General features: G+C 67.7%; 50 protein-coding genes (2 of these 50 cut by a window edge). 17 read left to right on the top strand and 33 right to left on the bottom strand.

Translation table 11 applies throughout. The annotated features are described in order from the left end of the window. The 7 genes from JTE92_RS02960 to JTE92_RS02930 all read left to right on the top strand — a co-directional run. Positions 1-576, top strand: partial view of a DUF2848 domain-containing protein gene (locus JTE92_RS02960; RefSeq protein WP_063242061.1) — the 3' portion only. Its footprint begins 114 nt before the window's first position; 576 of the gene's 690 nt are visible here — the last part of the coding sequence; the start codon falls outside the window, past its left edge; the stop codon is at positions 574-576. Positions 577-637: 61 nt separating this feature from the next. Further along, positions 638-1,414 carry an ABC transporter ATP-binding protein gene (locus JTE92_RS02955; RefSeq protein ID WP_116386872.1) on the top strand — a complete coding sequence of 259 codons (777 nt, stop codon included), beginning with the start codon at positions 638-640 and terminating at the stop codon, positions 1,412-1,414. A gap of 16 nt (positions 1,415-1,430) precedes the next feature. Beyond that, a complete protein-coding gene (locus JTE92_RS02950) occupies positions 1,431-2,162 on the top strand; it encodes an ABC transporter ATP-binding protein (protein ID WP_116386873.1) in 732 nt (243 codons plus the stop codon). Between the two features lie 18 nt (positions 2,163-2,180). Continuing rightward, positions 2,181-3,065, top strand: coding sequence for a branched-chain amino acid ABC transporter permease (locus JTE92_RS02945; RefSeq protein ID WP_063241941.1), 885 nt, complete (start codon positions 2,181-2,183; stop codon positions 3,063-3,065). Then, positions 3,065-4,081: a branched-chain amino acid ABC transporter permease gene (locus tag JTE92_RS02940; RefSeq protein WP_063241942.1), complete on the top strand. Its 1,017-nt coding sequence runs from the start codon at positions 3,065-3,067 to the stop codon at positions 4,079-4,081. Before JTE92_RS02945 ends, JTE92_RS02940 begins: the two co-directional genes overlap by 1 nt. Before the next feature lie 152 nt (positions 4,082-4,233). Then, positions 4,234-5,370 carry an FAD-dependent monooxygenase gene (locus JTE92_RS02935; protein ID WP_063241943.1) on the top strand — a complete coding sequence of 379 codons (1,137 nt, stop codon included), beginning with the start codon at positions 4,234-4,236 and terminating at the stop codon, positions 5,368-5,370. Between the two features lie 68 nt (positions 5,371-5,438). Further along, positions 5,439-6,281, top strand: coding sequence for an IclR family transcriptional regulator (locus JTE92_RS02930; protein WP_063241944.1), 843 nt, complete (start codon positions 5,439-5,441; stop codon positions 6,279-6,281). Positions 6,282-6,311: 30 nt separating this feature from the next. Here the strand turns inward: JTE92_RS02930 and JTE92_RS02925 are convergent, their stop codons facing one another. The 6 genes from JTE92_RS02925 to JTE92_RS02900 form a co-directional block, all read right to left on the bottom strand. Beyond that, positions 6,312-7,139 carry an IclR family transcriptional regulator gene (locus tag JTE92_RS02925; RefSeq protein ID WP_063241945.1) on the bottom strand — a complete coding sequence of 276 codons (828 nt, stop codon included), beginning with the start codon at positions 7,137-7,139 and terminating at the stop codon, positions 6,312-6,314. Between the two features lie 240 nt (positions 7,140-7,379). Then, positions 7,380-8,120 carry an SRPBCC family protein gene (locus JTE92_RS02920; protein WP_063241946.1) on the bottom strand — a complete coding sequence of 247 codons (741 nt, stop codon included), beginning with the start codon at positions 8,118-8,120 and terminating at the stop codon, positions 7,380-7,382. After that, on the bottom strand, positions 8,110-8,586 hold the full coding sequence (locus tag JTE92_RS02915; protein ID WP_063241947.1) for a (2Fe-2S)-binding protein: 477 nt from the start codon (positions 8,584-8,586) through the stop codon (positions 8,110-8,112). Before JTE92_RS02915 ends, JTE92_RS02920 begins: the two co-directional genes overlap by 11 nt. Positions 8,587-8,595: 9 nt before the next feature. Further along, entirely contained in the window at positions 8,596-9,462 is an 867-nt protein-coding gene (locus JTE92_RS02910) for an FAD binding domain-containing protein (protein ID WP_063241948.1), read from the bottom strand. Next, positions 9,455-11,758, bottom strand: coding sequence for a xanthine dehydrogenase family protein molybdopterin-binding subunit (locus tag JTE92_RS02905; RefSeq protein WP_063241949.1), 2,304 nt, complete (start codon positions 11,756-11,758; stop codon positions 9,455-9,457). The genes JTE92_RS02910 and JTE92_RS02905 overlap by 8 nt, the downstream gene beginning before the upstream one ends. A gap of 63 nt (positions 11,759-11,821) precedes the next feature. Next, positions 11,822-12,766: a Bug family tripartite tricarboxylate transporter substrate binding protein gene (locus JTE92_RS02900; protein WP_116386954.1), complete on the bottom strand. Its 945-nt coding sequence runs from the start codon at positions 12,764-12,766 to the stop codon at positions 11,822-11,824. 368 nt (positions 12,767-13,134) lie between these two features. On the opposite strand from JTE92_RS02900, the gene JTE92_RS02895 reads away from it, so the two are divergent. Continuing rightward, a complete protein-coding gene (locus JTE92_RS02895; protein ID WP_063241951.1) occupies positions 13,135-13,650 on the top strand; it encodes a MarR family winged helix-turn-helix transcriptional regulator in 516 nt (171 codons plus the stop codon). Positions 13,651-13,738: 88 nt separating this feature from the next. On the opposite strand, the gene JTE92_RS02890 is transcribed toward JTE92_RS02895, so the two are convergent. The 13 genes from JTE92_RS02890 to JTE92_RS02830 form a co-directional block, all read right to left on the bottom strand. Next, positions 13,739-15,157, bottom strand: a complete 1,419-nt coding sequence (locus JTE92_RS02890; RefSeq protein WP_063241952.1) for an MFS transporter — start codon at positions 15,155-15,157, stop codon at positions 13,739-13,741. A gap of 243 nt (positions 15,158-15,400) precedes the next feature. Further along, positions 15,401-16,357: a PDR/VanB family oxidoreductase gene (locus tag JTE92_RS02885; RefSeq protein ID WP_063241953.1), complete on the bottom strand. Its 957-nt coding sequence runs from the start codon at positions 16,355-16,357 to the stop codon at positions 15,401-15,403. A 115-nt stretch (positions 16,358-16,472) separates the two neighbouring features. Then, a complete protein-coding gene (locus JTE92_RS02880; protein ID WP_063241954.1) occupies positions 16,473-17,447 on the bottom strand; it encodes a VOC family protein in 975 nt (324 codons plus the stop codon). A 23-nt stretch (positions 17,448-17,470) separates the two neighbouring features. Then, positions 17,471-18,949: an aldehyde dehydrogenase gene (locus JTE92_RS02875; RefSeq protein WP_063241955.1), complete on the bottom strand. Its 1,479-nt coding sequence runs from the start codon at positions 18,947-18,949 to the stop codon at positions 17,471-17,473. A 115-nt stretch (positions 18,950-19,064) separates the two neighbouring features. Continuing rightward, on the bottom strand, positions 19,065-19,865 hold the full coding sequence (locus tag JTE92_RS02870) for an aspartate dehydrogenase (protein WP_063241956.1): 801 nt from the start codon (positions 19,863-19,865) through the stop codon (positions 19,065-19,067). Positions 19,866-19,878: 13 nt separating this feature from the next. Then, entirely contained in the window at positions 19,879-21,588 is a 1,710-nt protein-coding gene (locus JTE92_RS02865; RefSeq protein ID WP_063241957.1) for a thiamine pyrophosphate-binding protein, read from the bottom strand. Continuing rightward, on the bottom strand, positions 21,581-22,384 hold the full coding sequence (locus JTE92_RS02860) for an SDR family oxidoreductase (RefSeq protein ID WP_063241958.1): 804 nt from the start codon (positions 22,382-22,384) through the stop codon (positions 21,581-21,583). The genes JTE92_RS02865 and JTE92_RS02860 overlap by 8 nt, the downstream gene beginning before the upstream one ends. A 5-nt stretch (positions 22,385-22,389) precedes the next feature. Continuing rightward, positions 22,390-23,259, bottom strand: coding sequence for an IclR family transcriptional regulator (locus tag JTE92_RS02855; protein WP_063241959.1), 870 nt, complete (start codon positions 23,257-23,259; stop codon positions 22,390-22,392). Positions 23,260-23,291: 32 nt separating this feature from the next. Further along, positions 23,292-23,828, bottom strand: coding sequence for a cupin domain-containing protein (locus JTE92_RS02850; RefSeq protein ID WP_063241960.1), 537 nt, complete (start codon positions 23,826-23,828; stop codon positions 23,292-23,294). A 33-nt stretch (positions 23,829-23,861) separates the two neighbouring features. Continuing rightward, positions 23,862-24,635 (bottom strand): SDR family oxidoreductase, encoded by a 774-nt coding sequence (locus JTE92_RS02845; protein ID WP_063241961.1) that lies wholly within the window; start codon positions 24,633-24,635, stop codon positions 23,862-23,864. Beyond that, positions 24,628-25,698 carry an aromatic ring-hydroxylating dioxygenase subunit alpha gene (locus JTE92_RS02840; RefSeq protein WP_063241962.1) on the bottom strand — a complete coding sequence of 357 codons (1,071 nt, stop codon included), beginning with the start codon at positions 25,696-25,698 and terminating at the stop codon, positions 24,628-24,630. Before JTE92_RS02840 ends, JTE92_RS02845 begins: the two co-directional genes overlap by 8 nt. Before the next feature lie 36 nt (positions 25,699-25,734). Further along, positions 25,735-26,040, bottom strand: a complete 306-nt coding sequence (locus JTE92_RS02835) for a recombinase-like helix-turn-helix domain-containing protein (protein ID WP_371136896.1) — start codon at positions 26,038-26,040, stop codon at positions 25,735-25,737. A gap of 239 nt (positions 26,041-26,279) precedes the next feature. Next, entirely contained in the window at positions 26,280-27,164 is an 885-nt protein-coding gene (locus tag JTE92_RS02830) for an alpha/beta fold hydrolase (RefSeq protein WP_063241964.1), read from the bottom strand. A gap of 579 nt (positions 27,165-27,743) precedes the next feature. Between JTE92_RS02830 and JTE92_RS02825 the strand changes: the two genes are divergently transcribed. From JTE92_RS02825 to JTE92_RS02815, 3 genes are all read left to right on the top strand, one after another. Next, a complete protein-coding gene (locus JTE92_RS02825; protein ID WP_063241965.1) occupies positions 27,744-28,838 on the top strand; it encodes a porin in 1,095 nt (364 codons plus the stop codon). Between the two features lie 126 nt (positions 28,839-28,964). Beyond that, a complete protein-coding gene (locus JTE92_RS02820; protein ID WP_063241966.1) occupies positions 28,965-29,951 on the top strand; it encodes a Bug family tripartite tricarboxylate transporter substrate binding protein in 987 nt (328 codons plus the stop codon). A gap of 157 nt (positions 29,952-30,108) precedes the next feature. Then, positions 30,109-30,603 carry a DUF421 domain-containing protein gene (locus tag JTE92_RS02815; RefSeq protein ID WP_063241967.1) on the top strand — a complete coding sequence of 165 codons (495 nt, stop codon included), beginning with the start codon at positions 30,109-30,111 and terminating at the stop codon, positions 30,601-30,603. 56 nt (positions 30,604-30,659) lie between these two features. On the opposite strand, the gene JTE92_RS02810 is transcribed toward JTE92_RS02815, so the two are convergent. Further along, complete coding sequence (locus tag JTE92_RS02810) at positions 30,660-32,243, bottom strand: fatty acid--CoA ligase (RefSeq protein WP_063241968.1); 1,584 nt, start codon at positions 32,241-32,243, stop codon at positions 30,660-30,662. A 37-nt stretch (positions 32,244-32,280) separates the two neighbouring features. Then, the gene (locus tag JTE92_RS02805) at positions 32,281-33,063 is read right to left on the bottom strand and encodes an SDR family NAD(P)-dependent oxidoreductase (protein WP_063241969.1); all 783 of its coding nucleotides are present in this window, start codon (positions 33,061-33,063) and stop codon (positions 32,281-32,283) included. Positions 33,064-33,417: 354 nt separating this feature from the next. Between JTE92_RS02805 and JTE92_RS02800 the strand changes: the two genes are divergently transcribed. The 4 genes from JTE92_RS02800 to JTE92_RS02785 all read left to right on the top strand — a co-directional run bounded on the left by JTE92_RS02800 (position 33,418) and on the right by JTE92_RS02785 (position 39,846). Further along, positions 33,418-35,757, top strand: coding sequence for a mechanosensitive ion channel family protein (locus JTE92_RS02800; RefSeq protein ID WP_169834856.1), 2,340 nt, complete (start codon positions 33,418-33,420; stop codon positions 35,755-35,757). 477 nt (positions 35,758-36,234) lie between these two features. Continuing rightward, positions 36,235-37,428, top strand: coding sequence for a helix-turn-helix transcriptional regulator (locus JTE92_RS02795; RefSeq protein ID WP_063241970.1), 1,194 nt, complete (start codon positions 36,235-36,237; stop codon positions 37,426-37,428). Positions 37,429-37,625: 197 nt separating this feature from the next. Beyond that, a complete protein-coding gene (locus JTE92_RS02790) occupies positions 37,626-38,786 on the top strand; it encodes an acyl-CoA dehydrogenase family protein (protein ID WP_063241993.1) in 1,161 nt (386 codons plus the stop codon). Positions 38,787-38,853: 67 nt separating this feature from the next. Then, complete coding sequence (locus JTE92_RS02785) at positions 38,854-39,846, top strand: acyl-CoA dehydrogenase family protein (protein ID WP_063241971.1); 993 nt, start codon at positions 38,854-38,856, stop codon at positions 39,844-39,846. A gap of 162 nt (positions 39,847-40,008) precedes the next feature. On the opposite strand, the gene JTE92_RS02780 is transcribed toward JTE92_RS02785, so the two are convergent. The 8 genes from JTE92_RS02780 to JTE92_RS02745 form a co-directional block, all read right to left on the bottom strand. Next, on the bottom strand, positions 40,009-41,553 hold the full coding sequence (locus JTE92_RS02780) for a SpoVR family protein (RefSeq protein WP_063241972.1): 1,545 nt from the start codon (positions 41,551-41,553) through the stop codon (positions 40,009-40,011). A 135-nt stretch (positions 41,554-41,688) separates the two neighbouring features. Continuing rightward, positions 41,689-42,951: a YeaH/YhbH family protein gene (locus JTE92_RS02775; RefSeq protein WP_063241973.1), complete on the bottom strand. Its 1,263-nt coding sequence runs from the start codon at positions 42,949-42,951 to the stop codon at positions 41,689-41,691. A 37-nt stretch (positions 42,952-42,988) separates the two neighbouring features. Beyond that, entirely contained in the window at positions 42,989-44,911 is a 1,923-nt protein-coding gene (locus JTE92_RS02770; protein WP_063241974.1) for a PrkA family serine protein kinase, read from the bottom strand. A 457-nt stretch (positions 44,912-45,368) separates the two neighbouring features. After that, a complete protein-coding gene (locus tag JTE92_RS02765; RefSeq protein ID WP_063241975.1) occupies positions 45,369-46,556 on the bottom strand; it encodes an acyl-CoA dehydrogenase family protein in 1,188 nt (395 codons plus the stop codon). A 117-nt stretch (positions 46,557-46,673) separates the two neighbouring features. After that, on the bottom strand, positions 46,674-47,453 hold the full coding sequence (locus JTE92_RS02760; RefSeq protein WP_063241976.1) for an enoyl-CoA hydratase/isomerase family protein: 780 nt from the start codon (positions 47,451-47,453) through the stop codon (positions 46,674-46,676). A gap of 32 nt (positions 47,454-47,485) precedes the next feature. Beyond that, on the bottom strand, positions 47,486-48,469 hold the full coding sequence (locus tag JTE92_RS02755) for a Bug family tripartite tricarboxylate transporter substrate binding protein (protein ID WP_063241977.1): 984 nt from the start codon (positions 48,467-48,469) through the stop codon (positions 47,486-47,488). A gap of 36 nt (positions 48,470-48,505) precedes the next feature. Then, entirely contained in the window at positions 48,506-50,233 is a 1,728-nt protein-coding gene (locus JTE92_RS02750; RefSeq protein WP_174544899.1) for a long-chain fatty acid--CoA ligase, read from the bottom strand. A 49-nt stretch (positions 50,234-50,282) separates the two neighbouring features. Further along, a complete protein-coding gene (locus JTE92_RS02745; protein WP_063241978.1) occupies positions 50,283-51,296 on the bottom strand; it encodes a tripartite tricarboxylate transporter substrate binding protein in 1,014 nt (337 codons plus the stop codon). A gap of 279 nt (positions 51,297-51,575) precedes the next feature. On the opposite strand from JTE92_RS02745, the gene JTE92_RS02740 reads away from it, so the two are divergent. After that, entirely contained in the window at positions 51,576-52,763 is a 1,188-nt protein-coding gene (locus JTE92_RS02740) for an AraC family transcriptional regulator (RefSeq protein WP_063241979.1), read from the top strand. Positions 52,764-52,831: 68 nt separating this feature from the next. Here JTE92_RS02740 and JTE92_RS02735 read toward each other — a convergent pair whose 3' ends face one another. The 3 genes from JTE92_RS02735 to JTE92_RS02725 form a co-directional block, all read right to left on the bottom strand. Further along, complete coding sequence (locus JTE92_RS02735; RefSeq protein WP_063241980.1) at positions 52,832-53,038, bottom strand: DUF6494 family protein; 207 nt, start codon at positions 53,036-53,038, stop codon at positions 52,832-52,834. A 92-nt stretch (positions 53,039-53,130) separates the two neighbouring features. Beyond that, complete coding sequence (locus tag JTE92_RS02730) at positions 53,131-54,390, bottom strand: CaiB/BaiF CoA transferase family protein (RefSeq protein ID WP_063241981.1); 1,260 nt, start codon at positions 54,388-54,390, stop codon at positions 53,131-53,133. Between the two features lies 1 nt (position 54,391). Continuing rightward, positions 54,392-55,306 (bottom strand): SDR family NAD(P)-dependent oxidoreductase, encoded by a 915-nt coding sequence (locus JTE92_RS02725; RefSeq protein ID WP_063241982.1) that lies wholly within the window; start codon positions 55,304-55,306, stop codon positions 54,392-54,394. Between the two features lie 276 nt (positions 55,307-55,582). On the opposite strand from JTE92_RS02725, the gene JTE92_RS02720 reads away from it, so the two are divergent. Then, a complete protein-coding gene (locus JTE92_RS02720; protein WP_063241983.1) occupies positions 55,583-56,485 on the top strand; it encodes a LysR family transcriptional regulator in 903 nt (300 codons plus the stop codon). A gap of 52 nt (positions 56,486-56,537) precedes the next feature. On the opposite strand, the gene JTE92_RS02715 is transcribed toward JTE92_RS02720, so the two are convergent. After that, positions 56,538-57,021: the 3' portion of a DUF2628 domain-containing protein gene (locus JTE92_RS02715; RefSeq protein WP_063241984.1), read on the bottom strand. 26 nt of this gene lie beyond the right edge of the window; 484 of the gene's 510 nt are visible here — the last part of the coding sequence; its start codon lies beyond the right edge, outside the window; it ends in the stop codon at positions 56,538-56,540.

Raw genomic sequence — 57,021 nt, 5'->3', positions numbered from 1 at the left:
GCCCATATCCGCGAGCTGGAAGAACTGGGCGTCAAGCGCCCGCCCTACACGCCCGTGTTCTATCGCGTTGCCGCCGAACGGCTGGGCGCCGCGCCGGAGATCCAGGTCAGCGGCGCAGCCAGCAGCGGCGAAGCGGAATTCCTGCTCGTCAACGACGGCGGCGAGATCCTGGTGGGCATCGCCTCGGACCACACCGACCGCGAAGCCGAGACCTACGGCATCACCGTGTCCAAGCAGATGTGCGAGAAGCCCTGTGCGCAGACGCTGTGGAAGCTGGCTGAAGTGGAAGGCCACTGGGACCAGCTGGTGCTGCGCTCGTACGCCACCATCGACGGCGAGCGCGTGCTGTACCAGCAAGGCGCGGTGACGGCGATGCGCTCGCCGGCCGACCTGCTGGACCGCTTTGCCGGGCATGGCGGCAGCTTCGGCGCGGGCTCCGCAATGCTGTGCGGCACGCTGCCGGCCATCGGCGGCATCCGGCCTGCGCAGCGTTTCGAGATCGAGCTGGAAGACCCGGTGCTGGGCCGCACGCTGCGCCACGCGTACGCGATCGCAACGCTGCCGGTGGAGGGTTGAGCATGGCGCGCCATCCCTTTCGCCACGGCAACGTGGCGGCCAACGACAAGGAGGCACGCCCATGCCGCATGACGACCTGATCCTGGCGACCCGCAACCTCGGCAAGTCGTTCCGCGGCTTTACCGCGGTCAACGGCGTCAACCTGCAAGTCCGGCGCGGCTCGATCCATGCATTGATCGGCCCCAACGGCGCAGGCAAGACCACTTGCTTCAACCTGCTCACCAAGTTCCTGGAGCCGACCACCGGCACCATCGTATTCAACGGCATCGACATCACCCGCGAAAAACCCGCGCAGATCGCGCGCCGCGGCGTGATCCGTTCGTTCCAGATCTCGGCCGTGTTCCCGCACCTGACGGTGATGGAGAACGTGCGCATCGGGCTGCAGCGGCAACTCGGCACGGCGTACCAGTTCTGGCGCAGCGAGCGCTCGCTCGATGTGCTCAATGACCGCGCCATCGAGCTGCTCGAGCAGGTGGGGCTGACCGAGTTCGCGCGGACGCTGACGGTGAACCTGCCATACGGGCGCAAGCGCGCGCTGGAGATCGCCACCACGCTGGCGATGGAGCCCGAGCTGATGCTGCTCGACGAGCCCACGCAGGGCATGGGCCACGAGGACGTGGACCGCGTCACGCAGCTGATCAAGAAGGTCTCCGCCGGCCGCACCATTTTGATGGTCGAGCACAACATGAGCGTGGTCTCGTCGATCGCCGACAAGATCACCGTGCTGCAGCGTGGCGCGATCCTGGCCGAGGGGCCTTACGCCGAGGTGTCAAAGGACCCGCGCGTGATGGAGGCCTACATGGGCACCGCGGACGCCGAACTGCAGGGCGCGCACTGAGCCGGGGGACGATAAGATGAGCACGAACAACACGCCCGCACTCGAAATCAAGGGCCTGCAGGCCTGGTACGGCGAATCGCACATCCTGCACGGCGTCGACCTCACCGTGAACCGCGGCGAAGTGGTGACCCTGCTGGGCCGCAACGGCGCCGGGCGCACCACCACGCTGCGCGCGATCATGGGCCTGACCGGCGCGCGCAAGGGCTCGATCAAGGTCAATGGCCACGAGACCGTCGGCCTGCCCACGCACAAGATCGCGCACTACGGCATCGGCTATTGCCCGGAGGAGCGCGCGATCTTCTCCAGCCTCTCGTGCGAGGAGAACCTGCTGCTGCCGCCGCAGCTCAAGGGCAAGGGTGGCGAGACGACCGCAGGCATGAGCGAGGCCGAACTCTACGACATGTTTCCCAACCTGAAGGAGCGCCGCCAGAGCCAGGGCACGCGCCTGTCGGGCGGCGAGCAGCAGATGCTGGCGGTGGCGCGCATCCTGCGCACCGGCGCCAACCTGCTGTTGCTCGATGAAATCTCGGAAGGGCTGGCACCGGTGATCGTGCAGGCGCTCGCGCGCATGATCCTGATGCTCAAGCAGAAGGGGTACACGGTGGTGATGGTGGAGCAGAACTTCCGCTTCGCCGCGCCGCTGGCCGACCGCTTCTACGTGATGGAGCACGGCAGCATCGTCGAGCGCTTCGATGCCGGCGAACTGGAGGCAAAGATGCCGGTGCTGCATGAGCTGCTGGGCGTATGAGTCTGACGAGGAGCATCCATGAACCTGTTTGAAATCCCCTTGCCCGCGCTGCTGTCTCAACTGCTGCTGGGGCTGGTCAATGGCGCCTTCTACGCCATGCTGAGCCTGGGCCTGGCCGTGATCTTCGGCCTGCTCAATGTCATCAACTTTGCCCACGGCGCGCTGTTCATGCTGGGCGCGGTGCTGGCCTGGGCCGGCATGTCCTATGCGGGCCTGAGCTACTGGGCGATGCTGGCGCTGGCGCCACTGGCGGTGGCCGGGGTCGGCGTGGTGATCGAGAAGACCATGCTGCGCTGGATCTACAAGCTCGACCACATCTACGGCCTGCTGTTGACGCTGGGCATCACGCTGGTAATCGAAGGCGTGTTCCGCTCGGTCTACGGCGTTTCTGGCTTGCCCTATGCGCCGCCGGAAGCGCTGCAAGGCGCGTCGGACCTGGGCTTCATGCGGCTGCCGAACTACCGCGTGTGGGTGGTGGCGGCATCGCTGGTGGCGTGCCTGTCGACCTGGTACGTGATCGAGAAGACCCGGCTGGGCGCCTGCCTGCGCGCCGGCACCGAGAACCCGAAGGTGGTCGAGGCATTCGGCGTCAACGTGCCGAGGATGGTGACGCTCACCTACGGCTTCGGCGTCGCGCTGGCCGGCTTCGCCGGCGTGCTGGCGGCACCGGTGATGCAGGTGTCGCCGCTGATGGGGCAGAACCTGATCATCGTGGTGTTCGCGGTGGTGGTGATCGGCGGCATGGGTTCGATCCTGGGCGCGATCCTGACCGGCCTGGGGCTGGGCGTGATCGAGGGCCTGGCCAAGGTGGTCTACCCCGAGGCGTCGTCGACGGTGGTGTTCGTGGTCATGGTGGTCGTGCTGCTGCTGCGCCCGGCCGGACTGTTTGGAAAGGAGAAGTGATGAACGGATCGACTATCGCTACCCTCGGGATGCAGCCTGCACAGGCCGCGCGCCGCCTGCCAAAGCGGGCGCTCTACGGCGCGCTGCTGGCTTGCCTGCTGGCCGCGCCGCTGGCCGGCGCCTATCCGGTATTCGTGCTCAAGGTGCTGTGCTTCGCGCTGTTCGCGTGCGCGTTCAACCTGCTGATCGGCTATGCCGGCCTGCTGTCGTTCGGTCACGCGGCCTTCTTCGGCGGTGCGGGCTACGCAGCGGGCCATGCCATGAAGGTGTGGGGCGTGACGCCCGAGATCGGGCTGCTGCTGGGCACGGGCACCGGCGCGCTGGTCGGCCTGGTGATGGGTGCGCTGGCGATCCGGCGCCAGGGCATCTACTTCTCGATGATCACGCTGGCGCTGGCGCAGATGCTGTTCTTCCTCTGCCTGCAGGCGCCGTTCACCGGCGGCGAGGACGGCCTGCAGGGCATCCCGCGCGGCAAGCTGTTCGGCGTGCTGCCGCTGTCCGACGACCTGACGCTGTACTACGTGGCGCTGGCGATCGTCGTGGCGGCCTTCGCGCTGATCGTGCGCACGGTGCATTCGCCGTTCGGCCAGATCCTGAAGGCGATCAAGGAAAACGAGCCGCGGGCGATCTCGCTGGGCTATGACGTCGACCGCTTCAAGCTGGCTGCCTTCGTGCTGTCGGCGGCGCTGGCGGGGCTGGCGGGATCGGTCAAGGCGCTGGTGCTGGGCTTCGAGACCCTCAGCGATATGCACTGGTCGATGTCGGGACTGGTGATCCTGATGACGCTGGTCGGCGGCCTGGGCACCTTGTCAGGCCCGATCGTCGGCGCCTTCGTGATCGTGGCGCTGGAGAACAAGCTCGGCGACATCGGCAGCCTGCTGGCCTCGGCCACCGGGATCCAGTGGTTCAACGGGCTGGGGGAATCGGTGTCGATGGTGACCGGCGTCATCTTCGTCGTCTGCGTGCTGGCCTTCCGCAAGGGCATTGTCGGGAGTTTCAGTCGACAACACGAATAGCCTCTTCCGCCTACGCGTTAACCCTTGGTTGACGCTCTACCCCCTCGCGCATAGACTTTTTATGAACATATCGTTCATTTATGAACATAAAAAGTCAGCGCGCGCCCCACCGGTTTCCGGAACGCCTCGCTGGCGTTACCGGAACGGCAACAATGACTTTGAAGATCGGCATCAACGGCGCCGGCATCGGCGGACTGGCCGCGGCCATCGCGCTGCGCGAGTTCGGCCTGGACGCGGTGGTCTATGAGCAGGCACCGCGCTTTGCCCGCGTCGGCGCGGACATCAACCTGACGCCCAACGCGGTGCGCGCGCTGGACGGCCTGGGCGTCGGCGACGCGCTGCGCGAGACCGCGGCGCGGCCCACCCACCGCATCAGCCGCATGTGGGACACCGGCGCAGAAACCTCGCGCCTGCCGATGCAGGAAGACGCCGAGCACCGCTACGGCGCCCCGCAGCTCACCATGCACCGCGCCGACCTGATGACCGCGCTGGAAGCCGCGGTGCCCGCCGCGAACGTGCGCCTGGGGCACAAGGCCGTGGCGATCCTGCCCGATGCGCAAGGCGCCACGCTGCGCTTTGCCAATGGCACGGAAGAGCGTGTCGACGTGCTGGTCGGCGCCGACGGCATCCACTCCACGGTGCGCACCGCACTGCTCGGCCAGGAAAGCCCGATCTTCACCGGCGTGGTCGCATACCGCGCCGTGGTGCCCGCCGAAAAGCTGGCCGGCGTGCCCAACCTGGACGCCTTCACCAAGTGGTGGGGGCCGGATGCCGCCACGCAGATCGTCACCTTCCCGCTCAACCGCGGCCGCGACATCTTTATCTTTGCCACGGTGGCGCAGGAAGCCTGGCGGCATGAATCGTGGACCACGCCGGGCCGCGTGGAGGACCTGCGCAGCGCGTATGCCGGCTTCCATCCGGAGGCTCGCGCGCTGCTCGATGCCTGCGACGACGTGCTGATTTCCGCGCTGTACGTGCGCGACCCGCTGCCGCGGTGGTCGTCCGGCCCGGTCACGCTGCTGGGCGATGCCTGCCATCCGATGATGCCGTTCATGGCGCAGGGCGCCGGCATGGCGATCGAGGACGGCGTGGTGCTGGCTCGCTGCCTGGCTGATGCGGCAAAGGATGGCGCTGCCGCCATACCCGCGGCGCTGGCCCGCTACCAGGCGGCGCGCCACGAGCGCACCAGCCGCATCCAGATCGGCTCGCGCAGCAATGCGTGGCTCAAGGAAGGCGGCAATGCCGACTGGGTGTACGATTACGACGCCTGGAACGTGGCGCTGGGCTGACGCAGCCGCTTCGTTCCCCAAGCACGGCCGCCTGCTCGCGGCCGTTTTCCATTGACAGCCACCCGACGATGCCCAAGTCCCGCCCGCCTGCAGATCCCGACCTCGACGCCAGCGCCGACACCGAAGACGCCCGCGAAGCCCAACTGGTATCGCCGGTGATACGCGGCCTGCGCCTGCTGCGCTATATCGCCGAAGGCGGCTCCACCGCCAACCTGAGCGAGGTCGGCCGCCGCATCGACGTGAACCGCGTTACCGTGATGCGGCTGCTGGATACGCTGGAGCACGAAGGCATGGTGGAACGCCTGCCGCATGGCGGCCACCAGGTCGGCTTCAATTTCCTGAAGCTCGCGTCGCGCGTGCTGGCATCGAACGATCTGACCAGCCTGGCCACGCGCGTGCTGGCCACGCTGAGCGGCTCGCTGCAGCTGTCCGCGTACCTGGTGGTGCGCGACGGCGGCGACGCCCTCTACCTGCTGCGCCATATGCCGGCTGCGACGCTGGTCAGCAATATCCAGGTGGGCAGCCGCGTGCCGGCGCACCTGACGACGCCCGGCCGGATGCTGATCGCCGGCCTGGCGCCGGAGGCGCTGAAGGAATTGCTGGGCCCGGACCCGCTGCCGACCGTGACCGGCCAGAGCCCGGCCACCCACGCCCGGCTGGCCGATATCCTGGCCGCCGACCGCGAGCGCGACTGCGCGTGGAGCTTTTCGGCCTACGAAGCGGGGATCGATTCCTGCGCGGCGCCGGTGCGCGGCGCCGATGGCGAAGTCGTCGCCGCGCTCAGCGTGGCGGGACCGCAGCAGCGCTTCGAGCAGGACCCCGCGCTGCGCGAACGCGTGGAGAAGGAAGTCAAGGCAGCGGCACGCGACCTGTCGGCGCTGCTGGGCCATCGCCCCGAGCGGCAGCGCTGACGCCGCTCGGCTGGCTTGTTTTGCTGGTGCCTATGCAAACGGTTTCGGCATGACCGGACGGTAGTCGAGCAGGCGCGACAGTTCGGCCGCCGCCTGCCGGACTTTCTCGACCATGCCGTCCAGCTGGTCGGGTTCGATGCGCGCGGCGGGGATGGTTGCACCGAGCGCCGCCACCACCTTGCCGGTGCGGTCGCGCACCGGCGCCGCGATGGTGGAGATGCTGGCCTCGAAGAAGCCCTCATGCAGCACGTAGCCGCGCTCCCGGTCGCGCTGGACCATTTCGTACAGCTCCTGGACCGTGCGCGGGGTGCTCTCGGAAAACACTTCGAGCTGGTCTTCCGGATATAGCGCGCGCAGTTCTTCCAGCGTCAGGTCTTCCAGCAGCACCCGGCCCAGCACGGTGGCGTGCGCCGGCAGCCGCGTGCCCACGTTGACCGTGCTGGCGAACGGCCGCGCCGCCACCGACTTGGCCACGTAGACGATCGAGCGCCCGTCGCGCACCACCAGGTTGCAAGGGTAATGGATGTCGTCGCGCAGCCGGTCGAGCAGCGGCCGGCCCAGCTCGGTCAGCTCCAGCGACGCCAGGTAGTCAAAGCCCAGCCGCAGCACCGCCATGCCCAGGCGGAATTCGCGCCCGCCATCGGTGCGCTCGACAAAGCCCATCATTTCAAGGGTGGCCAGCAGCCGGAACACCGTCGAGCGCGGCACCTTGAGGCGGCGCGCCAGGTCGGCGGCGGACAGGGTGCGCTCGCGGCTGCTGAACTCGCCCAGCAGCCGCAGCCCGCGCTCTAGGCCGGGCACAATGTATTTATCCTGGCCGCTGTCCTTGTCGTCCTCTGGCGGCGTATCGGTGGTCATGGTCTGTCTCTGCAGGTTTCGGTCTTGGCGTAACGCTTCATATATCACGCCTGAGGGCGATAGGGTAACCGTTCTGGGGAGGAGACCGTCCATTCAGTCAGGTGTGGGGGCTTGACGACCAGCACTTCGTTGATGCTCCGGCCCTCTCCCCCGGCCCCTCTCCCGCAAGCGGGAGAGGGGAGCAAACAAGCGGGATAGAAAGGATTGCGCGCAGCGCCCCCAGCAAGCCCCCAAAAACCATCACCCCAAATACCCCCGCAACCAAGCCGCACACTGCTCCCCCTGCGCCGCCGGCCAGCGCACCACGATGGTCTCGTCGCGCCGGCGCAATTCGACGCAGATGTCGCTCAGCGGTCCGCGCGCGGCATCGCCACGCCCGAGCAGCCGCGCGAACAGGCCCGGCGGAGCCGGCGGCGGCAGCACCGCGTGGCCGTTGGCGGCAGGCGCGGCGGCGGGTTGCATGCGCACGGGCGCGGATGGCTGCGGCTTGGCTACCGCTTGCAGTTGTGCTTGCGGTAGTGATTGCGCTTGCCCCTGCGGCGACAGCCGCGCCAGCAGGTTGGCGCCGAACTCATCCCACATCCGGTCCGCCTTGGTCTTCATCACGCTCAGCCCGAAGGTGCCGAGCCGTCCCAGCACATCCACCTGCACCCTGATACGCAGCTGTGTCGAGCCATCGTCCCCTTCGGTCAGGAAGATCTCGCTCGACTGGCGCAGCGAACTCGCCACCGACGCGTCCTCGCCGGTGCCCTCGGTGCGCAGGTAATGCGGCGCACGGGTCTCGACGATCTTCGTATGCAGCCGGAAGCGCGCGTTGATGAAGGCGATCTTCACCGCCATGTGCGCGATGTACTCGACATCGCTCAGCACTTCGATCGATTCCATGCCGGGCACGCAGGCGCCCATCACGTTGGGGTCGAGCAGCAGTTCCCACACGCGCGCCGGCGGCGCCGCGGTGACAAGGGTCTTTTCAATTTCCACGCATTTTCTCCGCGGCGGACAGCACGGATTCGACGATGCCCACATAGCCGGTGCAGCGGCACAGGTTGCCGTTCAGGCCGTGGCGGACCTCGTCTTCCGTCGGGTTGGGATGGTTGGCAAGCAGCGCGCACGACGCCATCAGGAAGCCGGGCGTGCAATAGCCGCACTGCAGCCCGCCGTTGTCCATGAAGCACTGCTGCAGCGGATGCAGCTGGCCATCGGCGGCCAGCCCTTCGACCGTCATCACATGGCGCCCGCGCGCCTGCACGGCAAGCATCAGGCAGGACTTGATCACCTCGCCGTCAACCAGCACGGAGCAGGCGCCGCAGATGCCGGTCTCGCAGCCGCGCTTGGTGCCGGTCAGGTTGAGGTCGTCGCGCAGCAGGTCGGAGAGCAGGCGCCGGGCCGGCACTTCCACCTGGTGTTCTTCACCGTTGACGGTGAGTTCGATGCTGACTTTGTTCATGGCGATTCCTTACTCCGAAGCCACGCCGAACAGCTCGGCTATGGTGCGGCGCGCGACCACGCGCACCATCTCGCGGCGGTACGTGCCCGAGCCGCGCATGTCCGAGACCGCGTTGATATCCGTGGCGACGATGGCGGCCGCCTCGGCGGCCAGTTCAGCCGTCACGGTCTTGCCCGCGAGCAGCGCTTCGGCGCGGCGCAGGCGCGCCGGGATCGGCGTCGATGCGCCCACTGCCAGCCGGGCCTCCACGCAGAACGCGCCTTCGCGGCGCACCGCCAGCGCCACGCTGGCCAGCGGCCGGTGCTCGGCGGCGGTGCGCAGGAAGCGCGCGTAGCGGCCGTCGGCGCCCGCGCCCGGCGCGGGCACGCGGATCTGCGTGAGCACCTCGTCGGGCGCCAGTGCGGTCACGTAGTAATCGACCAGGAAATCTTCAATGGGGATCACGCGCTCGCCGCCGCGGCCGCTGACCACGACCTGCGCCTGCAGCGCCATCAGGCAGCCGGGCGGATCGGTGGCCGGATCGGCGTAGCAGAGGTTGCCGCCGAGGGTGCCCTGGTTGCGCACCTGCGGGTTGGCCACGCGCGCGGCCATGCTGGCCAGCATCGGGTAGTGCGCCTGCACCAGCGGCGAACGGGCCACCTCGGCATGCCGCGTCAGCGCGCCGATGCGCAGGCCCTCGCGCGCATCGAACGTGATGCCGCGCAGCGGATCCAGCCGCCCCAGCGAGACCAGGTGGCCCGGCGTCAGCATGCGCTGGCGCATGCCGAGCATCAGCGCGGTGCCGCCGGCAAAGACGCGGCAGCTGTCGCCCAGGTCGGCCAGCATGCGGCTGGCCTCGGCCACCGTGGCCGGTTCCAGGAATTCGAAATCACGCATGGTCCGCCTCCTCTTGCTGCAGCGCACGCAGGCCGGCCAGCACCTTTTCGGGCGTGATCGGCAGCGACTGGATGCGCACCCCCACGGCATCGAACACGGCATTGGCGATCGCCGCCGCGCCCGGCAGGATCGCGGTCTCGCTCGCCCCCTTGGCACCGTAGGGCCCGTTGGGATCGTTCGACTCGACCACGTCGGTGCGCAGCATCGGCACCGCGTCGGCGGTAGGCATGGTGTAGTCGGCAAAGTTGCCGTTCATCAGGCGGCCTTCCTCGTAGTGCAGGTTCTCGTACAGCGTCCAGCCGATCGCCTGCACCGTGGCGCCGTGGGTCTGGCCGTGCACCGCGAGCGGGTTGATGGCCTTGCCGCAGTCGTCGGCGACAAAGCTGTCGATCACGGTGACCTGGCCGGTGCAGGTGTCGACTTCCACCTCGACCGCCTGCGCCGCGAACGAGTGCGACGGCGCGACGTTGCCGTAGTAGTTGTCGTCGTGCATCACGGTGGGCGCGTCGTAGGTGGCGCGCACATGGATGCCTTCGCCGCCGTGGCGGAAGATATGCAGCCGCGCGATCTCGGCCAGCGTGGCGGATTTGTCCGGCTGTCCCGGCACACTGATGCGGCCATCGGCGATCACAAGCTGTTCAGGATCGGCGCCGAGCTTCTCCGCCGCCAGCGCCAGCAGTTTCTGCCGCGCCTCGCGCGCGGCGCGCAACGCCGCATTGCCGGCGATGATGGTCACGCGCGACGCCAGCGAGCCCAGGCAGAACGGCGCGGTGTCGGTGTCGGGCACCATCACGGTCACGTGCGACAGCGGGATGCCCAGCTCCTGCGCGCAGATCTGGCTGAGCATGGTGTTGGCGCCCTGCCCCATGTCGCATTCGCTGGTCTGCAGCATCACGCGGCCGTCTTCGTTGAGCTTGAGCAGGATGGTCGAGCCGTCCCAGTTGCCCAGCGTGCGGTTGCCGCTGACATGCATCGCCGCCGCGATGCCAACGCCGCGCCGGCGCGTGACGGTGCCGCGCGCAGCGGAATTCGAGGCGGCGCGCTTCTGGTCCCAGCCGATCGCCTTGCGCGTCATCTCCAGGCACTCGACCATGCCGGTGCTGCTGATCTTCCAGCCGTGCACACTGGTGGCGCCGGCGGGAATCGCGTTGCGCTTGTGGACTTCTATCGGGTCGATGCCGAGCATGCCGGCCAGCACCGTCAGGTGGCAGTTCAGCGGGAACAGCATCTGCTGCCCGCCAAAGCCGCGGAAGGCGCCGCGCGGCGGGTTGTTGGTATAGGCCAGCACTGCGTGCGAGCGCACGTTCTGCAGGCAATGCATGTTGTCGCTGCGCATGGCGGTGACGTGCATCACGTCGCCGGCCAAGCCGGAATATGCGCCGCACTCGGCCGTGATGCGCACATCCTTGGCGACGATCATGCCGTCCGCGGACAGGCCCATGCGCAACCACACCGTCATCGGCACGCTGGCGCGCGCGCCCTGGAAGTCTTCCAGCCGGTTGTTGACGAGGCGCACCGGACGGTCCAGCCTGCTGGCCAGGAACGCACAGATCAGGCTGTTGTTCTCCTCGACGATCTTGGCGCCGAAGCCGCCGCCGGTGGTGGCCTGCACCACGCGGATGGTCGACACCGGCCGGTCCAGCGCCTCGGCCAACCGCATGCGCGCCAGGAACACCGACTGGGTCGAGGCCCACAGTGTCAGGCGGCCGTTGCCGTCCTGCGCCGCGACCGAGGCCATCGGCTCAAGGTAGCCCGGGTACTGCGAGTGCATGTCGTAGGTGGCTTCATACACAGCGGCGGCCCCGGCGAAGCCCGCTTCCACGTCGCCACGCTCGATCCGCATCTCGTGGCCGATATTGCGCGTACCGGCGTGCAGCTCCGGTGCGCCCTCGGCCAGCGCCGCCGCCGGCGTCAGCAATGCCGGCAGCGGTTCATACTCGACGCGGATCAGGTCCAGCGCATCGCGCGCCACCTCGTCGCTGACGGCCACCACGGCCGCCACTTCCTCGCCCACGTGGCGCACCACGCCGCAGGCCAGGATGCGCTGCTCCTTGCGGTGCGGACCCCAGTTGCGGGCGGGCACGTCGTGCCCGGTCACCACCAGCTTCACGCCGGGCAATGCGCGCGCCGCCGACGTGTCGATGCCGACGATGCGCGCATGCGGGTGCGGGCTGCGCAGCACCTTGGCGTGCAGCATGCCGGGCAGCTTGATGTCGCCGGCATACTGCGCGCGCCCCATGACCTTTTCCCGCGCGGTCACCTGCGGCGTGGACGTTCCCACGATGGCCTTGCTCATGCCGGCCTCCTGCGTGTCGTGTTGCAAATAACGTGTTGCATGAATGCGATGCGCTGGCTGCCCTCACTCCGCGGTGATGCCGAGATCCCGGATCACCTTGCCCAGGCGCTCGTAGTCGCCCGCGTTGACCTTGTCGAGCGCGGCCGGCGCGCCGCCCACCGGGATGGCGCCGAAGGTGGCCATCTTCTCGGCCACGTCGGGCAGGCGGATGACTTCGTTGAGCTGCTGGTTCAGCACCTTGACCACTTCCGGCGGCGTGCCCCTGGGCGCCATCACGCCATGCCAGGCACCGACCACCACGTCCTTGTAGCCGAGCTCGGCCAGCGTGGGGACGTTGGGCAGCAGCGGCGAGCGCTTCGCGTCCGTGATCGCCAGCGGGATCAGCCGGCCGGTGTTGATGTACTGGGCCACCGGACCCAGCGTGACGTAGGCGAAGCTCACATGCCCCGCCACCACGTCGTTGACCGCCGGCGCCACGCCCTTGTACGGCACGTGCTGGATCTTCACGCCGGCGGCGCGGTTCAGCATCTCGCCGGCGACGTGCATCGGCGACCCGGCACCCGGGCTGCCGTAGGTAAAGGTCTTGCCCGCCCTCGCCGCCGCGATCATCTCCGGCACGGTCTTGACGCCCGCGGCCGGGTTGGCCACCAGCAGCACCGCCTGCACGGCGGTCTGGATCACTGGCGTGAAGCCGTGCAGCGGGTCGTAGCTGGCGGCCGGGGCGAGCTTGAGCACCATCGGCGCGAGCGTGAACGGGTTCGGCGTGTAGAGCAGCGTGTAGCCATCGGCGGGCGCGCGGCTGACAAAGCTGGCGCCGACCACGCCGCCGGCGCCGGGACGGTTCTCGACAATCACCGGCTGCTTCAGGCGCGCGGACAGCTTGTCGGCATACAGCCGCGCCATGGCGTCGGTATCGCCGCCGGGCGGATAGGCCACGACCATGGTCACGGTCTTTGCCGGATAAGCCGCGGCCACCGCGCTGCCCGCGGCAAGCGCGAGCGCGGCCATGGCAGTGGCGGCAAGGAAAAGGCGGCGGGGGCGATCATGTCTCATCAACAGCTCCTGTGGGGGCGCATTCGCGGCGTTGGAGTGGGCTGTTGTGCGCACCGCGAAAACAGGGTTGGCTCGGGTAACAACACTGCGGTTGTTTTATTAGTAAAACATAGGTTCACATCAGGAACACATTCACTGTAGGTCGCCAATATTGATAACTCAACTTACTGAAATCACCAATTGACTTTCAACGTATGCCTATTTTGTTTTTACAGTGGTAATGTCGAGACATTTGCGGCGGACTCGCCGCCGCCTGTGAGACAATCTGGCCCGCCCACCGGCCCGGACAAACCTGGCCGGCAGACACCAGACAAGAGGACCGCATGCCCCGTGACGCCGCGCCCGCCCAGGGCCAGCCCGCGCCAGACCTGACCGCCAGCCCCTGGACCGACCTCGACGAGGCCGGCAATGGCCTGACCGTCGATAACTTCCTGACCACCATGCTGAGCCAGCTGGTGACCGCGCTGCGCAGCACGGTCACCAAGCCCTACGCCGAGCAGTTCGGCCTGACCGTGCCGGAGTGGCGCATCCTGGCGCTGCTGGCGCATGCGAAAGAACTGCCCTTCTCCGAGCTGGTCACGCAATCGACCTCGGACAAGGCGCTGGTCAGCCGCACGCTGCGGCTGCTGGAAGACCGCGGGCTGGTACGGCTGACCTCGGCCGGCAACACCCCGCGCAAGAAGCTGATCTGCGCCATCACCGAAGCCGGGTCGACGCTGCACGACCAGGTGATGCCGCTGGCACGCAAGGGGCAGGCGGAAGTGATCCGGATGCTGTCGCCGCAGGAAAGGGAGGCGGTCTACCTGGGGCTGCGCAAGCTGCTGCGGGCGCAGGGATAGTGCAGCGCCAGCTCGCACAGCAATAGAAAAAGGCCGCCCCGGATCCCGGCGCGGCCTGCAAAGATGAACGGGACGAGCACGCGCCCGTTCAGACCTCCAGTTCCTCCAGCACCTGTCCCTTGGTTTCAATGCCAAGGAAGTGCACGGTGATGGCCGCCAGCGCCGGCACCACGGCCAGCGCAAAGAAAGCCACGTTGAGGTTGCCCCCGCCGATGGTGCTGGCGATCAGCGCCGGCGCGAAGATCGCGGCCAGCTTCAGCCAGGCGCCGCCCAGCCCGCAGCCCATCGCCCGCACGCTGGTCGGGTACAGCTCCGGCGTGTAGACATAGGCGGTGATGAAGCCGCTGGCCAGGAACCCCATTGCCAGCGCGCAGAACGTCGCCACCACATAGACCGACGAAGCGTGGAACACGCCGGCCAGCACCAGCGACAGCGCGCACAGGAGGAACGACACATTGATCACCGGCTTGCGCCCGACCTTGTCGACGATCATCGCGCATACCAGCGAGCCGATCACGCCAAGCACTGACGCGCCGGCAGCAAGATTCAGCGCCAGCTGCAGCGGCGCATCGTAGACGGTCTTGTAGACCGTCGGCAGCCAGGTCGACAGCCCGTACTGGATAAAGCCGCAGGTGGCCCACAGCATCCACACCGCCATCGTGCGGCCGAGGTAGGCCTTGCCGACCAGGTCGCGCACGCGCCGGCGCGGGTGCTGGGTCATGCGTTCGTAGGCGCCGGCATTCTGCGGCGGCGGCAGCGGGCCCTTCGCGCACGCCTCGAACGCACGCAGCGCGGCGTCGGCCTCTTCCAGGCGGCCCTTCTCGGCCAGCCAGCGCGGCGATTCGGGGATCACGCGCTTCAGGATGAAGAACAGCACCAGCGGCACGCCGCCGATGAAGTACATCACCTCCCAGCCGTAGTGCGGCACCAGCCAGGCACCGACGCCGTTGGACACCATCAGGCCGATCGGGAACACCACCTCGTACAGCAGCACGAAGCGCCCGCGGCCGTGCGCGCGCGTGACTTCGTTGATATAGGTGGCGGCGACCGGCAACTCGCCGCCGAGGCCCAGGCCCTGCACGATGCGCAGCAGCAGGAAGATCTCGAACGACGGCGCCAGGCCGCAGGCAATGCTCATCAGGCCGATGATGCCCGCGCTCCAGCCGATCGAGCGCAGCCGGCCGAAGCGCTCGGCCAGCCCCGGGAACAGCAGCGCCCCGACCAGCTGGCCGACCGACGGCGCCGCGATCAGGACACCGATCTGCACCGGCGTCAGCGACCACTGCGCGATCAGCAGCGGCAGCGTGGCGGCAATGGCGATGACGTCGAAGCCATCGAAGAAGGTGGCCAGGCCGATCAGCAGCCGGGCGCGGATATGCATGGCGTTGCCCGGCATGCGTTCGATGCGGGCGACGATATTGCCGCGCGTGACGGGGCCGCTGCGCGTGGTGGCGGCGCTCTGGCCGGCGCTGTCGGCCGTCGTCACGATACCTGCGGTGGCGGCCACCGGTGCGCCGGGGGACGCTGCGTCTTGTCTTTGGGTCAGCACGGGGGAGACTTCTCGGTTGAATTCTGGGAACTGCCCGGCATGCGGGAGGTTTGCTCCCCTCTCCCGCTTGCGGGAGAGGGGCCGGGGGTGAGGGGCGGCGGCTCTAGCGGCGTGGTGCCTTGCTAAACCACCCCTCACCCTACCCTCTCCCCGTGAGGGGAGAGGGGAACACCGTCGGTGTTCTGGCGCTGTTATGCGGGCTTACAAGTCCAGCACCAGCTTGCTGCCCTTGCACCCCGACACGCATACCATCATGGTCTTGTTGCTGGCGCGCTCGCTGTTGCTCAGCACGCTGTCGCGGTGGTCCGGGCAGCCTTCCAGCACGGCGGTCTCGCACGAGCCGCACACGCCTTCGCGGCAGCTGTACTCGACCTCCACACCGGAGTCGAGCAGCGCATCGAGCAGCGACTTGCCCGACGGCACCTTGACCAGCGAGCCGGTGCGCGACAGCTGCACCACGTATTCGCCTTCCTGCACCGCCTCGGTCGACGGGTCTGCGGCAAAGCGCTCGATATGGACGTTGGGGTAGGCGTGCGCCTCGCACGCGGCCTCGAACGCATTCAGCATCGGGCCGGGGCCGCAGCAATAGAAGTGCGTCTGCGCGTCCTGTCCGCCCAGCATTGCCTTCAGGTCCGGCGGCGCGCCCGCTTCGTCGTCGAAGTGGAAGCGCACCGCGTCGCCGTAGGCCGACAGCGGTTCGGCGAATGCCGCCTCGGCACGCGAACGCGCGCAGTAGATCAGCGTGAACGACTTGCCCAGCTCCGCCAGCCGGCGCGCCATGCAGACGATCGGCGTGACGCCGATGCCGCCGGCGACCAGCACGGTGTGCGCGGCGCTCTCGTCCAGCTCGAAGTTGTTGCGCGGCGCACCCACGGTCAGCGTGGCGCCCACGCGCAGCTGCTCGTGCACGTAGCGCGAGCCGCCGCGGCTGCCGCGGTCCAGCAGCACGCCCACGGTGTAGCGGTTGCGCGCTTCCGGCGCGCCGCACAGCGAGTAGCTGCGCACCAGGCCGTTGCCCAGGTGCAGGTCGATATGGGCGCCCGGGCTGTACTCGGGCAGGGCCTTGCCTTCGGGATCTTGCAGTTCGATGCTGACCACGCCGCGCGCTTCATAACGCATGGCCTGGACGCGCAGGGTCAGGGACTGGTGGGCACTCATTTGCTGCTTCCTTCTTTCGTCGTTCCCGCGCAGGCGGGAACCCAGTGACTTTGCCTTTTGCCAGCGCTTCAACGACGCTGGGCTCCCGCCTTCGCGGGAGCGACGGTGGTTATGCTCAGCGCTTCTCGGTCAGGAACTTGCCTGCCGGGCCGCCCGCGTTCTTCTGGCGGCGGGTGTTGCCGTCGATGCCGCCCTCGATCGCCCACTCGGCGAACATGGTCGGGCCCGGCTCGAAGGCGCGCGGCTCCCAGTGTTCGTCGAGCTGGTCTTCATCGGCGTAGTACTCGATCAGGCCGCCGGCCGGGTTCTTGAAGTACCAGAAGTAGGCCGAAGAGATCGGGTGCCGGCCCGGGCCGAGCTGCGTATCCCAGCCCTTGCGCGAGACGTGCATGCCGCCGCCGAAGACTTCATGGATGTCGCGCACGGTGAAGGCGACGTGGTTCAGGCCGCTCTTGGGTTCCGGCAGCTGCAGCAGGAACAGGTCGTGGTGGCCGCCGTCGGCTGTGCAGCGCAGGAACGCGCCGCGGTCCGGGTAGCGGTCGGACGGCACGAAGCCGAACTTCTCGACATAGAACTGCTCGGTGGCCTTGACGTCCTTCACGAAGAACACCACGTGGCCGACTTCGATCGGTGTGGCGTGGTCGTAGATCGGGCTGCGCTGGTTCATGCGCGGCTTGTCGTTCCACGTGTTCATCAGCGCGCATTCGACCTGCACGTCATGCTTGCGCGTGACCTGGAAGCGCACCGCCAGGCCGTTCGGATCGGTGCAGCCGATGCGCAGCGTGGCCCCTTCGCCTTGCTTCACAAAGCCAGGCGCATCGGCGATCGCATCAGCCAGATGATCGAGCGATGCCTGCGACTCGACGCCCCACACCACTTCGCGCAGCGTCGGGCCGGCCTCGATCGCGGGCGGCAGCGAAGCATCGTCGATGCGGCGCACCAGCACGCGGCAGCCGTTCAGCGTTTCGAAGTCCAGGCCCTGCGCGTCGTCGCGCTTGATGGCCAGGCCCCAGTCCGAGAAAAAGCCACGGCAGGCGTCAAAGTCATCCGCGCCGTAGACGATCTCGTCGATTCCCAATACCTTGATCATTGCTTCTCTCCAGCCTGCCGGGTTCAGTGGTTGGCCCACGGCAGCGGTTGTTCGTTCAGGCCCCAGTACACGCTTTTCTGCTCCATGTACTGCAGGATGCCCAGCCGTCCCTTCTCGCGGCCCAGGCCGCTGTCGCGCCAGCCGCCGAACGGCGTCGCGATCGAGAACTGCTTGTAGGTGTTGATCCACACATTGCCCGCCTGCACCGCACGTGCCACGCGCCACGCGCGCTTGTAGTCGCGCGTCCAGATGCCGGCGGCCAGCGCGTAGACACTGTCGTTGGCCTGTTCGATCAGGTCGTCCTCGTCGTCGAACGGGATCGCCACCAGCACCGGGCCGAAGATTTCTTCCTGGCAGATACGGGCGTTGTTATCCAGGCCTTCGATGATGGTCGGCGTGTAGAAATAGCCGTTGGGCAGGCCGGCCACCTCGGGACGCACGCCGCCGGTGCGCAGCTGCCCGCCTTCGTGCACGCCGGTCGCGACGTACGATTCGATGCTGTCGCGGTGGCGGTCGGTGATCAGCGGCCCCATCTGGGTGCGTTCGTCGGCGGGATCACCCACGCGCAACTGCGCGGCGCCGTGCGCCAGGCGATCCATGAAGGCCTCGTACTGCGAACGCGCCACGAACAGGCGCGAGCCGGCGATGCACGACTCGCCCGACGAGCTGAAGATGCCGTACAGCACGCCGTTGACCGCGTGGTCGAGGTCGGCGTCGTCGAACACCATGGTCGGCGACTTGCCGCCCAGCTCCAGCGACACCGGCATCATCTTGTCGGCGGCGATATGGGCGATGTGTTTGCCGGTGGTGGTGCCGCCGGTGAACGACACGCGGCGCACCAGCGGATGCTTGGTGATGGCGTCACCGATCACCGAGCCCTTGCCCGGCAGCACGCTGACGAGGCCCTTTGGCACGCCGGCTTCTTCGCAGATGCGCGCCAGTTCCAGCGCCATCAGCGGCGTGACTTCGGCGGGCTTGACCACCACGGCGTTGCCGGCGGCGAGCGCAGGGGCCATCTTCTGCGCCTCGCTGGCGATCGGCGAGTTCCACGGCGTGATCGCCGCGACCACGCCCATCGGCTCGTAGACGCTCATGGTCAGGCAATCGCCGCGCTGCGGCGTGATGGTTTCTTCCAGCGTTTCGCAGGCAGCGGCAAAGAACTGGAAGGTGCCGGCGGCGCTGGCGACCAGGGCGCGCGTCTCGCTGATCGGCTTGCCGTTGTCCAGGCGCTGGCGCTGGGCCAGCGGCTCGGCCTGTGCGCGGATCAGTTCGGCCACGCGGTACAGCACGGCGGCGCGCTCGTGCGGCTTGCGCTGAGCCCAGCCGCTGGTGAGGAAGGCGTGGTGAGCGCCCTGCACTGCCTCTTCCACATCGGCCAGGCTGGCGGCGTTCAGTTCGGCGACGACTTCGCCGGTGGCCGGGTAGCGCGTGCCGTAGCGATCGCCGGTGCCGGGGCGCCATTCGCCGGCGATGCAGATGGGGAGGACTTCTTGTGGGTTCATGTCGTTGCCTGCTATGTCTGTCTATGTGCGGTGTCTTGTTGCGACGGCACCATCAAATGCTGCTGCGGAACTCCCCTCTCCCGCATGCGGGAGAGGGGAGCAAACCGTCGGTCGTTTAAATCGATACCGCGTGCGCCCGGTTGCCCAAGGCCCGCACCACACTGAACACCGTCAGCGCCGAAGTCTTCGGATTCGCCGCCAGCGGCTTGCCCCGCATCGTCAGCTCGAACCCGCCAAACGCCCCACGCGCTTCCACGTGATGCACGTTCTCCACCGCATGCGGATCGGCCAGCAGCCTCACCGACGTGCGGTCCAGCCCAAGCCCGGCCAGCGACACCGTGGCCGCCACGTTGGCGTTCTTCGGATACAGGCGCGCGGCGTCGCGTGCCGTCCCTTCGAAGATCACCGTCGCCTCGGTCAGCGCATCCAGGTCGAACAGCTTTTCGGCCGGCGTGCCAGCCCAGGCGCGCGCCGGCTTGCGGCCGGTGTAGATCACTTCATCCAGCCCGCCGACGCGGGCCGCGGCCAGTGCGTCGATCGCGCCGATCGCGCCGGACAGCAGCTGCACCTGCGTGCCGCCGCGGCGCGCCGCCGCTTCCAGCCGCTCGGCCATGCCGGGCTCGGACAGCGCGCCCACCGACACCACCATGCACGGGATGCCGCGCTCCAGCGCCGGCACGATGTGCTCTTCCAGCGCATGGTGGCCGGCGCACTCGACCAGCAGGTCGGGGCGCTGGTCGTCCAGGTGCGTGGCCACGCGGGCACCGGGCGCCAGCGCCGACAGCGCACCGCGGGCCTCGTCCATCGCGTTCTCGGGCACGATCACCACGTCGAAGGCGACGTCGGGATCGCTCTTGAGCAGCTCAAGCACGCCCCGGCCAATCGCCCCGCACCCAATCATGGACACATGCAGCATGTTTCTGCTCTCCTCAGGCGCTGATGGTGGCCTGTTCCGAAGCCGGGGTTTCCTTGTTCACCGGCGGGCCGGCAAACACGGTCTTGAAGCTGCCGATCGACAGCATGTCGATTTCCAGCAGGAACGGGCCGGGCTCGACCGTGGCCTGCTCCAGTGCCGCGCCGACTTCCGCCAGGCTGCTGACGCGGGCATGGCGCAGCGACAGCGACCTGGCCAGCGCGGCGTAGTCGGGCGTATGCAGGTCCACGTAGTGGCGGCGGCCGCCGTACTGCGCGTCCTGGATGTTCTTGATCACGCCGTAGCCCTTGTCGTTCATCAGCACGATGACCATGTCGGCGCGTTCCTGCACCGCGGTGGCCAGCTCACCCAGGTTCAGGATGAAGCCGCCGTCGCCGGCCAGCGTGAAGGTCTTTTTGCCCGACGCGGTGGCCGCCGCGCCGATCGCGGCGCCGATGCCCATCGCCAGGCCCTGGCCGATGCCGCCGCCCAGCGCATGCACGCCGGCACGCGAGTCGAAGATGCGCAGCTGGCGGTTGCCCCAGGTGCTGTTCGACACGGTCACGTCGCGCACCCAGTTGAAGTTGCGGCCCACGGCCCCCTGCAGTGCCTGCACCAGTGCCGAGTACGGGCCGAGGCCGTCGACCAGGCTGCTGACGGCAACGTCGTGCGCGCGGCGCAGGTCGGCGGCGAAAGCCGGATCGACCTTCATGCGGCCTTCCAGGCGGTCCGCCAGCGCGTCCAGCGCCAGCGCGGCATCGCCGCTGACAAAGTAGTCGCTCTGGTAGCAGCGGCCCTCGGCGGCCGGGTCGGCGTCGATGCGCAGCAGCGGGCGCGGCAGCTTCAGTTCGTACTTCAGCGTTTCATTGCCGCGCAGGCGCGAGCCCACCACCAGCATCGCGTCGCAGGTCTGGTAGAAATGCTCGACCGGCTTGTGCAGGTTGAAGGCGCCGAGCGTTCGGGGATCGTCTTCCGCCACGATGCCACGGCCCTGCGTGCTGGTGACCACGCCGAAGCCCAGGTCCAGCAGGCGCTGCACCTGCTTGCTGGCGTGGCGCGCGCCGCCGCCCAGCCACAGCAGCGGACGTTTGGCGTTGACCAGGCGTTCGGCCAGGGCGTCCAGCGCGTGCGTCGACGGCACGTGCCTCGGCACCGGCAGCGGCTGCAGGTCGGCCGGCAGGTCGATCAGCGCGGCCTGGATGTCGATGGGGATCTCCACGCTGACCGGGCCGGTCGGCGCGGTCAGCGCGGTCTGCACGGCCAGCTTGATGGTGCTGAGGGCGGTGTCGGCGCTGCGGATGCGGAAGGCGGCCTTGGACACGGCCTTCAGCATGGTGAGTTGGTCCGGCGCTTCGTGGATGTAGGCCAGGCTCTGGTCCAGGTACGGGGTCTCGATCTGGCCGGTGATATGCAGCATCGGCGTGCCGGCGGTCAGCGCTTCAACCATCGCGCCGGCGGCATTGCCCGCGGCGGTGCCGGTGCTGGTCAGGCACACGCCCAGGCCGCCGGTGGTGCGGGCGTAGGCGTCGGCCATGTTGGTGCCGCCCGCTTCGCCGCGCGCCGGCACGAAGCGGATCTTGCCGCGCTCGCCCATGGCGTCGAGGATCGGCATGTTGTGGATCGAGATCACGCCGAACGCGGCCTTGACCCCGCACTGCTCAAGGAACGCCGTGATGGCGCAGCCAACGGTGACCTGCTGTTGTTCGTACTGGTGTTGATTAGGCATGACGGGAGTGTCCTCCGGAGATATCGATATGGCTGCCCGTGGTGTACGAAGACAACGGCGAGGCAAGGAACAGGATGGCGCGGGCTGTCTCGACGGGCAGGCCCAGGCGGCCAAGGGGAATATGTTTCTGCTGGGCCAGGCGCGCGGTCCACGCGGCCCAGTCCAGGTGGCGGTCCTCTTCGGGACGCGCCTCGAAGCGGCGGCGCCACTGGCCCGACTCGACCAGCCCGATCAGGATGCCGTTGACGCGCACGCCCTTCGGCGCGAACTCGGTGGCCATCGAGCGCACCAGGTTGAGCACGCCGGCACGCGCGGCGGAGGTCGCCACCATGTGCGGCTCCGGCTGCTGCGCCAGCAGCGAGTTGACGCAGACGATCGCGCCCTGTCCGGACTTTTCCAGCTGCGGCAGGAAGGCGCGCGTCGGGTGGATCACCGAGAAGAACTTGAGCTGCAGTTCGTCCATCCAGGCCGCGTCTTCGGTATTGGCGAAGGTGGACACGCGGCCCTGGCCGGCGTTGTTGACCAGCATGTCGACGTTGCCGAGCTTCTGCTGCACGTCGGCCGCGAAGGCGGCGACCTGTTCCGGCTTGAGCACGTCGCAGGTGGCGGCATGAAGGCTGCACCCGGGGAATTTCTCGCGCAGCTGTGCTTCGGCGCTGTGCAGGCGGGCCTCGTCGCGGCCGCACAGGGCGACGGCGGCACCCGCTTCGAGCAGCAGTTCGACGGTCGCCAGCCCGATGCCGGAGGACCCGCCGGTAACGACGGCAACCTTGCCGCCGAGTTCAATCATGGACATTGTCCTCACTCCCGATACAGATTCACGACCTTGCCGGCGCTGTGCAGCGACGGCCGGTAGTCGAGCAGGCGCGACAGCTCGCCTGCAGTGTTCCGCACTTTCTCCACCATCGCGTCCAGCTGGTCCGGATCGAAATGCGCCGGATCGATATGCGCGGCGGGAATGGTGGCGCCCAGCGCCGCCACCACCTTGCCGGTGCGGTCGCGCACCGGCGCGGCGATGGTCGAGATGCTCGATTCGAAAAAACCTTCCTGCAGCACGTAGCCACGCTCGCGGTCGCGCTGGACGATGGCAAAGAGCGCATCGGCCGTGCGCGGCGTGCTGTCGGAGAACACTTCCAGCTGCGCCTCCGGATACAGCGCGCGCAGTTCCGCCAGCGGCAGGTCTTCCAGCAGCACGCGCCCCAGCACCGTGGCATGCGCGGGCAGCCGCGTGCCGACGTTGACCGAGCTGGCGAAGGGCCGCGGCGACACCGCTTTGGCCACATACACGATCGAGCGCCCGTCGCGCACCACCAGGTTGGTCGGGTAGCCGATCTCGTCGCGCAGCCGCTCCAGCAGCGGGCGGCCCAGCTCGGTCAGCTCCAGCGACGCCAGGTACTCGAACCCGAGCCGCAGCACCGCCATGCCCAGCCGGAAATCGCGGCCGCCATCGGCACGCTCGACAAAGCCCAGCATCTCCAGCGTGGCCAGCAGCCGGAACACGGTCGAGCGCGGCACCTTGAGCCGGCGCGCCAGCTCGGCGGCCGACATGGTGCGGTCCTTGCTGCTGAACTCGCCGAGCAGGCGCAGGCCGCGCTCCAGGCCCGGGACAATGTACTTGTCCGGGGTCTCGTTGGCGGCTGGCGTCGTGGCCGGGATGGCGCTGGTGCTCATGGTCTGTGCTTGCGGACGGGCGGAGGCCGGCATCAGCGCTTGATCTTCGACAGCGGGTGCTCGGGCGGGTACGTCGGCGTGATCGGCTTCTGGGCGCCCAGCATCACGCACATCAGCGCGTCTTCCTCGCCGATGTTGATTTCCTCGCGATACACGCCCGGCGGCACCGAGACCAGGTCGCGGTCGGTCAGGATGGTTTCGAAGCGCTCGCCGTCCTTCTCCAGGATCAGCTTGACCTTGCCGCGCAGGATGAAGAACACCTCTTCCACGTCGGTGTGGATATGCGACGGGCCCTCATGGCCGGCCGGGATGATCATCGTCGAAAAGGTGAAGTGCTCCGACGGCACGGTGTTGGTGTCCGCGGCCACGCCGGTGCCGCCGGTACCCAGGTAGCGCATCTGCGCGCGGCGGTACTTGGGGTCGTAGTCGGCCTGGAACTTCAGCGCGTTCCAGTCGTACTTGCGCGTGGAGAAGCGCGCCACGCGGCTTTCCATCCACTGGTCGAACGAGGCGTCCTCCGGTTGGTCCCAGGAACGCTTGATGTTTTGTTGTTGGGAAAGATCGCTCATTTGGATTCCTTCTGCTTTCAGTGGATCGGTGGATCAATGCATGACAAAGCCGCCGTTGACCGCCAGCGTCTGGCCGGTCACGAAACGGGCAAGGTCGGACAGCGCGAACAGCACCGCGCCGCAGACGTCTTCGGGCAGCTGCTCGCGCGAGATCGCGCGCTGCTCGCGGTACAGGTCGTGGCGATGCTGCGGCACGTATTCGGTGGCTTCCACCAGCGTCAGGCCCGGCGCCACCGCGTTGACGGTGATCTGGTCGCGGCCCAGTTCGCGCGCCAGCGAGCGGGTCATGCCGATGATGGCGCTCTTGCTGGCCACATAGGCCAGCAGGTTGGGCGCGCCCCACAGCGGCGTGTCCGAGGCCAGGTTGACCACCGCGCCGCGGCCGCTGGCACGCAGCGCCGGCAGGCAGGCGGCGGTCATCAGCCAGGTGCCGCGCACGTTGACGTTCATCACGCGGTCCCAGGTGGCGACGTCGATGGCGCCGGCGTCGCGCCCGCCCGAGTCGGTCACGGCGGCGTTGTTGACCAGGCCGTCGAGACCGCCCAGCGCCTTGACCGCGGCGTCGGCGCAGGCCTGCACCGAGGCGGGGTCGGACAGGTCCAGCGTCACCGGCACCACCTTCAGGCCGCGGGCGCGCAGCGCCTCGGCTTCCTGCTGCAGGCGCTCGGCCAGGATGTCGGCCATCGCCACGCTGGCGCCGGCTTCGGCCAGCGCCTTGACGAAGGCCAGGCCCAGGCCGCGCGCGGCGCCGGTGACCAGCACCTTGCGGCCGGCCAGCAGCGTGTTGTTCTTGATGGCCTCAGGCATGGCTGGCGGCTCCGGCGGCTTGCGTGGGCTTGAGCATCGCCACCGGCTCGTCGGCGATCTCCTGGTCGGCGCGGCGCTTCAGCAGACGGCGCACGCGCGTGATGCCGGCATCGTGCTGGTACAGCATCTCGTGGTCGCGGGCGTTGGGGGCCATCATTTCCAGCACCACGCGGTCCTGCTCCAGCACGTCCCAGTGCAACTGCTCCAGGCGGTTGCGATACAGGAAGCGCCACACGTCGCGCTCCCAGCCCTGTACGTGGCGGGTGCGCCAGAAGAACACCATGCAGTGGTCCTCATCCACCGGCGTGGCCATGCCGACGATGCCGAACGGACCGCCGGGGCCGACGCTGGCGCGGTACGGGATCGCCAGGCGCAGCCACAGCGTGCCGGTCTCGCCGAATTCCACCCAGTCGAAGTTGACGCCGCGCTGGCCGGTCTTCTCGAACACCAGGCCGTGCTCGGTTTCGCGGATCTGCATCACGGCGGACTTCTCGCCGCAGGCCATCGAGTGCGACACCGCGTGCAGGTAGGCGCCGTGCATCGGGTCCATCACGTTGTCGATGGCGTAGCGGTAGTTGCAGTCCCAGTGCGCCACGCACAGGAAGTGGCTGTGCTCTTCGCTGACCAGTTCTTCCGGCAGGCGCAGTTCGTCGGGGCTGCCCGCGCCTTGCGGGGCCTGGTCGCCGAACCACAGGAAGATCGCGCCGGCCTGCTCCTGCACCGGGTAGCTGCGCACGCAGGTGCGGCCTTCCAGCGGGCAGCTTTCCACTGCCGGCACGCTCTTGACCTGGCCGTCGCCGCCGACTTCCACGCCGTGGTACCAGCAGGCGACGCGGTCGCCCAGGTTCCAGCCCATCGACAGCCGCGCGCCGCGATGCGGGCAGCGGTCTTCCAGTGCGTGGACCTGGCCGGCGCCGTCGCGCCACAGCACGATGTTCTGGCTCAGGCGAGTGATGCCGATCGGGGCGTGGGACACCGCCCACGAGGCGGCGACGGGGTACCAGTAGTTGCGCAGGCCGGTGTTCAGGCGGGCTTCGGCGCGGGCTTGCTTGTTCGATTCCATGTTGTTCTCGCTGTCGACGCGGTTCGTGGGGCGGGCTCAGGCGCCCAGCCGGCGCATTTCGGAGAGGAAGCGCTCTTCGGTCCAGGGCTGGCCGTCGACGCCCAGGAAACCGGCGGCGTTGAACGCGCGCACGATGTCCTGCGGGTTCTGCGCGCCGCCCTCGAACGCGGCTTCGATGGCATCGCCCAGCGCGTTCTCGTAGGCGCTCGGTGCGCTGGCGCGGGTCTGCCAGACGATGTTGGCGACCTTGCCGGGTTGCTCGATATGGCCCTTGCCTGCGACGTTGTTCGGCGCCGGACGCTCCCAGGGCACCAGGTTCGGGTTGTACGAGAGGCTTTCCATTGCGCTTTGCTCCATGTCTTGCAGCTTGGGGGACCGTGTTCCAACGCCGTCCGGATGCGCCCTGCTTCTGCGTCCGTCGTGTTTTACTAATGAAACACTGGTTTAGATATTGAACACAGGTACGACTATAGACAACGCGATGACAAAAATTGACTGGGGTAAACCCGCGAAGCCGGGTCAGGCGGCGCAAACTGCGCGCCAGTGAGACGGCACCGCACCATGGCGGCGCCGTTCGGGTATCAGGCAGCGGTCTCGGGCAGCGCCGAGCGGATCAGCCGCGCGGTGGCGGCGGCCTGCTCGATGTAGCAGGCATGGCCGGCGTCGGGGATCAGCGCCAGCGGCAGGTCGAAGCGTTCGGCCAGCGTGCCGCAGGCCAGCGGCGTGGTCACCACGTCGTGGCTGCCGCAGGCGATGCGCGTGGGCAGTGACGGCGGACGGCGCGACAGGTAACGGTCGATATCGTCGCCGCACAGCATCGCCACGGCCTGGCGATAGCCGTCCGGGTTGAGCCGCTGCATGTTCCAGCGCACCCACGACTGCGCGCCGGCATCGGCCAGCTCGCTCAGCAGCCGCGCCGGTCCGCGTTGCGCCAGCCCTTGCACGCCGAGCGTGTCCAGCGCCGCCAGCCGCTGCTGTGCCACCTGCTGCGCCTGCGCCTCCTTGCCCGCCGCGCCGTAGCCCTGGGCCACGCTCAGCAACAGCAGCCGCGCGGGCAGGTTGCGCGCGTTGGCGACATAGGCTGCTGCCATCAGTGCGCCAAGGGAATGGCCGACGATCAGGGCAGGCTGTACTGCCAGCGCCTGCAGCATGCCGTCCAGCCGTTGCGCGTAGTCGGACGCCAGCGGGCGCTGCTGCGCCAGCGGTGTCGAGTTGCCGTAGCCCGGCGCATCCCAGGCGATCACCCGCGCCTGCGCGGCCAGCAGGCTCGCGCAAGGCAGCCATGAGGCCGCGCCGGAGCTGATGCCATGCAGCAGCACGATGGCGGGCCCGCTGGTGCCGCCGCTGCGGTAAGCCACCTGCGCGCCGCCGTCTACCGTTACCTGGCGTTCCGCAAACCCGCTGCTCAGGGCCTCCAGAAGCTGCCGGTCCGGCTGCGGAAAAATGGGGGGCTGATTTTGTTTCATATATAAAACTTAGGTTTGCGAATAAAACTTTTGAAGCATAGGCGTGCGCATCGGGAAGCGGGATCAGGGTTAACGATAGGCCTGTCCGACACGAAGACGTCCACGCGCCGGGCTGGTGCACGCACCCGTTTGCACGGCGTGGCCGGCCTTCGCCGATGGCATCGGGCGCAGCGCCTTTGCCGGTGCGGCAAGGCGCATCGGCGGATGGGCCGCCAATGCCGCGCGCCGCGCTGCGCCAATGCACCGCCCCGCGCGCACGGCGGGCCCTGCTCAGGTGCAGCCGGCGGCTGTCCGGCGTGTCGCCGCCCTGCCGCACTAGGGATAACCCTCCTCACAGCTTTTGGAAACTCGCAGCTATATTTTGCTCAACGTTTCTTATGTTGTTCGATGTTCCACATATAAAACATAAAAGCGTATCTGGCAGCATTTTTGCGTCATCGCGGCTTTTTGACAGCCCCTGCGGGCCCACAGAGGAGAACACCCAGCCAACAACAAGCCTGCCCTGAAACCCGGCCGCCATCGCAGCGGCCCGTACCACAAAGACGATTACAAGACGGAAAAACGGAAGGAAACTGGTAGATGAAACTTGCACGAACCGCCGCGGCGCTGCTTGCGGCTTCCCCCCTGCTGGCCTCGGCCCAATCGTCGGTGACGCTGTACGGCGTCATCGATACCGGTGTCGAGTACGTGAGCAATGTCGGCGCCAACGGCGACAGCCTGATGCGCATGCCCAACAACACCGCCACGGTGCCGTCGCGCTGGGGCATCCGCGGCACGGAAGACCTGGGCGGCGGGCTGAAGGGCCTGTTCGTGCTGGAATCGGGCTTCTCGCCGGACACGGGCAACGCCAACCAGGGCGGCCGGCTGTTCGGGCGCCAGGCGCTGGTCGGGCTGAGCAACCAGTATGGCCAGCTGTCGTTCGGCCGCCAGTACACGATGCTGTTCTGGACCATCCTCGACAGCGATATCCTGGGGCCGAACGTGTACGGCTCGGGCTCGCTCGACAGCTACCTGCCCAACACGCGCGCCGACAACGCGGTCGCGTACAAGGCCAACTTCAACGGCTTCGTGGTCGGCGCGACCTACAGCTTCGGCCGTGACGCGGTCAACGCCGGCCCCAGCCCGGCCGGCACCAACTGCGCCGGCGAGAACCCTGCCGACAAGAAGGCCTGCCGCGAGTGGTCGGCCATGGTCGGCTATGACAGCAAGACCTGGGGCCTGATCGCGGCCTACGATTCGCAGCGCGGCGGCCCCGGCGCGTTCGGCGGCCTGACCAGCAGCAACCTGACCGACGACCGCCTGTCGCTGGGCGGCTACATGCTGCTGAAGAACACCAAGCTCGGCGCCGGCTGGATCCGCCGCGACAACGAAGGCAGCCCCACGCCGATCAGCGACCTGTACTACGCCGGCGTCTCGCATGACATCACGCCCGCGATCAACCTGGCCGGCCAGGTCTACTTCCTGAACTACCACGGCAGCGACAACGAGGCCATGCTGTACGCGCTGCGCGCGACCTACAGTTTCAGCAAGCGCACCTCGGTCTATGCCACCGCGGGCTATATCAACAACGACGGCCAGCTCGCCATGTCGGTGAGCGGGGGTTCGCCCGGCTCCAACCCGCGCCCGGGCGCGAACCAGTGGGGCTCGATGCTGGGCATCAAGCACATCTTCTGAGTCGGCCGAATCGGCCAAACCGGCCACCCTGCCCCGGCGCCGCACGCCGGGCTTCACCAGCCGCTTCACCAGCCATGTTGGCCCCGGCCCCCGCCGGGCGCCAGGTTTTACCGAGGTCTGAACATCATGAAGTCTGCACGCCGCAAAGTCCTGGCCACGCTGGCCGCCGCCGCCTCCGTGCTCTGCACCGGCACCGCCCTGGCGCAGGGCGCGTACCCGAGCAAACCCATCACCATCGTCGTCGCCTATCCGGCCGGCGGCGATGTCGACGTCCTGGCCCGCATGTTCGCGGAAAAGCTGGCACCGCGGCTGAAGCAGTCGGTGGTGGTGGAAAACCGCACCGGCGCCGCCGGCACCATCGGCAGTGCGTATGTCGCGCGCGCCAACCCCGACGGCTACACGCTGCTGCTGGCGCCCAACACCGTCGCCATCGCTCCGCTGGTGCTGAGGGCCGGCACCGGCGCCACCTACGACGTGCAGCATGACTTCACCCCGATCGCGCAGATCGGCACGCAGTCGCTGTTCGTGGTGGTCAACAAGGGCACCGGCATCACCAAGGTCAGCGACCTGGTGGCACGCGCCAAGTCGGGCAAGGTGGAAACCTACGCCACGCCGGGCAACGGCTCGCCGATGCACATCATGGGCGAACTGTTCAACAAGTCCGCCGGCATCAAGATCAGCCAGGTGCCGTATCGCGGCCTCGCGCCCGCCATCGTCGACGTGATCGGCGGACAGGTGCCGGTGACCTACGTCACCTACGGCGCGGTGGCGCAATACGTGGGCAACGGCAGCCTGGTGCCGCTGGCAGTCGCGGACCTGAAGCGCTCGCCGTTCGCGCCCAACGTGCCGACGCTGGCGGAGCTGGGCTACAAGGATGTCGAGATCGGCGCCTGGCAGGCGCTGCTGGGCCCGAAGAACATGCCCGCCGACATGGTGCGCACGCTCAACGCGCATATCAACGACATCCTGAAGATGCCCGACGTGGTCGCGCGCATGGCCACCATCGCGGTGACCCCGGCAGGCGGCGAGCCGGCCGCGCTGTCCAAGCTGATCGCCGCGGATACCAACCGCTATACGAAGATCGTGAAGGAGTTCGGCATCCAGGCCGACTGAGCCTCGCACCGGCGGGCTTCCTGCGAAAGCAGGAGTCCGTCTGGCGGCGCTACGGCAATCCGTACGCAGCCGCTGCAAGAATTACCGTCACCAAAGCGGCGTGGCGTGCCCAGGCGCTGTTCCTGCAAAGTGGCCCGGAAGTTGCAACGTTGCGGGCATGGACCTCTCGTTCGACTGGCGCGAAGCCCTCTTCTTCACCATCTCGCCGCTCGAGATCGTCGTTCGCGGCACGGTGATGTACTGGGCGCTGTTCCTGATGTTTCGCTTCGTGGTACGGCGCGACATCGGCTCGCTGGGCATTGCCGACCTGCTGGTGGTCGTGATCGTGGCCGATGCGGCGCAGAACGGCATGGCCGGCAAGGGTGAAGGCGTTGCCGACGCCATGCTGCTGGTCGCCACGCTGATCGCATGGAACCGGCTGATCGACCTGCTTGCCTACCATTTCCCCACGTTCCAGCGCTTTGCCGAAGCGAGGAAGATCCTGCTCGTGCGCGACGGCACCAAGCTCGCTGAAAACATGCGGCGCGAATCGATCACCGACGACGAGCTGGAAGCCAAATATCGCGAGCAGGGGGTAGAGAAGCTCGAGGAGATCAAGGCGCTGTACCTGGAGGCGGATGGCAAGGTCAGCGTGATCAAGAAGAAGTCGTGACGCGGTGGAATTGCATTGGGCCACATCGTTCCCGCGCAGGCGGGAACGATGATGGCTCAGTTCACCTGGCGGCTCATCCCCTCCCAGAACGGCTCGCGCAGCTTGCGCCGCAGCAGCTTGCCGGACGGATTGCGCGGCAGCGCGTCGACGAACTCGATGCTCTTCGGCACCTTGTAGCCGGCCAGCCGCTGGCGCGTCCACGCGATGATGCCGTCGCGGTCTGGCGACTGCCCCGGCTTGAGCACGACGATGGCCTTGACCGCCTCGCCCCACTTCTCGTCCGGCACGCCGATCACCGCCACGTCGGCCACTTGCGGGTGGCCGTAGATCGCGCTTTCGACCTCGGCCGGATAGACGTTTTCGCCCCCGCTGATGATCATGTCCTTGACGCGGTCATGGATGTACAGGTAGCCCTGCGCATCCAGGTAGCCCGCGTCGCCGGTGCGCAGCCAGCCATCGGCGTCGATGGTGCGCGCGGTCTCCTCGGGCTGTTTCCAGTAGCCGGCCATGTTGTGCTGCGAGCGCACCACGATCTCGCCGACTTCGTCCGGACCCAGCGCGCGCCCTTCATAGTCCACCACCTTGATTTCCACGCCCGGCAGCGGCTTGCCCGCGGCACGCATGCGCGGCACCTCTTCGGTGGTGTGGTCCTCGGGCGGCAAGGCGACGATGGTGCCGGTGGTCTCGGTCATGCCGTACTGCTGCACGAAGCCGCAGCCGAACACCTCGATGCCCTCGCGCAACAACGCCGCCGGAATCGGCGCGGCACCGTACAGCAGGTACTTCAGCCGCGAGTAGTCCACCTGGCGCGCGCGCGGGTCGCGCAGCACGATCTGCATGGCCGCCGGCACCATGAACAGCTTGCTGACGCGCTCGTGCTCGATGAAATCCAGCACCGCGCGCGGGTCGAATTCACGCGCAACCACGCCCTTGGCGCCCGAGAGGAGATTGCGCAGTCCCCAGCCCGAGCCGCCGATATGGGCCACGGGCATCGCCACCAGCGAGATATCGTCGGCGGTCCAGTGCGACCAGGCAATGCCTTCGCGCTCGCTGACCTCCGTGCCGATGGTCAGGTTGCGGTGCGTCAGCATCGCGCCCTTGGGCCGCCCCGTGGTGCCCGAGGTGTACAGCTGCAGCACCACGTCATGCGGCGCCGGCCGGTGTGCCGGCGGCGTGGCCGGCTGCGCGTCGCGCCAGTCGGTGTAGCAAGGCGCATCGCCACCGTCGGCGCACGGTTCCATCAGCACCACCTTGCGCACCATCGGCAGCGCCGGCAGCAGCGACTTCGCCATCGCCGCCGATTCCGGCCCGACGAACAACACCACCGCATCGCAATGGCCGACGATGAACTCGATCTCCGGCGGCGCCAGGCGCCAGCTGGCCGGCGTGGTGACGACGCCGGCCTTGGCCGCGCCGAGCAGCAGCTCGAAGTAGTGGTCGCTGTTCTTGCCGATATAGGCAATGCGGTCGCCGGCGCGGATACCCTCGGCCAGCAGCGCCTGCGCGACCCGGTCGGTATTGCGCTCAAACTCGGCGTAGGTGGTCTGGCGCCCCTCGAACGCGTACGCCACCGCGTCGGGCCGCAGCCCGGCGAAATGGCGCACGGCATCGGGCAGCGTGCTCAGGTAGCTGAAATCCATCCGCGTCTCCGTATTGATTGGATCCAGGCCGCTTCGCTCAGCGCGGCGCCATCCGGATGGCACCGTCCAGCCGCACGGATTCGCCGTTGAAATAGCCGTTGCGGCACATCTCGACGGCCAGCGAGGCGAACTCCTCCGGCTGCCCCAGGCGCTTGGGGAACGGCACCGAAGCGGCCAGCGCGGCCTTGACGTTCTCGGCCGCGCCCTGCAGCAGCGGCGTATTGAAGATGCCCGGCAGGATGGTATTGACGCGGATGCCCTCACCCGCCAGGTCGCGCGCGATCGGCAGCGTCATGCCGACCACGCCGGCCTTGGACGCCGAGTACGCGGCCTGCCCCATCTGGCCATCCTGCGCCGCCACCGATGCGGTGTTGATGATCACGCCACGCTCGCCGCCCGCGGTGTCCAGCGTCAGCATGCCGGCCGCCGAGCGCGCGATGCAGCGGAAGGTGCCGATCAGGTTGATCTGGATGATGCGCTCGAAGGCATCGGACGGGAAGTGCTTGATCTGGTCCGGCGCTTCCTTGGAACGCGAGGCGGTCTTGATGGCGTTGCCGGTGCCGGCACAGTTGACCAGGATGCGCTCCTGGCCGATGGCGGCGCGCGCGCTGGCGAAGCCGGCCTCGACCTCGGCCTCGGAGGTCACGTTGACCTGGCAGAACACACCGCCCAGCTCGCGCGCCAGCGCTTCGCCCTTCTCGGCGTTGAGGTCGAACAGCGCCACGCGCACGCCGTGCGCCGCCAGCGCCCGCGCCGTTGCGGCGCCCAGGCCAGAGGCGCCGCCCGTCACCACTGCCGATACCGATGCATTGAGTTCCATGCCGTCTTTCCTTTGTGTCTTGTGTCTGGCCGGACGGGCCACCGGTTCCGGTGCGCGCGCCCGCGATCTGTCCGCGATCTGTGAGGGCCGGCGGGTGCGGAACTGCCCACGCCGGAGTGGGTTCGAGATTCGTGGATCGGCGCAAGCGACGCATCGTCCGAAGCGACGAATGGTCCGGCGATGGTCCGGCGGCGGTCCGGCAGGCCGGATGCCGCGGTGCCGCACCCGGCACCGCCGATGCGCTACAGTGGCGCGATCGACGGTCATTCCCGCGCCCCGCCGGCAGCGTCACGCCGGAGCGGACACGGACATCCAGCCATGTGCAAACCCGATCGCAACGCCCTCTCCCGATCGATGTGGCCACGCCGGCTCGCACCATGCGCCCGCCTGGCCGCGCATGTCGTGCTGCTTGTGCCAACGCTGCTTGTGCCAACGCTGCTGGTGCCAACGCTGCTGGTGCTGGCGCTCTGGTGTGCGCTGCCGGCGCCGGCCGCGGCAGCAGGCCCGCTTGCCACGCTGTCGGCACCAGCCAGGCCCGCGAGCGCGCCGGCGGCCCCGGCCAGCGTGCCGCTGGCGCAGTCGCTCGACCAGGTCATCGCCACCCTGCAGGACGACCGCGAACGGCGCGCGCTGGTGGACCAGCTGCAGGCCTTGCGGCGCGGCCTGGACGCTTCCGGCGCGGTGCCGGCGCCGGCTTCCGCCGCGGCGGGCGGGGCCTCGGCACCGGGGCTGATCGGCGCCGTGGCCGAGGTGCTCGACGAAGTCGACACGCACCTGCGCAAGGACCGCGGGCCGTGGCAATACTGGGGCTGGCGCTCGCGCTTTGCCGGCGACGAATGGCGCGCCGCGCTGACCCATCACGGCACCCGCCCGGCGCTGGACTCGCTGCGCGAATTCGCGCTGGTGCTGGCAGTGTGGGCCGCGAGCGGCTGGGGCCTGTGGGAGATCGGCCACCGCATCCGGCGCCGGCGCGCGCCGCCGCGCCCCCGTACCGAGCGCGCCAGCCTGCCCGAGGTGCCCTCCTGGGTGGATGTCGGGGTCTACATGCTGCGCCACGTCGGGCCTTGGGTGATCGCCTTCGGCATCACGCTGCTGATGGCGACGCGTATCTTCACGCATTCGCCAGCCGCGCTGGCCGCGGTGCTGGTCGCGTACGCCATCGTGGCGGGCGCCATCGCCGCCGCGGTGTGCCAGGTCATCTTCGTCCTGTTCCGCACCGCGCACCGCCAGCTTGCGGTACGGCAGCTGCTGGCGCGCTCGCCGTGGCTGCTGTTCTGCACCGGCGCACTGGCGGCCCTGGGCGACAGCGCCGCCGACGGCCGCGTCGTCGCGGTGATCGGCACCAACCTTGCCGCGCTGGTGTCGACCACCGCCAATATCGCCGCGGCGCTGGGCATCGGCGTGTTCGCGCTCGTCTTCCGGCGCCAGATCGGCCAGCTGATCAGCCAGCGGCCGCTGGCCTTCCGCCAGTCTCACCCGGGCCTGACCGACCTGCTGCGGCTGATCGGCCAGGCATGGCATTTGCCGGTGCTGGCGGTGGTGGTGGCATCCGTGATCGGCACGCTGCTCGCCGCCGGCCACGCCGATGTGTTCCTGCGCCGCACCGTGGCCTCGGTCGCGCTGTTCGTTGCGGCACTGCTGCTGACGATGGTCGCCGGGCACTCGCCCAAGGCGACGGCGCGGCCGCCGCGCTTCCGCGACCGCCGGCGCTCGGCCTACGTGCAGCGTTTCGGCCGCTTCGCCATGGCGCTGCTGCGGGTGCTGATCTGGATGGCATTCGTCGCCATGGTGATGCGCATCTGGGGCACGTCGCTGATGCGGCTGGCGGATTCTTCCGCAGCGGGCCGCCATCTCACCGAGACGGTGTTCAGCGTGACCAGTACCGTGCTGCTCGCCTGGCTGGTCTGGCTGCTGATCGACACGGCCATCACGCAGACGCTGTCGCCCGCGCACGGGCGCGGCGCGCAGCCCAGCCTGCGCGCCAAGACCATCCTGCCGCTGGTGCGCAACGCATCGTTTATCGGGCTGCTGGTGATCGCGGTGATTGCCGTGCTGGCCAACCTGGGCGTCAACGTGACGCCGTTGCTGGCGGGTGCGGGGGTGGTCGGGCTGGCAATCGGTTTCGGGGCGCAGAGCCTGGTGCAGGACCTGATCACGGGGCTGTTCATCGTGGTCGAGGATTCGATTGCCATCGGCGACTCGATCGAGCTGCCTGACCATGCCGGCGTGGTCGAAGGCATGACCATCCGGACGGTCAAGCTGCGCGACGGCCGCGGCGCGCTGCACACGTTGCCGTACAGCCAGATCAAGACAGTCAAGAACCTGTCGCGCGGCTATGGCTATGCCGTGTTCAGCATCGGCATCAGCTACCACAGCGACCTCGACCGCGCGCTCGAGCTGATCCGCACCACCGGAGCGGAAATCGCGCGCGACTACCGCTACGCGCGCAACCTGCTGTCTGGGCTGGACATCCTCGGGCTGGACCGCTTCGACCCGAGCGGGCCGGTGGTGATGGCACAGTTCAAGACCCGGCCGCTGACGCAGTCGGAAATCACGCGCGCGTTCAATGCCCGCCTGAAGCGCAACTTCGACGCCAATGGCATCCGCATGGCGTCGCCCAGCCTGACCATCCAGGTCGATGGCAAAGGGTTGCAACTGACAGGCGACGAGCAAGGCAACCCGGCGGCGCCATAGCAGCCGGGTCATTCCCGTCCCGTTCGCAGAAATGGGTACGGCAACCGATTTTCCATGTCGGTGTCATGGTCTTTCTGTCCCAAATATTTCGGACACTTGTGGTGTCTGTGAAACGCCTGGGACGCTTTCCGGGCCGAAAAATTCATCGTTCTCGTCACCTGCAATACCATCACGCTCCGGCAGGGTCAGGGATTTGACCGCCCCTCATTCGCTGCAAAGCAGCAATCGGAGCTGCCGGCCAGCCCTGCGCCATGGCTGCAATCCGGGTTTTCCCTCCCGGCCCGGGGAGATAAAACAAACAGCATTGTTTGGCATGATTGTCTGGTCGCATCCTGCCGGCCGAAACATGGCGGGATCGCTGCAATGACCGTATCGGCGCATCTTCAGAACGCCAGAACGGCACCGACAACACAAAAGAAAGTGGCCATTTGCGGTGGCACGAAGCAAGCGGCGTTTGCCACCAGGGGAAATGTGAACATGGGCGAACACCCGACTGCGGACGAGGATTTCCATCGTCTGGTCGACTCGATCTACGAGTCCGCGCTGGACGTTGCGGCAATGCCTGCAGCCCTGGATCTCTTTTCCCGGTACACCTCCACCGGCAGCCCGCGGTACCTGATCTGGGACAAGCTCGCAGGCCATGCACGCCTGGGCGTCACGCCCCACGGCTGCTTCACCAACAGCGCCAGCGTTCCCCCATGGCTGCCCAGCCCGCTCGACCTGCCCGGCGCCGGTCCCTGCTGCGCGCCGGCCGGCACGCCTGACAGCCCCGACTGCACGCCCATGCATGCCGCCTCGCACGATGGCGCCGTGGCCGCGAGCCTGGCGGCCACGCTGGCTTGCAGCGGACTCGAACAAGGCATCCGCCTGATCGAGAACGCCGAAGTCTGCGTATTGATGAGCGGCACCAGCGCGGGCAGCATCAGCGCCGGCCAGCGCGAGCGGCGCCTGGCCCACGTCATGCCGCACTGGGTGCGCGCCGCGCGCATGCAGCAGCGCAACTTCGAACTGAGCGGGCTGGCCAGCCTGGGCCTGGCCGGGCTCGACACGCTGGACTTTGGCGTGATGGTGCTGCAGGCCGACCTGCGCGTGCGCTACGCCAACAGCTGGGCCGAGGCGCTGGTGCAGGCCGACAGCCACCTGTCGCTGCAGGACGGCGTGCTGCACGCCCACTGCGACACGCTGCAGGCGGTGCTGCGCAAGCTGCTCGACGGCGCCGTGCGCGGCCGCGGCGCCGAGGCCGCGTCCGGTTCATGGATGCACATCACCTCCGGCGGGCAGCCGGTGCCGATCATCGTCACACCGCTGGTGTCGCGCCAGCCGGTGGAAGGCCCGTGGCAATTGCCGGCCGCGATGATGCTGTTCGGCAATTCGGAGTCGCGCTCGGTGCTCGATGCGGGCGTGCTGACCTCGCTGTTCGGGCTGTCGCGCAAGGAGAGCATCATCGCCATCCGGCTGGCCGCCGGCGAGACGCTGAACGAAATCGCCGAGCGCGAGTTCCTGTCGCCGCATACGGTGCGCGTGCATATCCGCGATACGCTGCGCAAGACCGGCACGCATCGCCAGTCCGAGCTGGTGCGCCTGCTGCACCTGCTGCCGGGCGTCAATCTCGAACGTGCCGGCGCGACCTCGGCGGTCCGGCCGCGTGCGCCGCGATCGGGAACGGCCTGAAGCGCCAGCACCGGTCCTCCCCGCGCGCCCCGGGCGGGGCGCCTCCATATCGAATCGGTATCGCTTCGCAATAAATCAATATTGGACTGGCGCTCGACGCGTGAACTACGCTGTGGCCCACCCTGAGCCATCCGGAATGCAAGGCAGCCGCCGCCGCGTTCCGCAGGGCTCGCGTGCCACAGCTACCGGACTTCACCGTGACCGCCTTGCTATCCACCTTCGACCTGACGCCCCTGCCGCCGCACGCGCTCGCGTTCCGCGCCGAGGTACGCGCCTTTCTTGACGAGCACCTGCCCGCCCTGCCGCCTGAAATCCGCGCACGCTCGTGGATGGGCTTCGATGCGGCGTTCAGCCGCGCGCTGGCGGCACGCGGCTGGGTCGGCATCACGCTGCCGGCGCAATATGGCGGCGCCGGCCTCGATCCTTACTCGCGCTTCGTGCTGGTGGAGGAGCTGCTGGCCCGCGGCGCGCCGGTGTCGGCGCACTGGATCGCCGACCGCCAGAGCGGCCCGCTGATCCTGCGCTACGGCAGCGACGCGCAGAAGGCGCGCTACCTGCCCGCGATCTGCCGCGGCGAGGCGTTCTTCTGCATCGGCATGAGCGAGCCGAATTCCGGCTCCGACCTCGCCAGCGTGACAACACGCGCCGTGCGCCAGCCCGATGGCTCGTGGCACCTGGCCGGCCGCAAGATCTGGACGACCAACGCCGACCGCTGCCACTTCATGATCGCGCTGGTGCGCACCTCCGGCACGCCGCAGGACCGCCAGGCGGGCCTGTCGCAGTTCATCGTCGACCTGCACGCGCCCGGCGTATCGGTGCGGCCGATCCACGACCTGGCCGGCGATGCGCACTTCTCCGAGGTCACCTTCGACGACGTCGCGCTGGCCCCGGACGCGCTGGTTGGCCAGGAGGGCAGCGGCTGGGAGCAGGTCAACGCCGAACTCGCGTTCGAGCGCAGCGGGCCCGAGCGGCTGTACTCCAGCGTGGTACTGCTCGACACCTGGCTCGACGCCATGCGCCGCCTGCCGCCGGCACGGCGCGACACCGTGACCGCGGGTCGCCTTGCCGGGCACCTGGCGGTGCTGCGCGCGATGTCGCTGGCGGTGACCGCGCGCCTGGCGGCCGGTGAAAGCCCGGTGGTCGAAGCCGCGCTGGTCAAGGACCTGGGCACGACCTTCGAGCAATCGGTCCCGGCGCTGGTGGAAGCGGCGCTGGGCGACGAACCGGCGCTGGCCGCCGACGGCGCGCTGTACCGCACGCTGGCCTACGTCACGCAGATCGCCCCGTCGTATTCGCTGCGCGGCGGCACGCGCGAGATCCTGCGCGGCATGATCGCGCGCGGTCTCGGCCTGCGCTGAAGACCCGCCGCACCGTCCCGACGTCCCGACGTCCTGACGTCCCGCCCCCCGCCCGACGAGACCCATCATGCATAACGCTTACTCCGACGCCCTCGACGCGCTGCTGCGCGATTGCTGCACGCCCGCCACGGTCCGCGCGCTGGAACGGCAGGCCGATCCCTCTCCTTTGTGGCAAACGCTGCGCGACAGCGGCTTTGCCGATTGCCTGCTGCCCGAGGCCGCCGGCGGCGCCGCGCTGCCGCTGCCTGAACTGGCGCCGGTGCTGTTCGTCACCGGCCGGCATGTCCTGCCGCTGCCGCTGGCGCAAACCATCTTCGCCCGCGCCGTGCTGCACGCGCAGGGCATCGCCCTGCCCGACGGACCCATCGCCCTGGCGGGATTCGACGACGGCGCGCCCGTGGCGCTCGTCGCCGATGCGCGCTACGCCCAGTGGTTCCTGGTGCAGGACGGCGAGCGCTGCCTGCTGCTGCCGGCGGCCGATGAAGCCGATGTGCGCACCGAGCCCACCGGCGCGCACGCCGACCTGACCCTGCGCCTGCCGCGCCCGGACGCCGCCGCGCCGGCCGCGTTCCGCCTGCCGCCCGGCACGCTGCGCACCCTCGGTGCCTGCCTGCACGCCGTCCAGTTGGCCGGGGCGCTGTCGCGGGTGCTCGACCTGACGCTGCAGTACGCCAACGACCGCCAGCAGTTCGGCCGAGCCATCGGCAAGTTCCAGGCGATCCAGCACCAGGTCAGCGAGATGGCCGAGCACGTGGCGGCAGCGCGCGTGGCGGCGCAACTCGCTTGCGGCAGCAGCAGCGGTGAGCCCGACCGCCTGCGCGCCGCGATCGGCAAGCTGCGCGCCAGCGATGCCGTCACGCCGGTGGCGGCCATCGCCCATGCGGTGCACGGCGCGATCGGCATCACGGAGGAATACGACCTGCAGCTCTACACGCGCCGGCTGCATGCCTGGCGCGTGGCGGACGGATCGGAGCGCTGGTGGAGCCGCGTGCTGGGCGAGGCGGTGTTTGCCGACACGGACAGCCGTGCGGTCGAACTGGTGCGCGGATGGTGCGAGTGAAAATGAAAGCGCGCGCGTTGCCTGTAATGCCGTTCAATTAAGGTATCAAGCCCCACCGTCATTCCCGCGTAGGCGGGAACGACTGTGCTAACTGAACAGCATTAGCGCGTTGCCTGAGGTTTCAGGCAACGCGCGCGGCAAGCACTGCGGAGGATCGGGCGATCAGGCGGCCAGGCTCAGGCCGCCATGCGGCTTGCGGTGCCGGCGCTCCGGCTTGCACTCGTACTTGAGTTCGGTGCGCCCGTCTTCATAGGCCACTTCCAGCCGCACGGTAAAGCCCCACAGCCGCGTCACGTGCCGCACCACTTCGTCGAAGTTGTGCGCCAGCGGCCGGCGGTCATTCTGCAGGTGGCGCAGCGTCAGTGAGCGGTCGCCGCCGATATCCACATTGGTGACCTGGATATTCGGCTCCATGGTCGACAGGTCATACTGCGCCGCCATCAGCTGGCGGATCGCGCGATAGCCCTCGTCGTCGTGGATGGCGGTGACGCGCAGCTTGCCCTCGCGGTCGTCGTCAAGCACCGAGAACAGCTTCAGTTCGCGGATCACCCGCGGCGACAGGAACTGCAGCAGGAAGCTCTCGTCCTTGAAGTTGCGCATCGCAAAGTCCAGCGTCGTGCGCCAGTCGCTGCCGGCGATCTCCGGCGCCCAGCGGTAGTCCTCGTCGGTCGGGTTCTCGCACATGCGGCGCAGGTCCTGGAAGATCAGGAAGCCCACCGTGTACGGGTTCAGCCCGCTGTAATACGGGCTGTGGTACGGCGGCTGGTAAATCACGTTGGTATGGGCCTGCAGCAACTCCATCATGAAGGCGTCGTTGACCAGCTTCTCTTCGTAGAGCTGGTGGATGATGGTGTAGTGCCAGAACGTTGCCCACCCCTCGTTCATCACCTTGGTCTGGCGCTGCGGGTAGAAATACTGCGCGATCTTGCGCACGATGCGCACGATCTCGCGCTGCCACGGCGCCAGCTTGGGCGCGTTCTTCTCGATGAAGTACAGCAGGTTCTCCTGCGGCTCCGGCGGGAACGTCATTTCCGGCGTCTCGTCGTCGGCCGTCAGCGCATGCGGGCGGTGCTTGGGCAGCGTGCGCCACAGGTCGTTGACCTGCATCTGCAGGTAGTTCTCGCGATCGGCCTGGCGCGCCTTCTCTTCGGTGATGGAGAGCTTCTTGGGCCGCTTGTAGCGGTCCACGCCGTAGTTCTGCAAGGCATGGCAGGAGTCGAGCAGCAGCTCCACTTCCTGTTCGCCGTAGCGCTGCTCGCACTCGGCCACGTAGTTCTTGGCAAACAGCAGGTAATCGACGATGGCGTCCGCGTTGGTCCAGGTGCGGAACAGGTAGTTGTTCTTGAAGAAGGAATTGTGGCCGTAGCAGGCATGCGCGATCGTCAGCGCCTGCATCGGCATCGTGTTCTCCTCCATCAGGTAGGCGATGCAGGGATTGGAGTTGATGACGATCTCGTACGCCAGGCCCATGTGGCCGCGCTGGTAGCTGCGTTCCGATGCCAGGAAGTGCTTGCCGTAGGACCAGTGGTTGTAGCCCACCGGCAGGCCCGCCGACGCGTAGGCGTCCAGCATCTGCTCGGCCGTGATGATCTCGATCTGGTTGGGGTAGGTATCCAGCCCGAATTCGCCGGCGATGCGGGCGATCTCGCGGTCATACCGGTTGACCAGCTCGAAGGTCCATTCCGAACCCGTGGACAGATAAGCCATCTTCGCCCCTGGTTGCGGGCAAGGCAGCCGATCCCGCAGGCGCGCGCGAACCGGCGCGCCGCCGGGGCAAGCGTTGCCTTGCCACTAGACTTCACTGCAGCCTTCACTGCCGGTTGCCTCGGCAGCAGGCCCCAACTAAGCCGTCCGCTTCTGGAACAAGTCGTGCAGCACCGGGTAGATCTCGTCCGCGCCGATGATGCGCTGCATCGCAAAGTGCTCGAACTGGCCCTTGACCGTCAGGTACTCTTCCCAAAGGTTCTGCGGTTCCTCGGACGCCACTTCCACGTATGCGTAGTACTGCACCAGCGGCAGGATCGACTCGCGCAGCAGGCGCCCGCACAGCTCGGAATCGCCAGCCCAGTTGTCGCCGTCGGAGGCCTGCGCGCAGTAGATGTTCCACTGGCTGGGCGGATAACGGTCATGGACCACTTCCACCATCAGCTTCAGCGCACTGGACACCACGGTACCACCGGACTCGCGCGAGTGGAAGAAGTCTTCCTCTTCGACTTCCTTGGCCACCGTGTGATGCCGGATGAACACCACGTCGATACGCTCGTAGTTGCGCTTCAGGAACAGGTACAGCAGCATGAAGAAGCGCTTGGCCAGGTCCTTGCGGCTCTCGTCCATCGAGCCGGACACGTCCATCAGGCAGAACATCACCGCCTGGGCCTGCGGGCGCTTCTTGAGCACACGGTTGTTGTAGCGCAGGTCGAGCTTCTCGATAAAGGGCACGCGGTCGATGCAGGCGCGCAGGTGCCGCATCTTCTCCATCAGCTCGAGCGTGCCTTCGGCGTAGGGGCCGTCCTTGTCCAGCGCCTCGGCGTACTCCAGCTCCAGGTCGCGCAGGCGCTTCTGGTAAGGACTGGACAACGCGATGCGCCGCCCGATCGAGCTGCGCATGGTGCGCAGGATCGACAGGTTGGACGGGGTGCCATCGATGGAATAGCCGGCGCGCACCTTGCGCACTTCGGCGATCTTGGCAAGGTGGCGCTTGGCCAGGTCCGGCAGCGCCATGTCCTCGAAGAAGAAATTGAGGAAATCCTCGCGCGACAGCGTGAAGACGAAATCGTCCTCGCCTTCGCCGCTGTCGCTGGCCCGCGAACCGCTCCCGCCACCGCCCTGCTGCTGCCGGTCGAAGGAATCGCCCTTGACGAACTTCTTGTTGCCAGGGTGAATCCACTCGCGCCGGCCGCCCGGGCCGTGGTGGAAGATCGGTTCGGTGATGTCCTTGACCGGAATGGACACCTGGCCGCTCTGCTCGATGTCCATGATCTTCCGGCCGGACACCGCCTTTGCCACCGCCTGCCGAATCTGTTCGCGGTAGCGCTTGATGAAGCGTTGCTGGTTGACGGCACTCTTGTTGCCGCCGTTCTCGCGCCGATCGATGACCGTAGCCATATGTTGCCCTCGTTGAGAGACTGCTTCCGCGGCGCCGTTACGATGATTTTCTTACGCGCAGATACCACTCCACCAGAAGTCTCACTTGCTTGGGCGTGTACCCCTTCTCGACCATGCGGTTGACGAAGTTCTCGTGCTTGTCCTGGTCTTCGCGCGAAGACTTGGCGTTGAACGAGATCACCGGCAGCAGGTCCTCCGTGGTGGAGAACATGCGCTTCTCGATCACCATCCGCAGCTTTTCATAGCTGGTCCAGACCGGGTTCTTGCCGCTGTTGTTGGCCCGCGCCCGCAGCACGAAGTTGACGATCTCGTTGCGGAAGTCCTTGGGGTTCGAGATACCCGCCGGTTTTTCCACTTTCTCCAGCTCGTCGTTCAGCGCGTTGCGGTCGAGGATTTCGCCGGTGTTGGGATCGCGGTACTCCTGGTCCTGGATCCACAGGTCGGCGAACACCACATAGCGGTCGAAGATGTTCTGGCCATATTCGGAGTAGGACTCCAGGTAAGCGGTCTGGATCTCCTTGCCGATGAACTCCACGAACGGCGTGGTCAGGTACTCCTTGATGTGCGCCAGCAGCTTGGCTTCCTGTTCCGGCGGGAACTGCTCGCGCTCGATCTGCTGCTCGAGCACATACAGCAGGTGCACCGGGTTGGCCGCCACTTCGGTATTGTCGAAGTTGAAGACCTTGGACAGGACCTTGAATGCAAAGCGCGTCGACAGCCCGTTCATGCCCTCGTCGATGCCGGCGTAGTCGCGGTACTCCTGATACGACTTCGCCTTCGGGTCCACGTCCTTCAGGCTTTCGCCGTCGTAGACGCGCATCTTCGAGAAGACGTTGGAGTTCTCGGGCTCCTTGATCCGCGTCAGCACCGCGAACTGCGCCATCATCTTCAGCGTGTTCGGCGCGCACGGCGCGGCCGACAGCGAACTGCAGCGCAGCAGCTTGTCGTAGATCTTCACCTCGTCGGACACGCGCAGCACGTACGGCACCTTGACGATATAGATACGGTCCAGGAATGCCTCGTTGTTCTTGTCCGACTTGAAGGTGGTCCACTCCGCCTCGTTCGAGTGCGCCAGGATGATGCCGTCGAACGGGATCGCGCCGAAGCCTTCCGTGCCCTTGTAGTTGCCTTCCTGGGTCGCGGTCAGCAGCGGGTGCAGCACCTTGATCGGCGCCTTGAACATTTCGACGAACTCGAGCAGGCCGCGGTTGGCCAGGCACAGCCCACCGGAATACGAGTACGCATCCGGATCATCCTGCGGGAAGTCCTCGAGCTTGCGGATGTCCACCTTGCCCACCAGCGACGAGATGTCCTGGTTGTTCTCGTCGCCCGGCTCGGTCTTCGAGATCGCGATCTGCGACAGCACCGACGGGCGCAGCTTCACCACCTTGAACTTGGTGATGTCGCCGTTGAACTCGTGCAGGCGCTTGACTGCCCATGGCGAGGCAATCGTGTTCAGGTAGCGGATCGGGATGCCGTAGTCCTCTTCCAGGATCTTGCCGTCTTCTTCCGGCGAGAACAGACCCAGGGGCGACTCGTGGATCGGCGAACCTTTCAGCGCATAGATGGGGATCTGCTCCATCAACGCCTTGAGCTTCTCCGCGAGCGAGGACTTGCCGCCGCCGGGAGGCCCGAGCAGATACAGGATCTGCTTGCGTTCTTCCAGGCCCTGCGCGGCGTGCTTGAAGAACGAGACGATCTGCTCGATCGTGTCCTCCATGCCGTAGAAATCGCGGAAGGCCGGATAGATCCGGATGACCTTGTTGAAGAACAGCCGGGACAGCCGCGGATCATGGTGGGTATCCACCAGTTCCGGCTGGCCGATCGCGGCGAGCATGCGCTCGGCGGCGGTCGCGTAGGCAGTGGGATCCTTCTTGCAGATCTCCAGATATTCCTGGATGGAGTATTCCTCTTCCTTGCGGGCTTCGAAGCGCGTAGCGTAATGGCCGAAAATGTCCATACCTCACTCCCGTCAGAGTTCACATCCGAGGCGAAGGTAGTTCTACCCTTCAAGACTTCGCAAGTTCCGTGGTTCGCCACCCCGGCTTGACGACCGGTGAATGTTGCGAAGACTTTACTTCATCATAGTCAAATAACGGCGATGGTGGAGTCCGAGTTGACGAATCTTGCGTCGATGCAACGCTGGTTTCCACGCTGCATTTATTGCCTGATTCCGCTGGTGGCGCTGTCAGCTTTTGGCTGATATTTCATCCCGGTGCCGCACCCCGCGCGCGACGGGCCATTGACCATGCTTGTGACAAACCTTACACCTTTCCACAGATCCGTGCACAGCCGGTTTTGTAACCGGAGACACCAAAGCCGGCACAGGTGCCGGCTTTGGTGTTGGTTTCAGAATTAGCTTAGGCGCGCATCAGCATAAGCGGAGTGCTGATAGCAGCAAGCACTGCGCGCGGCCATCAGAGCGTGCGCGCCACCAGCTCTTTCATGATTTCGTTGGAGCCGCCGTAGATCTTGCCCACGCGTGCGTTGGCGTACATGCGCGCGATCGGATATTCCAGCATGTAGCCGTAGCCGCCGTGCAACTGCAGGCACTCGTCGATGATCTCGCAATTCTTTTGCGTGCACCACCACTTGGCCATCGCGGCGGTCGCGGCATCCAGCGTACCCGCCATCAGGCGCATCATGCAGTCGTCGACGAAGGTAGCGGCGATGGTCGCCTCGGTCTTGCACTCGGCCAGGCGGAAGCGGGTGTTCTGCAGGTCGGCCAGCGCCTGCCCGAAGACCTTGCGCTCGCGCACGTATTCGGTGGTGAGCTCGATCGCGCGATGCATCGATGCGGTCGCGCCCAGCGCGATGATCATCCGCTCCTGCGGCAGCTGCTGCATCAGTTGGTAAAAACCCTGCCCTTCCTGCTCGCCGAGCAGGTTCTCGCATGGCACCAGCACGTCGTCGAAGAACAGCTCGGCGGTGTCCTGGCCCTTCTGCCCGATCTTCTCGAGGATGCGGCCGCGGCGGAATCCCTCGAGGTCGCGCGTCTCGATCATGATCAGCGAGACGCCGCGCGAGCCGGCTTCCGGATCGGTCTTGGCAACCAGGCACACGAGGTCGGCGTGGTAACCGTTCGTAATAAACGTCTTTGCACCGTTTATGCGATAGCAGTCTCCATTGGCGGTCTTTTCGCGCACCGCACGGGTGCGTACCGATTTGAGGTCCGAGCCGGCGCCGGGTTCCGACATGGCGATGGCCGCGACCATTTCGCCGCTGGCCATCTGCGGCAGCCATTTCTTCTTCTGCGCTTCGGTGCCGTAGTTGAGCAGGTAATGTGCCACGATGCCGCTGTGCACGTTGTTGCCCAGGCTGGTGAAGATGGCGCGCGCCATCTCGCGCGTGATCACGGCTTCATGCGCAAAGTTGCCGCCGCCGCCGCCGTACTCTTCGGGGATGCTGGCGCACAGCAGGCCGGCCTGGCCGGCGCGGCGCCACACGTCGCGGTCAATGTAGCCCTGCGCGGCCCAGCGCGCTTCGTTCGGTGCCAGCTCGCGCTCGATAAAGCGGCGTACGGTGTCCTGGAACATTTCTAGGTCTTCGGTCATCCAGGGAATCTGGCGTGCGGCGGGCGCCGCATGTTGGGGTTGGGATGCCATAGGTGTGCGGATAGGAGAGTAAACGAGTAATCGACAGAGGCAAGCGACGTCAGGCGCGGCCTGGCTGTATACGTAAACGGTGAGACGACATGCTGCAGAGCAGCATGTCAGCAGTGCTCAGTCAGGCCAGCGGTAGCGCAGCGGCTGCTTGGCCATGAAGCGGTCGACCGCCTCGCGGCGGTAGCCGGTGGAAAAGGCGATGCCCTGTCCGTCCGCTTCCATCGCCAGCATGGTGTGCAGGTCCTGGTTGAGCGACGCGTTCAGCGCCTGCTTGGTCAGGCCCACCGCGACCGGCGAGGCCTCGGTGAAGGCGCGCGCCAGCGCCTGCGCGCGACCGGCCAGGCTTTCTTCCGACACGATTTCCATGACGATGCCAAGGTCTTGCGCGGCCTCGGCATTGAGTTCGCGCATCGAGAACATCAGCGCCTTGGCGCGCTGCAGGCCGATCATCCGCGGCAAGGTGTAGAAGACGCCACAGTCTGGAATCAGGCCCATGCGCAGGAACGGCAGCCCGAAGCGCGCCCGCGGCGTGGCCAGGATGATGTCGGCGGTCAGCGCCAGGCTGAAGCCGGCACCGTAGGCCGCGCCGTTGACGGCGGCAATGACCGGCACGTCGAGCTGGATCAGGTCTTCCAGCCAGCCGTGCGCCTGCTGCAGCCGGCGGCGGCCCTGCGGCGCGTCGATCTCGACCTGCATCGAGCTGATGTCGCCGCCCGAGCAGAAGTCGGTGCCGGCGCCGGTCAGGATCAGCGCGCGCACGCTCTCGTCGGCACGCACCTGGCGGATGGCTTCGCCGATTTCGCCGCGCATCGGGATCGACAGCGCGTTCTTGCGCTCAGGGTAGTTCAGGGTCAGGGTGGCGATGCCGTCTTCGATAGCAAAGCGGATGGTTTCCATGGATAGACTCCGGTATGCGGTGCCGTGGGCGCTCAGTCGAGCTGGATGTTGGCGTCGCGCACGATCCTGGCCCACTTGGGCATATCGCTGCTGACCACCTCGGCCAGCTCCTGCGGGGTCGAGCCGACCGGCTGCAGGCCCATGCCGGCCAGCTTCTGCGAGACCTCGGGCAGTTTCACGATGCGCGCGGTCTCGGCCGCCAGCCTGGCGGTCACGTCCTTGGGCGCGCCGGCCGGCAGGAACAGACCGAACCAGCCGTTCGGCTCGAAGCCCTTCAAACCCAGCTCGGCAAAGGTCGGCACATTGGGCAGCGCCTTGTAGCGCTGGCTGCCGGTGATGCCGAGGATCTTGAACTTGTTGCTGCCCAGGTAGGGATTGGCCGAGGTCACGTCGACGAAGGCCGAATCCACCTGTCCGCCGAGCACGTCGCTCATCAGCGGCGCGGCGCCCTTGTACGGGATATGGGCCATGTCGATGCCGGCCTGCTGGCGCAGCAGCTCGCCATGCAGGTGCGACGAGGTGCCGTTGCCGTAGGAGCCGTAGCTGAGCTTGCCGGACTTGGCCAGCGCCAGGAACTCGCGCATGTTGCTGGCCGGCACGCGGTTGGGCACGACGAACAGGTCCGAGGACTTGGCGATCAGCGACACCGGCGTGAAGTCTTTGGCCACGTCGTACGGCATGCGCTTGTACAGGCTGGGCGACTGGATCATCGCGGTGATGGCCAGCAGCAGCGTGTAGCCGTCGGCGGGCGCCTTGGCGACGGTGTCGTTGCCGAGCATGCCGCTGGCACCGGGCTTGTTCTCCACCACCACCGGCTGGCCCAGGATCTCGGCCAGGCGCTGGCCGACCAGGCGGCCGACGGTATCGGTGCCGCCGCCGGCGGGATACGGCACGATCAGGCGGATCGGCTTGCTTGGATACGGTTGCTGGGCGAAGGCCTGGCCGGTGGTGCCGAGGATGGCCGCGCCGGCCAGGGTGCCGGCCTGCGCCAGCCAGTTGCGTCTGCTTTGCTGCATGCTGTGTCTCTCTTTGTGCTGTGTTTGGCTGCGCGCTCAGGGGCGCGGGGCTTCGGCCTGCATCTCGCGTTCCTGCATCTCGCGCTCCTGCAAGGCGCGCCACTGGATCTTGCCGGTGCCCGACTTGGGCAGCGCCTCGACGAACTCGACGATGCGCGGCACCTTGTAGGCGGCCAGCCGCTCGCGGCACCAGGCCATGATGCGTTCGGGATCGGCCTCGGCGGTGCCGCGCGCCTCGGGGCGCAGCGCGATCACCGCCTTGACGGTCTCGCCGCGGCGCTCGTCGCGCGCGGCGATCACGCAGGCCTCGTGGATGGCGGGGTGGCCGTACAGCAGGTTCTCCACCTCGGCCGGCCAGACCTTGAAGCCGGAGGCGTTGATCATGCGCTTGAGGCGGTCGCGCATGAAGAAGTAGCCCTCTTCGTCCATGAAGCCCAGGTCGCCGGTGCGCAGGAAGCGCTTGCCGTCGAGCTCGACGAACGAGGCCTCGTTGGCCTCGGGGTTGCGCCAGTAGCCCTGCATCACCTGGCCGCCATGCGCGACGATCTCGCCGGTCTGGCCTTGCGGCAGCTCTGCCAGCGTCTGCGGGTCGATCACGCGCGCATCGACCCCGAAGGTGGCGATGCCCAGGCATTCGCGCTTGGGCTTGTTGCGCGGGTTGGACAAGAGGAACGAGGCGGTCTCGGTCATGCCGTAGGCCTCGACGTAGGGCAGGCCGAAGCGCTCCTGCAGCATGTTGGCGACCGCGTCGGGCATGGCGGCACCGCCGCCGCCGAGGAAGGCCAGGCTCGACAGGTCGCGCTGCGCAATGCCGGGCTGGGAGAAGAAGTCCACCATCATCGCCGGCGGCGCGCCCCACACCGAGACGCGGTAGCGCTCGATCAGGTCGGCGGCCAGCGCCCGGTCCCAGCGCGGCATCAGCACCACGGTGGCGCCGAGGTAGATCGGCGAATTCATGCAGTTCTGCATGCCCAGCAGGTGGAACATCGGCGCCACCGCCAGCACCACTGACTCCGGCGTGCTGCTGCGCCAGATCTGCGAGCCGACCGCGGCGGTCATCATGCTGCCGTGCGTATGCATGCAGCCCTTGGGGTTGCCGGTAGTGCCCGAGGTGTAGGCCAGCATGCACAGCGTGTCGAAGCCGGCCTGGTGCGGCAGCGGACGGTGCCCGGCCGCGCTGGCGGACTCCCATGCCACCGGCAGCGCGCCGGAGGGCGCCGCCTGCAGCGCCGGCGCGGGCTCGCGCAGCCATGCCGGCACCGGCAGGCCGCCGTCGTCGCGCAGCATGCCGGCGTAGTCGTGCACGATCACGTGGCGCAAGGCCGGGCCATGCAGCGGCGACAGGCACTGGTACAGCTCGCTGCCGGCGAAGGCGGCGACCGCGCCGCTGTCGGCGACCACATGTGCCAGCTCGGCCTCCAGCCACATCGGGTTGGCCGGCACCACCACGCCTTCGGCACGCAGGATCGCGTAGTAGGCAATGATGAACTGCGGGCAGTTCTGGCTGAACAGCAGCACGCGGTCGCCGGGCTGGATGCCGCAGCCCTGCTGCAGGTAGCCGGCCATGCGCTCGATCTCGTCCTGCAGCTGCGCGTACGAGATCGCGGTGCCGAAGTACTGGATTGCGGCCTTGTCCGGATAGCGACGCGCGGCGGCCTCGACGTTGTAGTACAGGCTGGTGCGCGGCGTGTGCAGCGTGGCGGGCAGGCCCGGCGGCCAGGCCGGGGAGCGGAACGGCGGGTTGGTACTTGTAGCAGGCATCATTTGCAGCAGGGGTCAGCGGTTCAAGCGGTTCAAATCAAAAAGCGGGAAATCAGTCCAGCCGGATGTTGTTGACGCGGATCACCTTGCCCCAGCGGGCGTAGTCGGTCTGCACGGTCTGCGCGAAGGCGTCGGGCGTGCTGCCGGTCAGCACGATCCCCATTTCGCCCATGCGCTTGCGCAGCTCGGGCTGGGCCAGGATGCGGTTGACCTCGGCGGCGTATTTGTCCACCACCGCGCGCGGCGTTGCCGCCGGCAGGAACAGGCCGAACCAGCCCTGGCCGTCCATGCCGGCCACGCCGGCTTCGCGGAAGGTCGGCACATCCGGCAGCTGCGGCGAGCGCGCCGCGCCGGTCACCGCAAGCGCGCGCAGGCGGCCCGAGGCGTTGTGCGGCTTGGCGCCCATCACGGAAATGATGGCGGCCGGCACCTGGCCGCCGAGCAGGTCGTTCAGCTCCGGCGCTTCGCCCTTGTACGAGACGTGCACCATGTCGAGCTTTGCCGATTCCTTGAAGATCTCGCCGTACAGGTGGCCGCTCGATCCGGTGCCGTACGAGCCGTAGGAGAACTGCTTCGGCTTGGTGCGGACCAGTTCGATGAATTCCTTGATGTTGTTGGCAGGCACGGCGCTGTGCACGGCAAAGACCAGGTTGGTGGTGCCAAGCTCCGATACCGGCACGAAATCCTTGACCGGGTCGAACGGCGGCTTGGCGTACAGGCTGGGCGCCTGCACCAGCGTGGTAATGGTCAGCAGCGCGGTATGGCCGTCGGCCTCGGCGCGGGCCACCGCTTCGGAGCCGATCATGCTGCTGGCGCCGGGGCGGTTCTCCACCACCACCGGGCGCTTCCAGGCCTTGCCCAGGCCGTCCGCGACCGCGCGCCCCAGCACGTCGGTGGCGCCGCCGGCCGGATATGGCACCACCAGGCGCACGGTCTTGTTCGGGAAGGCTGCCTCGGCCCAGGCCGTGCCCGAGGTCAGCAGCCCCACGCCCGCCGCCGCCAGCAACCCTGCCCCGAGGCGTCTCAATGCATGACGAAGATGCGCACTACGACGATTTGCCTGCATGTGTTGTCTCCTTTGGTTTTTTCCGGAGCGGGTGGGGCGTCTGACCCCGGCTCGCCCGGTACTGGCCGCCTTGGCGGGCCGGTTCTCTTGTGTTAGCCGGAGAGTGCGCGATGCTGCGGTGCGTGGACAATGACCAGACGGGCCAAAATGATTGGCCGAATCGTTCAGGCAAAAGGCAGGCTTTGGCAAATCCCGATTGTGCGGTGCAGCCGGCGCTTGATAAGGTGGCGCAAAGACCGGGAATGCCCGCGCCGGCGCGTCAACGTGACGAGGAGACCCATGCACACCGCTGTCCAGCCATCGCTGCGCCCGCCACTACCGGGCAAGCTGCACATCGCCGGCGCCCTGACGCAGGGTCCGCTGCCCGGCACCCCCGGTCGCCTGCCCGGCGCGGTGCAAGCCAGGGGAGCCATGGCAGCCGCGCCTGCCCAGGCCCCGGCACGCCACACGGTCGCCATCCAGCATGTGCACCGCATCCTCCAGGGTGCGCGCCGCCTGGGTCACGACGTCGACGCATTGCTGCGCCGCGCCGGCATTTCGCCGGCGCTGCTGCCCTCGCCCAGCGCGCGCGTGACACAGGGGCAGTACGCCGCACTGATCCGCACGCTGCGCCGCGTCATGCGCGACGAACTGTGGGGGCTGCTGGACCGGCCGGTCCCGCCCGGCACGTTTGCCCAGGCGGCGCGGGCCATGATCCATTGCGCCACGCTGGAAGACGCGATCCACGCTGCCATGCGCCTGTACCGGCTGCATCTCGATGCCTTTACCCCGCGCCTGCATGTCAGCGCCGACGGCAGGATTGCCTCGATCCGGCTGCACCGGCGCGCACCGACCTCCGCCTGCCGCAGCTTCGCGGAATCGACCTTCGTGTTCCAGGGCTATGCGCTGGTGAGCTGGCTGGTGGCGCAGCATATCCCGCTGCTGCGCGTCGACCTGGCCAACGAACGACCGCAGGGCTGCAGCGACACCGAACGCGTGTTCAAGACCGCCGTGCATTACGGCCAGCCGCTTACGGCGCTGCATTTCGATGCCGCCTGCCTGCGCCTGCCGGTGATGCAGGACGGCGCCAGCCTGCGCACCTTCCTGCAGGAGGCGCCGCGCAACCTGCTGATCCGCTACCGCGACAGCTGCTGCCTGGCCGAACGCATCCGCCAGCACCTGCGCTCGCACCTGAACGACGAACTGCCGTCGCTCGAGCAGATGGCGCAGATGCTGCGCCTGACGCCGCAGACGCTGCGCCGCCGGCTGCGCGACGAAGGCCGCGGCTACCAGAGCATCAAGGACAGCCTGCGCCGCGACGTCGCCATCGGCATGCTGGAACACCCCGGCATGACGCTGCAGGAAGTGGCGCTGCGGCTCGGCTTCTCGGAGCCGAGCACCTTCCATCGCGCGTTCAAGAAGTGGACCGGGGTAGCGCCGGGCGAGTACCGGCTGCGGGGGATGCGCGGCGAGCACGACGCGGCCTGAACCACCGTCATTCCCGCCTGCGCGGGAACGACAGGCACTAAACGAATAGCACTGCGGTCCGCCTCCCGCTATTCAAGCTGGATCTCGCCGTCGAATTTCGCCTTGAGCTTTGCCGCCGGCAGTTCCAGCGTCATCGTCACCGGAAAGCGTCCGGTGCCGGCGATGGTGCCGTCGGCAAGGGCCTGGGCGATCGCCTGCTCGATCTCGCGCTGGGAACTGACGCCGACGACCTTGAGGAACTTGCGGATGCTGAGGTTGAAGGTTTCCTCATCCATGTGCTGTCTCCGGGAGTTAGGCGCGCGGTGCGCCCTGGAAACAGCCTAGGCGATGCGGGGGCCTTGTGCAGGCGCCCCCGGGGACCTGTGCTTCAGATGACGCCCTGCTCCCGCAGCGCGGCAATGCGTGCGGCGGACAATCCCAGTACGTCTTCCAGCACGCGCTCGGTATGCTGCCCCAGCCGCGGCGGCGGCGCATCGTACCGCACCGGCGTTGCCGACAGCCGCAACGGGCTCTTGACCGTCGGGCACAGGCTGCCGTCGTCGCGCACCAGGTCGACCTGCAGCTCCCGGTGCCGCACCTGCGGGTCTTCCAGCACCTGGCCGTAGTCGTTGATCGGCCCGCACGGGATGCCCTGCGCTTCCAGCGCCTGGACCCAGTGGGCGGTCTCGCGCGTGCGCATGTGCGCCTCCAGCATCGGCACCAGCGTTTCGCGGTGGACGATGCGGCCGGGGCCGGTGGCAAAGCGCTCGTCGGCGGCCAGGTCAGGGCGTTCGATACCGCGGCAGTAGGCCTGCCACTGCCCGTCGTTGCCCGCCGCCACGATCATGTAGCCGTCGGCGGTGGCGAACACATGGTAGGGCACCATGTTGGCGTGCGCGTTGCCAAAACGCGGCATGGCCTGGCCGGTCACGCGCTGGGCGATGATCGGCGTGGCGCCGACCGCCACCACCGCGTCGAGCAGCGCCATGTCGATATGCTGGCCCTCGCCGGTGCGTTCGGCATGGCGCAGCGCGGCCAGCACCGCCACCGTGGCATACATGCCGGTCAGCATGTCGACCACCGCGACGCCGACCTTCTGCGGCCCGCCGCCGGGCAGGTCGTCGCGCTCGCCGGTGACGCTCATCAGGCCGCCGAGGCCCTGGAAGATGAAGTCGTAGCCGGGCTTGTGCGCGCTCGGCCCGGTCTGGCCGTAGCCCGTGATCGAGCAATAGACGATGGCCGGGTTGACCGCCTTCAGGCTTTCATAGTCCAGCCCGTAGCGCTTCAGGTCGCCGACCTTGTAGTTCTCCAGCACGATCTGCGACTTCGCCGCCAGTTCGCGCACGATCGCCTGCCCTTGGGGGCTGGCGATATCCAGCGTCACCGACTGCTTGCCGCGGTTGGCGCCGGCAAAGTAGGTGGCGTCGCGCGACGGCTCGCCGTTGGCATCGGGCAGCCAGGGCGGCCCCCACGAACGGGTATCGTCGCCGGCGCCGGGGCGCTCCACCTTGATGACCTCGGCCCCCAGGTCGGCCAGGTTCTGCGCGCACCACGGTCCCGCCAGGATGCGCGACAGGTCGAGCACCCGCACACCCTCAAGGGCACCGCGGGCGCCGCGGGTGCCGGGCAGCGATTGCGCCCCCGCCATCTCAGATCGGGTCCCAGCCGATCACGTCGGGCGAGCGCTCCAGCTTGAAGAAGCTGTTGCGCATCGCCGGCATGGCGATCTCGGCCACGCTTTCCGGGGTCCAGCCTTCGCTCATGTGCACCGAGCGCACCGGGCGCGGCTGGCTCATCAGCATGATCTCGTTGGCGCGCACCGCGAAGATCTGGGCGTTGACTTCGGACGCGGCATCGCTGGCCAGGTACACCGCCACCGGGGCGATCTTGCCGGCTTCCATCTTCTGCAGCTTGGCGACGCGGGCCTTTTCTTCCGGCGTTTCAGCCGGGATCGAGCTGGTCATGCGGCTCCACGCGAACGGCGCAATGCAGTTCGAGCGCACGTTGAAACGCTGCATGTCCAGCGCGATCGACTTGGACAGCGCGGCGATGCCCAGCTTGGCCGCCGAGTAGTTGGCCTGGCCCAGGTTGCCGATCAGGCCCGAGGTCGAGGTCATGTGCACGTAGGCGCCGCTCTCCTGGTCCTTGAAGTAGTTGGCCGCGGCGCGGCTGACGAAGAAGGTGCCGTGCAGGTGCACGTCGATCACCGAGCGCCACTCTTCCTCGTTCATCTTGAAGAACATGCGGTCGCGCAGGTTGCCCGCGTTGTTGACCACGGCATCGATGCGGCCGAAATTGTCCAGCGCGCACTGCACGATGGCATTGGCGCCGTTCCAGGTCGAGACGCTGTCCGTGTTGGCCACGGCCTCGCCGCCGGCGGCGCGGATTTCTTCCACCACGCGCTGCGCGGGGCCGGTGTCGCCGCCTTCGCCGGTCATCGACACGCCCAGGTCATTGACCACCACCTTGGCCCCGGCGGCGGCCATTGCCAGCGCGATGCCGCGCCCGATCCCGCCACCCGCGCCCGTTACCAGCGCAACCTTGCCTGCCATCAAACCGCTCATTGCCTTGCTCCTCTCAAATCCTCTGAAATCCTGTCGTCCGGTCGCCGCTGCCATCGGCAGGGAGATCACGGCGCGTACGGCGCGATGATCGTCCGGATTCGCCGTTCACATGCCGGTCCGGTCCAAATTCCGGTGCGATTATCGGCACGCCGCCCGACTGGCGACGCCCGAGTGCTGTCATTCCGGATGTCATTGCCGCGTGGGATACGATAAATTGGCATCCGCATCTTTGGAATTCACGAATCACAAAAGTGGCCTTTGGCCTGACGGAAGCCCATGCATTACGACCTGACCGATCTGCGCCTTTTCCTTAACGTCGGCGAGACGGAAAACCTGACCCGCGCCGCCGAGCGCAGCTTCCTGTCGCTGCCGGCCGCCAGTACCCGGATCAAGCAGCTGGAAGAGGCGTTCCAGACACAATTGCTGATCCGGCAGGTCAAGGGCGTGCGCCTCACCCCGGCGGGCGATGCGCTGCTGCGCCATGCGCGCGAGGTCTTCCGCGAGCTGGAATGCCTGCACGCCGACCTGCGTCCCTATGCCAAGGGCGTCAAGGGACGCGTGCGGCTGCTGGCCAATACCACCGCCACCAATTCCTTCCTCGCCACCGGCGTGTCGCGCTTCCTGACCGAGAATCCCGACATCGATATCGAACTGGAAGAGCACCTGTCGCAGGAAATCGTGTCGGCCATCAGCGCGGGCGCAGCCGACCTCGGCATCGTGGCGGGTGAAGTCGCGACCCAGGACCTGGACGTGATGCACCTGTGCAGCGACGAGCTGATCGTGATCGCGCCGGTGAACCATCCGCTGCCGGCGTTCAAGCGGCTGCATTTCGCCGACCTGCTCGATACCTGCCGCTTCGTCGGGCTGAACCAGTTCAGCGCGATCCAGTCGTTCCTGGACCGCATCGCCAGCGGCATGGGCAAGCGCATCAGCCTGCGCATCCAGGTCGGCAGCTTCGACGCGGTCTGCCGCATGGTGGAGGCCGGCGCCGGCATCGCCATCGTGCCCAACAGCTGCGCGCGCCGCTACGCCAGCCGCAAGGTGCTGCGCTTTATCCAGCTGGAAGACGAATGGGCCAAGCGCGAGCTGCGCCTGGTCCGGCGCCCGGGGCGCGAGCTGCCCCAGTTCGCCGAGACCCTGATCCAGTACCTGGTGGACGCGTCGCGCGAGCCGGTATAAGCGGGTACAAGCCGGTACAAGCGGGTATAAGCGCGGGTATAAGCGCAGCGCCCTAGCCGGCGAGCAGCCCCGTCGAGTGCGCCACCAGCCCGGCCAGCGGGCGCAGCGAGACCGCCATGACCACCAGCAGCAGCCCCATGGCGAATACGCCCGGCCAGCTGGTGCGGCCGCAGCGCGCCAGCGAATCGTGGACCAGCTCCGGCGACCAGTGGTATTCGCGCAGGCGCCGGATGGTGGATTCGGCATGCCAGCGGTACAGCTGGTTGCCGTACATGCCCAGCAGCAGCGCCAGCGCATACAGCAGCGGCCGGGACAGCGCCAGCGGCATGTCGATGCGGAACAGCGCGTGCAGCACCGGCTCCGTGCAGACGATCAGCGCATAGACGCCCACTTGCCAGTACATGCGCCGGTAGGCCATCCAGAACGGGCCCAGGAGGCACGCCGCCCAGTTCCACGACATGCCGCCGCGCACCTCGGCCAGGGCCCAGCGGCCGCTGTAATACGCGTAGCGCGGCCCCACGAAAGCGGCCAGCGCC

The organism is Cupriavidus oxalaticus (assembly GCF_016894385.1).
Lineage (GTDB): Bacteria > Pseudomonadota > Gammaproteobacteria > Burkholderiales > Burkholderiaceae > Cupriavidus > Cupriavidus oxalaticus.
The sequence above is the reverse complement of the archived record's forward strand: the minus strand, read 5'-3'. Positions and strand labels throughout refer to the sequence as shown.

Coding starts and splice junctions, on each gene's coding strand:
- JTE92_RS02955 (WP_116386872.1), top strand. CDS start 638: ATGCCGCATGACGACCTGATCCTGGCGACCCGCAACCTCGGCAAGTCG.
- JTE92_RS02950 (WP_116386873.1), top strand. CDS start 1,431: ATGAGCACGAACAACACGCCCGCACTCGAAATCAAGGGCCTGCAGGCC.
- JTE92_RS02945 (WP_063241941.1), top strand. CDS start 2,181: ATGAACCTGTTTGAAATCCCCTTGCCCGCGCTGCTGTCTCAACTGCTG.
- JTE92_RS02940 (WP_063241942.1), top strand. CDS start 3,065: ATGAACGGATCGACTATCGCTACCCTCGGGATGCAGCCTGCACAGGCC.
- JTE92_RS02935 (WP_063241943.1), top strand. CDS start 4,234: ATGACTTTGAAGATCGGCATCAACGGCGCCGGCATCGGCGGACTGGCC.
- JTE92_RS02930 (WP_063241944.1), top strand. CDS start 5,439: ATGCCCAAGTCCCGCCCGCCTGCAGATCCCGACCTCGACGCCAGCGCC.
- JTE92_RS02925 (WP_063241945.1), bottom strand. CDS start 7,139: ATGACCACCGATACGCCGCCAGAGGACGACAAGGACAGCGGCCAGGAT.
- JTE92_RS02915 (WP_063241947.1), bottom strand. CDS start 8,586: ATGAACAAAGTCAGCATCGAACTCACCGTCAACGGTGAAGAACACCAG.
- JTE92_RS02910 (WP_063241948.1), bottom strand. CDS start 9,462: ATGCGTGATTTCGAATTCCTGGAACCGGCCACGGTGGCCGAGGCCAGC.
- JTE92_RS02905 (WP_063241949.1), bottom strand. CDS start 11,758: ATGAGCAAGGCCATCGTGGGAACGTCCACGCCGCAGGTGACCGCGCGG.
- JTE92_RS02900 (WP_116386954.1), bottom strand. CDS start 12,766: ATGGCCGCGCTCGCGCTTGCCGCGGGCAGCGCGGTGGCCGCGGCTTAT.
- JTE92_RS02895 (WP_063241951.1), top strand. CDS start 13,135: ATGCCCCGTGACGCCGCGCCCGCCCAGGGCCAGCCCGCGCCAGACCTG.
- JTE92_RS02885 (WP_063241953.1), bottom strand. CDS start 16,357: ATGAGTGCCCACCAGTCCCTGACCCTGCGCGTCCAGGCCATGCGTTAT.
- JTE92_RS02880 (WP_063241954.1), bottom strand. CDS start 17,447: ATGATCAAGGTATTGGGAATCGACGAGATCGTCTACGGCGCGGATGAC.
- JTE92_RS02875 (WP_063241955.1), bottom strand. CDS start 18,949: ATGAACCCACAAGAAGTCCTCCCCATCTGCATCGCCGGCGAATGGCGC.
- JTE92_RS02870 (WP_063241956.1), bottom strand. CDS start 19,865: ATGCTGCATGTGTCCATGATTGGGTGCGGGGCGATTGGCCGGGGCGTG.
- JTE92_RS02865 (WP_063241957.1), bottom strand. CDS start 21,588: ATGCCTAATCAACACCAGTACGAACAACAGCAGGTCACCGTTGGCTGC.
- JTE92_RS02860 (WP_063241958.1), bottom strand. CDS start 22,384: ATGTCCATGATTGAACTCGGCGGCAAGGTTGCCGTCGTTACCGGCGGG.
- JTE92_RS02855 (WP_063241959.1), bottom strand. CDS start 23,259: ATGAGCACCAGCGCCATCCCGGCCACGACGCCAGCCGCCAACGAGACC.
- JTE92_RS02850 (WP_063241960.1), bottom strand. CDS start 23,828: ATGAGCGATCTTTCCCAACAACAAAACATCAAGCGTTCCTGGGACCAA.
- JTE92_RS02845 (WP_063241961.1), bottom strand. CDS start 24,635: ATGCCTGAGGCCATCAAGAACAACACGCTGCTGGCCGGCCGCAAGGTG.
- JTE92_RS02840 (WP_063241962.1), bottom strand. CDS start 25,698: ATGGAATCGAACAAGCAAGCCCGCGCCGAAGCCCGCCTGAACACCGGC.
- JTE92_RS02835 (WP_371136896.1), bottom strand. CDS start 26,040: ATGGAAAGCCTCTCGTACAACCCGAACCTGGTGCCCTGGGAGCGTCCG.
- JTE92_RS02830 (WP_063241964.1), bottom strand. CDS start 27,164: ATGAAACAAAATCAGCCCCCCATTTTTCCGCAGCCGGACCGGCAGCTT.
- JTE92_RS02825 (WP_063241965.1), top strand. CDS start 27,744: ATGAAACTTGCACGAACCGCCGCGGCGCTGCTTGCGGCTTCCCCCCTG.
- JTE92_RS02820 (WP_063241966.1), top strand. CDS start 28,965: ATGAAGTCTGCACGCCGCAAAGTCCTGGCCACGCTGGCCGCCGCCGCC.
- JTE92_RS02815 (WP_063241967.1), top strand. CDS start 30,109: ATGGACCTCTCGTTCGACTGGCGCGAAGCCCTCTTCTTCACCATCTCG.
- JTE92_RS02810 (WP_063241968.1), bottom strand. CDS start 32,243: ATGGATTTCAGCTACCTGAGCACGCTGCCCGATGCCGTGCGCCATTTC.
- JTE92_RS02805 (WP_063241969.1), bottom strand. CDS start 33,063: ATGGAACTCAATGCATCGGTATCGGCAGTGGTGACGGGCGGCGCCTCT.
- JTE92_RS02800 (WP_169834856.1), top strand. CDS start 33,418: ATGTGGCCACGCCGGCTCGCACCATGCGCCCGCCTGGCCGCGCATGTC.
- JTE92_RS02795 (WP_063241970.1), top strand. CDS start 36,235: ATGGGCGAACACCCGACTGCGGACGAGGATTTCCATCGTCTGGTCGAC.
- JTE92_RS02785 (WP_063241971.1), top strand. CDS start 38,854: ATGCATAACGCTTACTCCGACGCCCTCGACGCGCTGCTGCGCGATTGC.
- JTE92_RS02780 (WP_063241972.1), bottom strand. CDS start 41,553: ATGGCTTATCTGTCCACGGGTTCGGAATGGACCTTCGAGCTGGTCAAC.
- JTE92_RS02775 (WP_063241973.1), bottom strand. CDS start 42,951: ATGGCTACGGTCATCGATCGGCGCGAGAACGGCGGCAACAAGAGTGCC.
- JTE92_RS02770 (WP_063241974.1), bottom strand. CDS start 44,911: ATGGACATTTTCGGCCATTACGCTACGCGCTTCGAAGCCCGCAAGGAA.
- JTE92_RS02765 (WP_063241975.1), bottom strand. CDS start 46,556: ATGGCATCCCAACCCCAACATGCGGCGCCCGCCGCACGCCAGATTCCC.
- JTE92_RS02760 (WP_063241976.1), bottom strand. CDS start 47,453: ATGGAAACCATCCGCTTTGCTATCGAAGACGGCATCGCCACCCTGACC.
- JTE92_RS02755 (WP_063241977.1), bottom strand. CDS start 48,469: ATGCAGCAAAGCAGACGCAACTGGCTGGCGCAGGCCGGCACCCTGGCC.
- JTE92_RS02750 (WP_174544899.1), bottom strand. CDS start 50,233: ATGATGCCTGCTACAAGTACCAACCCGCCGTTCCGCTCCCCGGCCTGG.
- JTE92_RS02745 (WP_063241978.1), bottom strand. CDS start 51,296: ATGCAGGCAAATCGTCGTAGTGCGCATCTTCGTCATGCATTGAGACGC.
- JTE92_RS02740 (WP_063241979.1), top strand. CDS start 51,576: ATGCACACCGCTGTCCAGCCATCGCTGCGCCCGCCACTACCGGGCAAG.
- JTE92_RS02735 (WP_063241980.1), bottom strand. CDS start 53,038: ATGGATGAGGAAACCTTCAACCTCAGCATCCGCAAGTTCCTCAAGGTC.
- JTE92_RS02730 (WP_063241981.1), bottom strand. CDS start 54,390: ATGGCGGGGGCGCAATCGCTGCCCGGCACCCGCGGCGCCCGCGGTGCC.
- JTE92_RS02725 (WP_063241982.1), bottom strand. CDS start 55,306: ATGAGCGGTTTGATGGCAGGCAAGGTTGCGCTGGTAACGGGCGCGGGT.
- JTE92_RS02720 (WP_063241983.1), top strand. CDS start 55,583: ATGCATTACGACCTGACCGATCTGCGCCTTTTCCTTAACGTCGGCGAG.